Below are 55643 nucleotides of genomic sequence, written 5' to 3' on the forward strand. Positions count from 1 at the left end.
TTTAGTATGTCCAGCAAGGGAGAGCACATTAAATTCTTGATCGAGTAATGTGAACTTATCACCTTCATCCACACTTAGGGATAACCCCATTACTGGATCGTTCTTCGGACCAATAACGCTAATGTTTGGATACTCACGTGTTAGTTCTACAATTCCACCTGTATGGTCCGCATGATGATGAGTAATGAGAATGGCCTTTAAAATCAGATCATGGTCTTGAAGGTACTTTAATACTGGTTGAGCATCACCCGGATCGACCACAATACAATGTTGATTAATTTGAATTAGCCAGATGTAATTGTCATTAAATGCAGGTATGCTTTTTATTTCTATCATGATTTTTTCTCCAATTACCTTGTATATGAGTTGCTATGGAACCAGCACGCAGCAAAAAAGCACTCGCAAAACCACACTCTTGGGCGCAACTAAAGCATGGGCAGTGGGTTCAAGAATCGATACAGCATCGATTGGATGAATGGTGCCCAAAACTATTTGGTTATCACATGCTAAAGCTGGGTGGGTTGAGTTGTGAGCTTGCCAGTTGTACATGCAATATTCAACACCAAGTCAACATTGATATTGAAAATCCTCTGCATACTGTTATTGCTGATACCTACGAACTCCCTTTTTTAAAAAAGAGTGTCGATGTCGTAATCATGGCTCATCAACTTGATTACAACAATGACCCTCATCGAATGCTACGAGAGGTTGATCGAGTCCTTGTCGATGATGGGTACCTTATTATTACAGGGTTTAATCCAATAAGCTTAATGGGAATATCTAGTTTATTGCCTTGGCGGAAAAACTATTTGCCTTGGAGTGGGCGTATGTTTACTCCAAATCGAGTTAAAGATTGGCTAGGCCTGCTGAATTACCAAGTGATTGAGTGCGACCGATACGCACTGTTTCCCCGTGGAAGTCGTTGTGTGTTTGATACGTGGCTGGAAAATAATACCAGTGATTGGACTGGATCAATAAGTAGTCTTTATTTTATCGTCGCGAGAAAGCGCACTGTACCTCTGAAACCAATTAAGCCTCATTGGAACTTTAAACGCGCACTTTCACCGCTTGGTGTTAACTGTACGCGAAAAAGTGAGCACAAAGACGACGCTATTTAAGTCGTCGACGCTTAATTTGCTTGGTAACCAACATCTTCTTCTGTTGGATTTTCCGCAGCTAAACGCGCTATTTCATCACAAATTTCATTTTCGCGATGACCAGTGTGCCCTTTTACCCAGCGCCATTCAATTTCGTGGCGTTGAGTTTCAGTATCAAGTTGTTGCCATAAGTCGGCATTCTTGACGGGTTTATTGGCAGATGTTTTCCAATTTCGTTTTTTCCAGTTATGTATCCACTGGGTAATGCCTTGGCGCACGTATTGACTGTCTGTGGTGAGAATTATTTTGCATGGTTCTTTTACGCTACGCAAAGCAACGACTGCAGCCATCATTTCCATTCGGTTATTCGTGGTTAAATGATACCCTTTGGCGAGTTGTTTCTCGTTTTCTTTATAGCGAAGTACAATACCGTAGCCACCTGGCCCGGGATTACCGAGGCAAGATCCATCTGTGAAAATTTCCACTTGTTTTGTCATGATTTGATACTATATAGGGAGATTTTTAATTACACATAGTCTGACATAGATACGCGAATGAATACTAGTAACAATTCTGAACATCAACGCATCATCGTTCTCGATACTGAAACGACGGGGATGAACCAAGAAGGTGGGCCTCATTATGAAGGTCACCGGATTGTCGAAATCGGCGCGGTAGAGATCGTTAATCGAAAATTGACTGGACGCCACTTTCATGTCTATTTAAAACCTGATCGCGCCATTCAAGAAGAAGCCATTAATGTTCACGGTATTACAGATGAATTTCTTCTAGACAAACCCGACTATGCGGATGTCCATTCTGAGTTTATCGATTTTATTAAAGACGCAGAGTTGGTTGCACACAATGCACCCTTTGATGTCGGCTTTATGGATTATGAGTTCTCTAAGCTTTCGGGAAATACTCTGAAAACAGAACAAATTTGTCAGGTGACCGATACGTTAGCAATGGCTAAGCGTATCTTCCCCGGGAAACGTAATAACCTAGACATTTTGTGTGATCGTTATGGAATAGATAATTCGCATCGGACGTTGCACGGCGCATTACTCGATGCGGAAATTCTCGCCGATGTCTATTTGTTGATGACTGGTGGGCAAACCGCGCTCCAGTTCACTTCGGCAAATCAATCTTCTGATGGTAGTGGGGGAGAAACAATAAAACGCTTGGTCAGTGGTCGAAAAGCATTAAAGGTTTTGCCTGCATCAGCCGATGAATTACAAGCACATCAAGAACGTTTGGATTTGGTTGAAAAAAATGGCAGCTGTTTGTGGCGCCAATAGGAGTAGAACTATGCTACGTACCATAGTGATCATTGTTGGACTTATGACGAGCCTATGGAGCGTTGCCGCCTCAGAATCTACGCTTTCTCTTCTCGATAACCGCTTTAGAGTTGATCCAACGATAGAGCAAATCACTTTTATGATATATCGCAGTAAACCGTCTAAATCGGTGGTGTTAGTGCGTCCTGATGGTGCTAAGTATTATGCGAGGCGTCACCCTGATAATGTACGCTGGTATCAAGAATCGTCGATGGATATTATTTCTATCGACTCTCCGATGCCGGGACCTTGGCAAGCTGTTGGTAAAGTCACACCTAAAAACAACATTACATTAATTTCCAATTTAAAATTGACGTCAGATCAATTGCCCAAACGAATGTATCAGGGTGAAGAAGTTAAATTTACTGCCCGTTTAACTTCCGATGGAAAACCTTTGGAATTAAGGGATTTTTTAGATCGCGTCAATTTGAGAATAACATTTACTAAGTATGTAGAAGACGAAGAGTTATTGGTCAAAGAAGCTCGTCCAGAATCAATTTTGGTGGGAGAGTTTCTTGACGATGGCACTGGGTTTGATGAGTATCCAGGCGATGGAATATTTACCGTCGGGATTAAAGTGGTGGCTGAACCCGGAAAGTATAGGGTGAGGATTCTATCGGGAAATGGCGTTTTTTTGAGATCGGTAGAACAGGTCGTTTTGGTCTATCCAACGCCGGTTTCAACCAGTTTTATCCAAGCTCGAGTTGAAACTAACGATCATCATGTGGTTTTTACGGGTGATGAAGGAACAATAAAGCCCGGCAGCCTAATGGCTCACATAGAACATTCTAATGCCTTTAATGATACTGAATATATTGAAGATCAAGCTTCTGAGGAAGGAAGAACCATCAACCTGGCAATTCCTAACTCCGGGAAACTGGGTAACTATAAATGGTCTGGACATATCTATGCCACAGAACTGCCTTCCGAGCGTCCACTCTCTTTTGCGACTCCGGAATACTCTTATAGTGTGGTTAAAGAAGTTGACTTAGAGCAAGCGCGCAAACTAAAAGAGGAAGCTCTAGAGCGACAGCGCCTGCTTGACGAAGAAGAGGCGATGATCCGCGCTCGAGAAAAGGAGCGTAAAAAACGATTAATTTATATTGGTGTTGGCAATGTTGTTGTCATTATTCTTGGTCTCATTATTTGGTTTGTGATCCGTAAAATCAAAGCGAAAAAAGCCAAAAAAGTCGAAGAGCCAGAAATGCAACTGAATGTCCCCGATGAATAAACTCGTAAGAATTTTTAATTGCTTATACAACTTAACGTAAGTTTGTAATCAGACTGGAAAATATCACATTTCCCCCCTCGACAGACAAGGTGTTTAAGGTAAACTCACTACTCTTAAACATCTTGTATTTCCAATCGCTAATGATTTAAAGAGAAGAGACTCATGTATCAAGATCTCATAAAAAAAGAGCTTTCCGAAGCGGCAGAAGTGTTAAATCAATTCTTGAGTGACGAAAAAAATATTGCCCAAATTGAAGCGGCAGCTAAAGTGTTGGCCGATTCATTTAAGAAAGGTGGAAAAGTACTTTCTTGCGGTAATGGTGGTTCACACTGTGACGCGATGCATTTTGCTGAAGAGCTCACAGGGCGGTATCGAGAGAATCGTCCAGGGTATGCCGGTATTGCTATTTCTGATCCTAGCCACCTATCTTGTGTTAGTAATGACTTTGGTTATGATTTTGTTTTCTCTCGTTATATAGAAGCAGTAGGAAAAGAAGGCGACGTTTTATTTGGACTTTCGACCTCGGGCAATTCAAGCAATATTCTGAGAGCGATAGAAACGGCGAAAGCTCAAGGGATGAAAACCATTGCCTTAACAGGGAAAGATGGTGGGAAAATGGCTGGTACGGCTGATGTGGAAATTCGAGTGCCGCATTTTGGGTACGCCGATCGCATTCAAGAAGTTCATATTAAAATTATCCATATTTTGATCATGTTAGTTGAAAAAGAGATGGCTTAGCATGTTCATTGATCGATTAAAACAAGAGGTAGTAACGCGTGTGTGAATTGCTTGGTATGAGTGCTAATGTGCCAACCGATATCTGTTTTAGCTTTACTGGGTTGATGCAGCGAGGTGGTCGCACAGGGCCTCATCGTGATGGATGGGGTATTACTTTCTACGAAGGGAAGGGATACCGTACATTTATCGATCCAGAACCAAGCTGTCAATCTAAAGTCGCTGAACTGGTTCAAGCTTACCCGATCAAAAGTTGTTCTGTTATTAGTCATATTCGTCAGGCCAATCGTGGTGGAGTCTCTCTAGAAAACACGCATCCGTTTACACGGGAGTTATGGGGGAAATATTGGACGTTTGCTCACAATGGGCAATTAACTGGATATGATTCTCTCGATACTGGCCATTATCGTCCCGTTGGCACGACAGACAGTGAACTTGCGTTTTGTTGGTTATTAAAAAAACTTAATGAGCGTTTTCCTGAGCCGCCTGAAAGCATGGTGCCTGTTTTTGAGTATATTGCTCAATGCTGCGGTGAACTAAAGCAAATGGGAGTGTTTAATATGCTCCTATCAAATTGTGAGTATGTAATGACGTTTTGTACCAATCATCTTTATTGGATTACAAGACGAGCGCCGTTTGGTAAAGCGGTTTTACTTGATGAAGATGTTGAAGTTAATTTCCAAGAAGAAACCAGTCCGAATGATGTTGTTACCGTAATTGCAACTCAGCCTCTTACTGCAAACGAAGAGTGGCACCGAATGCGCCCCGGTGAGTTTAACTTGTTTCACTTTGGTGAGTTGGTCAATACGAATAGTGATCAACTGCAGCATGTGCCATTTGCTGAGAAAAAGCCGGGAAATCAAGCTCCTCAAGCACCTTTAGAATAGCTGATAGACTGAATCTAGATAGGTCTTGGAAAAATGATTAGAAATAAAAAAGGGTTGATATGATATCAACCCTTTATTTAGAGAATATTAAATTTTATTCCTCGCCCAAATAACCATGCATGCCTAACTCGATTCCATCAAGAAAGGCTTTTCCTTCGTGCATCGCAAGTCGGTCTTCTACAAACCATTTCGTTATGAGTGGATAAATTCGATGCTCTTCTGCTTGTACTCGAGGAGTTAAGCTCTCAACGGTATCGTCATCTAAAATAGGCACTCGAGCTTGAAAGATAACAGGTCCACCATCGAGCTGCTCGGTAACGAAATGAACACTGGTACCATGTTCTTCATCACCAGCATGAATTGCACGTTGGTAGGTATTTAGTCCAGGATATTTTGGCAATAATGATGGATGAATATTAATCATGCGACCTAAGTAGTGGCGAACGAACTCACCACTTAAGATTCGCATATAACCTGCTAGTATGATTAAGTCAGGAGCGTATTCATCGATTTGTTGCATGAGTGAATGATCGAACGCATCACGAGTTTCAAATGAATTTGGATCCACAAACACGGCAGCAGCACCAGATTTCTTGGCTCGTTCTAAGCCATATGCCTCTGCTTTATTCGAGAACACCGCCGTGACTTTTCCAGTTGTAATCGTAGATTCACAAGCATCTAAGATAGCCTGTAAGTTCGAACCATTTCCAGAAATCAGTACAACAATACTTTTCATTACTTATTTGATCTCTACTTGCTCTTCATCATCTTGTGCATTTGCGATAGAGCCAATTACCCACGCATTTTCACCTTCAGATTTGAGTAACTCAACGGCTGCATCAGCTTGGTCTTGAGGAAGCGCAATGACTAAGCCAACACCACAGTTAAATGTGCGATACATTTCGTGAGTGGTGACGTTTCCTTTTTCTTGTAACCAACTGAAGATGGCAGGCCATTCCCAGCTACTTCCATCAATAACGGCTTTAGTGCCTTGAGGAAGTACGCGAGGGATATTTTCCCAGAAACCGCCACCTGTAATATGAGAGATAGCGTGAACATCGTGCTCAGCTGCTAATTTCAAACCCGATTTAATGTAAATCTTAGTCGGCTCAAGTAGATGCTCACCAACCGCTTTACCGTTTAGCAATTCATTTTTATCAGCACCAGAGACTTCTAAGATTTTACGAATCAATGAATAGCCATTTGAATGTGGGCCACTTGATCCTACAGCAATAATCGCATCGCCAGCGGCAACTTTTGTTCCGTCGATAATATCTTCTTTTTCAACAACACCAACACAGAAGCCAGCGACATCGTAGTCTTCGCCTTCGTACATGCCTGGCATTTCTGCTGTTTCTCCACCAATAAGAGAACAACCCGCTTGAAGACAGCCTTCAGCAATTCCAGTTACAACTTCTGCTGCAGTATCAATATCAAGTTTGCCTGTCGCGTAATAATCCAAGAAGAATAATGGCTCAGCACCTTGAACAATTAAGTCGTTTACACACATCGCTACAAGGTCAATACCAATGGTATCGTGCTTCTTCATATCCAATGCGAGTCGTAATTTAGTACCAACACCATCAGTGCCGGAAACTAGAACGGGTTGTTTATAGTTCGTTGGTAGCTCACATAGTGCGCCGAAACCACCGATACCACCCATAACTTCTGGGCGACGAGTTTTTTTAACTGCACCTTTGATGCGTTCAACTAGTGCGTTACCTGCGTCGATATCTACGCCAGCGTCTTTGTAGCTTAGGGAAGTGTTATTGCCACTCACGGGGAAATCCTCGTTTGTTAATGGATATGAAAACGGCGCTATTCTACAGGGGAAAAAAAGAAAAGGAAAACGTTTGCGTCGCTTTTTTAATTGATTCAGTTTCCTGAAATGCGCGCAAGAAGTAGGTATAATCCTAATCAACTAGTCAGATGTTGTCGGAGAATAGAATGAAAGTCGTTGAAGTCAAACACCCATTGGTAAAACACAAGATAGGATTGATGCGTGAAGGCGATATTAGCACAAAGCGTTTTCGTGAATTAGCGACAGAAGTAGGCAGCTTGCTTACTTATGAAGCTACAGCAGATTTAGAAACGGAAAAAGTCACGATTACTGGTTGGAATGGTCCGGTAGAAGTTGACCAAATCAAAGGTAAAAAAGTCACTGTTGTACCCATTCTTCGTGCTGGTTTGGGGATGATGGACGGAGTACTCGAGCATATTCCAAGTGCTAGAATTAGTGTTGTTGGTATCTATCGCGATGAAGAGACATTAGAGCCAGTTCCTTATTTTAATAAGATCGCTTCTCATATCGATGAGCGTATTGCGCTAGTTGTTGACCCAATGCTGGCAACTGGGGGGTCTATGATTTCGACCATCGATCTTCTAAAACAGAAAGGGTGTACACAATTAAAAGTATTGGTTTTAGTTGCTGCACCAGAAGGGATTGCTGCGTTAGAAAAAGCCCACCCAGATGTTGAGTTGTACACGGCTGCTATTGATGAAAAGCTAAATGAACAAGGCTACATCATTCCAGGCTTAGGCGATGCTGGTGACAAGATTTTTGGAACGAAATAGCAACTTATAAAACAAAGGTGAGTTGTTGTTTCTCTTTGTTTATTTAAGCTTTGAGTAGGCAGATTACGGACGACGTTTTTGATGACGTTCTCGGTTTTCTGCCTTTTTTTCTGGGCTTTTACGCAACATAACGTAAAGAGCGCCACTTCCGCCATGGAATTGCTGAGCGGTGTGTGCGCATTGAATATCTTCTATTTGTGTCATCCAATGGGAAACGTAACTTTTCATTAGTGCAGGAGGGGTCGAACGTTCACCTTTTCCGTGAATGATAACAACGCTACGAACGTCCATTCGAATACACTGTTTAAGAAATCGAACGATTTCATCACGGGCTTGCGTTAGAGTTCTCCGATGTAAATCAAGACGGGCTTGAATGGGGTATTTACCTAAGCGTAATTTTCGGTAAACGCCCTCTTGAACACCACTACGTTTAAATTCAAAGTGCTCATCAGGTTTGAGCATTGGAGCATTATCTAACGATAAATAGTCGGGGTCTTGCTCAGATAGCATGGTAGCGGCAGCACGTTTAGCGAGTTGAGCTGGCGTAACGTCACTCCGATGTATATGTGCAGTTGTATCTTGGGCCAGTGGTTTTACATCGCCAAGCATTTGTTGGAATAATTCCATATCGTCGTGGGACATACTCGCGTACCTGAGTTGAAATGGATATCCAGATTATATCAAGCAAAAATAGAAGTGTTCAAATTTAACGGTATTGACCCCAATATTTGCTTTCACTGTGTGTTATTTAGGCATTTAACAAGCTTTTATGATAAATATTGTAAATAGCTATTGCGTCTTGTCAGAGAATGAGTAAGATACGCTCCGTTCTCACGCGATAATACTCGCGGAAAGCAATCTCGGTGAATAGCGCAGCTTGGTAGCGTATCACGTGTTTTGAGATAAGCGGGACCAGAGGCCGACCCTCTGTTAACGCAAATACCTAGCAAAAATTATCGGTGAATAGCGCAGCTTGGTAGCGCATCTGGTTTGGGACCAGAGGGTCGGGGGTTCGAATCCCTCTTCACCGACCACATTCAAGAAAGCCTCAACAGAAATGTTGAGGCTTTTTTACATCTGCATATTGATAGTTGGCGCCGCTTGGTAGCGCATCTCGTTCTTTTGATAGAGAGCGGGACCAGAGGGGCGGTGAGGCTTGGTCGTGGATCTATAGCTCCTAGGGTGTCTAATTCTTACTGCAACTTGGGATTCGTGAGTGATTGAGTTGTTTGACCGTGAATCCTTTCTCAATAAATAAGTCGATCAAATTGTCATTACCAACAAAGTGCAAAGCGCCTACGGCAACAAGATAGCGTCCCTGTGGATTTGGTAGCCAGTGTCCGTTTGTGAGTTTATCTATCCAATCGTAATTCCGTTCTTTATTTAATGTACTGTTTATTTGAGCGGGGAGTTCAGACTCCTGAGTGATTGTTGCTAATGATGGTAGGTGGCCAGTTGTCCAGCTCTCAAACAAACATGGAATCATTTCGTTTGCCTCATCCCAAGAATCTAACGTAGAGATTAACAGTTCAGCACCATCTTGTTCAAAGCTTGAGAGGGCATCAATTTGAAACTGCAACGTTTCCAGGGCAATGATACTGCGGTCAAATTGTTGAGCTTGAGAAATCAAATGCTGATCGATACCTAGATCGGATTCATACCCCAACTGTTGAACTTGGCCGATTTGCAATTTCAGAGCACTTAGCCAAGGAGCAAGTCGCATTAGAGCGTCGTTACTCATATTTAAATCACGAGCTATCTGTTCCAGTTGTTTTTTTTGAGGTGAATTGAGTACGTCTCGCGTCGTTAAATTGGTGGGGGGTAGCTGAATATTATTATCTGTCGAAAGATCAGCTTCAACGATCAGTCCGTCACTGGTTTTCAAAAAGTTGAGTACAGATGTGGGTAAAGGATACATTGATTGAGCACCGACATGAATCGTACCCATTAACATAAAGGTCGTATTGCCTTTGGTCGCCTGCCAGTATAGTGGCTCAGACTTGGCAAAAAAAGACAGTAGGCATAAGCCAGCACATAACCATTTCGGAAATCTCATTGCAGTATCCTTTTCTTGTTCAAGTTGATGTATGAAATCGCGCTACGCTGCATAGAAGCCGTCCGTTAAAGATACGATAGGTTGACTCCAGATTGAACTTGTAGACCACTTTACTATTGAAACTTGATTGAGTCATCGCCGTAATATCATAGTGACATAGAAAGTAAGATTGTGGGAAACAAGGTCCGAGTGCTAGAATAGCGACCAAATTTTGGCTCGCAATATTTGAATCGCGTAAGCAGTTTCAACAAGGTAAATATGATGACGGTTAAAACACGTTTTGCACCAAGCCCAACAGGCTTTCTTCACGTCGGTGGCGCACGTACAGCGCTCTATTCTTGGTTATACGCTAAAAGCCAGGGTGGCGAATTTGTACTTCGAATTGAAGATACGGATTTGGAGCGTTCAACTCAAGAAGCAGTAGATGCTATTTTAGAAGGTATGAATTGGCTAGGTTTGGAGTGGGATGAAGGTCCATATTACCAAACGAAACGTTTTGAACGTTATGATGAAGTTGTTGAACAACTGCTAGCAGCAGGTAAAGCGTATAAATGTTACGCATCTAAAGAGTTACTCGATGAGGTTCGCGCCGAGCAGGAAGAGAACAAGCAGAACCCTCGCTATGATGCGGCTCACCCTAAAATTAAAGCCGCGAATGATGCAGCTCAAGAAAACGACCCATTTGTTGTACGTTTCCGTAATCCAACTGAAGGCAGTGTTGCATTTGATGACCAAATTCGAGGGACAATTGAAATAGGCAATGATCAGCTTGACGATTTGATTATTCGCCGTACAGATGGCTCTCCAACATATAACTTCTGCGTGGTGGTTGATGATTGGGATATGGGCATTTCTCATGTGGTTCGTGGTGAAGATCATATCAATAACACTGCTCGTCAAATTAACATTTACCTAGCGCTCGGTGCAGAAGTGCCTGTGTTTGCGCATTGTGCAATGATTTTGGGTGACGATGGTGCCAAGTTGTCTAAGCGTCATGGTGCGGTTTCTGTTATGCAGTATCGTGATGAAGGGTATTTACCTGAAGCGTTAAAAAACTACTTAGTACGTCTAGGCTGGTCTCATGGCGACCAAGAGATATTTTCCGAAGCGGAAATGATAGAGCTATTTAGTCTTGAGACTATCAGTAAGTCAGCTTCTGCGTTTAATACTGATAAGCTACTTTGGTTGAATAACCACTACATTAAAACGTCAGATCCTAAACATGTTGCTAAACACCTTGCGTGGCACTATGAAAACCAAGGTATCGATGTGACAAATGGCCCACAGGTTACAGATGTCATCCAGCTCGTTGGTGAACGTTGCAATACTTTGGTAGAGCTCGCCCATCAGTCACGTTACTTCTACGAAGATTTTACTGAGTTCGATGCTGGTGCCGCCAAAAAACACTTGCGTGGTGTTGCGAAAGCCCCTCTTACTCTGGCATTAGAGAAGATAGAAGCCATAACTGATTGGAATACAGAGTCACTCCACCAAGTGATCGAAGCGGTTTGTGCTGAGCTTGAGGTTGGTATGGGTAAAGTAGGTATGCCATTGCGAGTGGCTGTTTCAGGAGGTGGTCAATCCCCTTCCGTTGATGCAACGATGGCGTTAATCGGTCAAGAGCGAGTCTTGGCGCGAATTAAGCTTGCGATTGCATTTATTGAACAACGCGAAGCGAATGCTCAGTAAGAATAATTTACTCAAATATGTGAAATAATGTAAAACTTCGACTATATTTTGGCTTTGGTCGATTTCTTGACTCAAGATCTCAAATTTGAGTTGTATAAATTACACTATTTTAGAATAAATGAGATATAGTTGATAAACAAACACTGTTCGATTAGAGTGGTAGATATAATTACTGTTGTTTAACAGGTTTATTCTCATAATATAGGAAGACAAATAATGAAAAAATTAGCAGTAGGTATTGCAGCAGCTCTTATGATGAGCTCTAGTGCGATGGCAGAAGTTTATGTAGGTGCAAAAGCAGGTTCAACTTGGACTAATGATGCATGTATTGTAGGCGGAGCTTGTGATGATGATTCTAATGGATATGGCGCGTTTTTAGGCTACCAAGCTTGGGAAAATGTTGCTCTTGAACTAGGTTACGATGATCTGGGCAAGTTTACTGGCGAAGGCATGGATGATGAAAAAGTTAAAGCAATTACTTTCGCGCCAAAATTCTCTATTCCAGTTGCTGATAAATTTGATGTTTACGGTAAACTTGGTGGTGCATGGGTTGAGTACGGCGATGAAGACGATATGTCAATCCTTGGTGCTTTCGGCTTTGATGTACACGCTACTGATAACTTGTCAGTTCGTCTTGAGTACCAAACACTTACAGACGTGAATAACGATATTGTGCGTGCAGAAGTTAATGCAACTACCATTGGTCTACTTTACAAATTTGGTGGCTCAGAGCCAGCAGTTGCAGCTCCTATTGTCGCTGAAGAAGTTGCGCCAGTAGTTGCAGCCCCTGTTGTTGAAGCGCCTATGGTTAAAGAAGTAGAGCCTAAAATCTTAAGTATGCAATTAGATACTTCTAGTAGCTTTGCGGTTAACAGTGCAGTTCTGTCTGAAGCAGGAAAAGCGGAAGTTGCTAAAGTAGCTATGGTACTGTCAAAGCACGAAGAAGCTGTTGTTAATATCACAGGTCATACTGACTCTACTGGCTCTGAAGAGTACAACCAAACATTATCAGAAGCTCGTGCTCAAGCCGTTGCTGACGAAATCATCAGTGCTGGCATCGACGCATCTCGCGTAACTGCTATGGGTAAAGGTGAACTAGAACCTGTTGCAGATAACGAAACTGCTGAAGGTCGTGAAATGAACCGTCGTGTTGAAATTGATGTACCTTCATTCGACTACGAAGAAATGGTTAAATAAAAGTAGTTTAACTACTCTATTATTTAGATCGAAATGGAAACCGAAGCATTCGCTTCGGTTTTTTTTATTTCAAAGCAATACTGTTCAGGCGCCCCATAAAAATTAGCAAATCTAAGTGTTTTTTATGAGCGGTGAGAAGTGCTTTCTTGGTTTTTGTATATGCGGCAAGTTTTCCATGCTTTTGAATGGAACACACGACACTATGAAATTTACATTTTCCTTCACTATCGTAAGTTCGCCAAGCCGCAATATAGCAGGCATCTCTGTAGTCGGGGTTTTCTTTGGTAGGGCGAGGTTTATAGATGATTTTAGGTTCTAGAGTATGAGGGAGTCTTGTCATTAAGTAAGGATCTTTAAGTAGTAATCTCCAATGCTTTCCCCACATTTCACTACCAAGTTGATTACGCAATAAGATTGCTTTTTTGAGTCCGTTCTTTTCACCAATACGAATAAACCCCACCGAGCGATGAAGTACTTTATCATCTGGTGTATGTATATGGATCTTATAGGCCGTTTTTGCTCTAGAAATAAAACGATGACCTGTATTGGTGTCAAGGTTGCTTTTTGTCATTCGCATCTTATCTATATAATTATTATTAGCGATAATAGACTAAGTTTTGTTCAATTTGAAGCGTATAACGGTGACAAGAAAGTAGTTTTGTTAATCGAAATGGTAAACGCTGAGATATATCACAAATATTTTGATGTAATGTGTATAAATATTTGAGTTTTACTCCAGTTAACTTGTATTCAAGAAGTTAACGTAGAGTTTTAGAAGCAATGTTACGAAAGCGATATCGAGCTGGCGATCAGATAAAATCGTTTATAGGGCTTCTTTGTGTAAGACTCAGTAGAAAGGAGATACTGTTTAATTTAGGTCGTTTCACTTGCATCTTTTTGTTTGATGACTTTATGTCCATCTTCAGTTACGCCTCTTTTCCAATAGCTACTGATATAAATATTTTCTTTGGGAATCTCTTTTTCGTTGCGGAAATAGTTACGTAGTGCTCTCATGGAATCAAATTCGCAGGCAACCCATACCGAAGCTATGCCGTCTAACCAGGGTAATGTTTTCACATTTGGTTCTAGCATTTCGTCTTCCACTAACCACTTAATTTGAAAGTTGCTTGGGGCATCTAGGGGCTGTATATCATCTTGTGATGTCACTTTAATAACAGCGTATCCTTTTGCTTGTTTTGGCAATTGACGAACTTTCGCTGTTAGTGCAGGTAATGCCGTCATATCGGCAACGGTAAAGAACCAATCCGCATCGAGACTTAACTCACTAATTTTACCCGGTCCGGCGATATTGATTGTATCTCCTATTTGCGCATTCATTGCCCAACGAGCCGCAAACCCGCAATTTAACTCTTCTGTTGTATGTCGTACGAAATCAATTTCTATCGTGCTTTGAACTTTGGACAAGTGTCGAATAGTATACGTTCGCAATATTGGCCGTTCTTCAACGTTTAGTGTGGTTAGATCTGTCCCACCTGTAGTATTGAATTGAAGTTTTACATAACTGCCTTCACTGTGGTCAGGGTAATCGGATAAATCTTCACCTTTCAATGTAATCCGCTGCATGTTTGGTGTTATTTGTTCAGACTCAATAACTGTAAATAGCTTGGGTGCTGGTTTCTTCATTTTCTTTTGCATATTCATGAATTTGTTGTTCTCACGTCTAGTCGTTTTTAATAATGTGTATGACACCGTATATTAAATTTCATATTGATAAACCTAGATCTCAACGCGAATGCGTCAATTACACTCGAGCCAATTTTAATTGGCGCCATAGACGACCATCAATAGCCGAAAACCCTATGGCAATTAATCCCATCCCAATTAGGTGGATACGTTCAAGAGACTCATTTAAAAACAGAGATCCAAGAATGATTGCAGAGACAGGTACGAGTAAAGTGACCAATACAGCATTCGTCGCGCCTGCGAGCTCTAAAATTCTAAAATAAATCACATATGCCGCAGCCGTAGACAGTACGGCTAGCCCTATAATAGCCCCCCATGTTACGGCGTTGGTTGAACTTATGTCGATTGCTCCATCGACAAACAGCGTTAATGGAAGCAATACTATGGTAGACGCTGTTACCTGTCCGGCAGCTGTGACTATCGGTTTCACTTTTAATGATTTAAACCTTCGTCCATACACCCCAGCAAAAGCGTAAGATATTGCCGCCGCGACAATAGCCAGTTGGGCTAATACGCTACTCTCACTGCCTAAAGTGGGCACGCCGATCATGACAACAACACCAGAAAAACCGAGAAAAATGCCCACCAGTTTTAATGGTGTTGGCTTTTCATCAGGGAGTAACAAACCGGCTACCACGACGGTAAAAATGGGTGTGGCGGCATTTAGGATAGACGCAATCCCTGAAGCAATCTGTGTCTGCCCCCAAACAATCAAAACAAAAGGGATAACGTTGTTAAGTAATCCCATGCCTAAAAATGCTAACCAGATTTTAAAATCTTTGGGAGGACGCAACCCGAGCGCTGTAACGACTCCCCATAATACAAGAGCAGCAATACCGACTCGGAGTGTGACGATAGTGAGTGGCGGTAAGGAATTAACGGCAATACCAACGAAAAAGAAAGAGCCACCCCATAATAGAGAAAGGAAAATGAGTAGTAACCAAACTTTTGTGTTCATCGTGTGACTGATCGTCGCTGTCATGATTTTATTCCTAGTAGCAGCAAGATACATCGATTGTAATGAAGGGAAGTTCGAAAAACATCTGATTCTTGTGTCATATTTACGTTTCTCGGCTTTAGAACATAGAAATTATTCGTTAGCAAGAATCGGATGTTACTTTGAAAACCGTTATGATTAAGTAATGCTCATATTAATGAACCAATGAGTCTGCTATGCCTAAACCATCTGAAACTGACATGCAAGCTGCCGTTTTTCATCGAGATTCTCTGTTTGATGGGAAATTCTACTACGGTGTGATTACGACAGGTGTTTTCTGTCGACCATCTTGTTCAACCAAAGCGGCCAAATCAGAGAACCTTAGATTTTTTTATGATCAAGAGTCGGCGATGATCGCTGGCTTTCGCCCATGCAAGCGTTGTAACCCTGCTAGCGTTAATGAAAGGAGCACTAAGTTAATCGAGGTCGCTCGCTATATAGAGGAACATGCTGATACTAAGATGACGCTTACTCAACTGGGTCATATCGCAGGTTTGTCTTCCTCGCAACTTCAACGGTCGTTTAAAGATATGTTTGGCTTATCACCAAAACATTTTCAGGATGCTGTAAGAATGCGAAAGTTCAAGCGCAGTCTAAAAGAAGGTGAGAGTGTTACCGATGCGATTTATTCATCTGGATTTGGGTCTCTAAGCCGAGTGTATGGCGAAAAAGCACGTAATATTGGCATGCCTCCTAAAACGTATAGAGCAGGTGGACAGGGAGAAGTGATCTACTACGCATGTCGAGAAACCGCTCTTGGACAGATGATTATGGCAGCAACTGATAAAGGGGTGTGCTCTGTACAGTTTGGTGATAACCGTGAATCTTTGATCTCTCTTGTAACAAAAGAGTTCCCAAAGGCGCAACTTGTCCTCTCAGAGGCGCAAGATAAACCCGATTTAGACAGCTGGATACTCGCACTCGATAACCATATCTCTCATGGCGCACCGAAACCTGAAGTTCCACTCGATATCAAAGGCACCGTATTCCAGATCAAAGTGTGGAACTTTCTCATTAGTATCGCAGAAGGAGAGGTCGTAACGTACGGTGACGTTGCTGAAAATATTGAAAACCCTAAAGCGGTTCGAGCTGTTGGTACTGCTTGTGGTAAAAATCGCATTGGTGTACTTATCCCTTGCCACCGAGTATTACGAAGCGACGGAACGCTGGGAGGGTACCGCTGGGGTGAGGAGAGAAAAAAAGCATTGCTGAAGATGGAAAAGAAAACCGAGTCTCGATAAAAAAGACTTAGCGATAGTTCATCACTAAGTCTTTATTTTTTGGCGCTCCCGACAGGATTCGAACCTGTGACCTGCCCCTTAGGAGTGGTGTGTCTTTCTAGTTTACGAGTTCTCGTTAAATCTCACGCTGGTTCATTTGTACTTTGTTATTAGTGGGTTACGTTAGGTAGTATTCTTGCTGTTTCTTATGTGTTCTCATTTAGGTATAATCTAACTTGACTAAAAACTTGACTAAAAAACGCATAGTCAAACAAGGTGGTCAACGATGTTAACAGCAAAGCAGATAATTGGTTTAAAGCCAAAAGATAAGCCTTACTACGTTTGGGATTCAAACAGCGAAAGAGGCACAGGCAAGCTTGGGGTTCAGGTTACTCCGAAGGGCTCAAAGAGGTTTACGTTTCGTTATTTCATCAATGGCAAAGCGAAGTTCATAGCAGTCGGCGCAATTCCAGCGATGTCACTTGTTGAAGCTAGAGATAAGCAGCGCGAGTTGGGTTCGCTACTTGTTCAAGGTATCGACCTTAAAGAACATTTCTTGTCGCTGGAAAACGAAAGGAGGGCAAAAGAAGAAGCCGAGAAAGCAAAGGGCAGTCTTGAGCAGTTAATTAATGGCTATGTGGCTAAGCTAACACTTGAGGGCAAACGATCAGGCGCTCGGATTATTAAAGCTATAGAGCGTGACGTTTATACATCGATTGCCAAGAGTAAAAAGGCTAAGGATGTCACACCCATTGATGTAAAAGTGCTGCTTGCCAAAATGATTCAAAGGGATGCAGTTGTTCAAAGTAACAAAGTGAGAGCTTACCTCCATGCCGCTTTCAGCTTTGGATTAAAACACGATAATGACCCTGCAAACATGAGCGCTAATACTGTATTTGGCATCGAGTTTAATCCTGTCGCAGCCGTTCCAAGGCAAAAGCACGCAGAACGCGCTGGTGATAACTGGCTAAAACTACGTGAGTTACAACAGCTAATCAATGAGGCTGATGATAATTTTAAGCCTGATGTGTCGATACTTATCAAGTTGTGCGTATATCTTGGTGGGCAACGTCCATATGAGTTAATGGCTAGTAAGTGGGGTGCCGTGGATTTTGATGAGCGCACTTTTGAAGTTAAAGCCGACATTTCCAAGAATCATAAGCCCAATCTAATTCCACTAACTCAGACTGCTTATGATTTGTTTGTCCTGCTCAAGCAATATCACTCAGAAAGTGAGAATCTTTTCCCGCGCAAAAATGCCATGAAGCATCTCGACCCTGTTAACTTTTCCAAATTAATTCGTAACTACTGCAAGAGTACAGGATTTAGAAAGTTTGTTCCTCGAGACTTACGCCGCACAGCCAAAACACTAATGGGTGAGATTGGACTGAGCAAAGAGATCCGCGACAGACTACAAAACCATGCGCTCAATGACGTATCAACGAAACATTATGATCGATATGAATACTTGCCAGAAAAGCGCCGAGCACTAGAGTCTTGGGAGCAGAGACTAAACGAATCCGAGGTGGCTAATGTGCTTGAGTTTAGGAAGCAATCATGAGCAATAAAAACCAAGAGGTTGAACAGCTTAAAGTATATGCACAAAAGCAAGGAGTTGATCCTTCAAAAGTCGAGAAGGCCTACCTTGCACTTGGCAATTATCGCAACTACATAAACATACGAGCGATTGCATTCAATAAGTCTTTTTTTGATGAAAGCGAACTTAGCCCTGTGTTTTTATTTATGGCTGACACTATCGATGCGTTTGCTGAACTTGAGCATGACAGACTCACGGACGGACGCGCTGAAAAGCTAAACAAAGATCACGTAAAATACATGAATAATCTAGTCAAAAAAGCCAATCGCGCCGCTAGCTTAGCGAATAAATCGCTGTCAATGAAAAAACTAGCTGAATTTCTTGATGATGATGTATTTCAAGCCGAATCACCGCGAAAAATTAAAAGACTAAAAGCAGGACTACCAGAAACAGCGAAAGAGATTGTAAGCCTTGCTAAATCGGTTCGAAGCTACAGATTAACTAATTCGAATGAGGAATTTATTGAGTCGGTTTCTGGCTCGCTTAAATGGTGGGCTGATATTGACATGCCGAATCCAGAGTCATCTCAATCTAGCGCTCGTAGTAATAGTTCAATAAAGAGAAATGAGCATTACCTTGTCAGCATGCTGATAGAGTTTGAACCATCAGCGAGCATTTATTACGAGTTTGTTTATCACCGAGAAAAAAAACGTCAGTACAAAGGTATTACAAAGAAGCAAATCGGTTCAAAGTTCATCAAACCGCGAGCAACACTCAGCTCACCTATCGAGAAACGCCGCTAACTCAAAAAGTGGCAATGATCCTCCAATAGTTCATATCTTCTCAAATCAGCTTTAATTGGCCCTCCTACAACGAACAAGGGCTTTAATATGAACAACCAAAACACCCCAAATAATCAATTTGACCGCGTTATTCCTATGAGTGAAGTCGCGAAAATCCTAAACCGCTCACCCAAGAGCCTCTGGCGTTGGTACGCAAAAGACAAAATCATTCCACAGTCGCTAATGGTTAACGGCCGTGCTATCGGCTATCGAGCAAGCACCCTAGATGCCATCCTAAATGGCTTAGAGGGAGGTGTTGCTCATGCCTAGACTAACTGCTACTCAAGTCGCTGTACTCCAGCGCATTAACTCTAAAGCGGCCTTTCTCAACTTTGCACATCGAGTGCTTGGAGGGGATAGCAATGTTTAACACCAGAAACAGCCGCCCACTACAAACGCTTGAAAACGTTCAGCAGCTAATAGAAGCAAATGGCATTCACTTCACATATAGCCGCAACATGTCAGCCATTATGCAATTTGACGGGGGCGCGATTGAGAACCGAGACCATCAAGAGCAACTGTTAATGGACTTAGCGACGGAGCAGGGCTTTTATCGTGATGGGTTAAAACGCGTTATTCGAATTGCAATTAATAAGCAAATAAGCGCTGACTATCGCGCTCTTGAAAAGAAAAAGCCCACTGACAAGCAGCAGGCTTAACACATAAAACGGACTAGCGGTGCAGCGTCCAAACTTACCGCTATTCCTCTACCTGAGAGAATCATAGCTTATGAATAATAACTCCTGCAACAAAATTGAACAGTTTATGAGCGAGTGCTCAGACTTAATTCGTTGCTGCCCTCATACTTCTATCGCTCGTTTTGCTGATGAACTATCCCAAAGCGCAATGATGCCGAGAAATACCACATTTTTAACAGTGCTTAGTATTTTTAGTTCGGTTGCTTGTCGCGCTTATCGCGTGAATTATGAGCATATTGGATCGCAGCCATTGAGTATTAACTTTTGTGGTGAGCAACCACCAGCTGCTGCTAAAAGTCGAGTTTTGTCCGAGGCGCAGAAGCCTGTTATTCAGGAAGCAATGCGCGAGAGCAAGGTTATTCGCAAGGACATCGCAGAGAAGCAGGATGCAATTGACCGCGAGAGCGATAAAAACTTAGAGAAGCAACTCAAATCAGAGTTAAAGCAAATGCAGCAACGGCTAAGCAGCATGTTTGAATTTATAACCGATGCAACGCCCGAAGCACTAGATATGAGCCTGTCACACTCAAACGGCTACTACTCGATAGCTAGCGCGGAACAAGGGGCTATTAACACGCTCATGGGCGTTAGCTACTCAGATTCAAAGTCTGTTGCAAACCGTGACTTAGTACTTAAGGGGTTTAACGGCGAGTGGCATAGCTCAAAACGAAAATCACGCGATGGCTTTACTGGTTATGTTGTCGGGGCAATTTCCGCTATTGCTCAGGACGGTATGATTGAGAACCTGCTAAAGGCGTCAGATACTAGTGGTGTAATTGAGCGCTTCATGTTGTGGGCTGAGCCTACCTTGCTGGGGGAACGCGATCACACTTGCTACCACAAAATGAATGGGGAAGTAGTGTGTCGTTATTACAGCGCGCTGGTGGGGTTGTATGGCAAGATTACTAATATGGATTATAACGACCTACCAGCGATGTCATTAAGTGTTAGAAGTTGGGATAAAATAAAACTCCGCCGTAATGAATTAGAGCCTACAATTGCTAACGATGGCGAAAACGCTAACACGCTACTACGAGGTATGATCGGAAAATACGATATTCACGTGATGAAAATTGCAGCCTGTTTGCATTTGAGCAATGACGATGACAATTTGCTAATCCATGATGACCGGGTAAAGGAAGCAATGGCAATAGTGGATCTGTACATTTTGCACATCAAATCGCTTATATCTGAATCCGCTATAGTGACATTCAGCGAGCGCGAGAGGGCCGTTATTGAGTACATTAAGCCTAAGCGGCGTGTTATTGGTGCTGAAGTCATTAGAAAGCTATCACGGCGAAAATGCTTTATTCGTGGCAAATCTAGAGACACGGAGGCAGTGAAAGAAACAATAGAGAGCCTAGCGGAACGGGATTTCTTGAATATAACCAAAAAGCCCAGTGACCCACTAAATGACGCGATGATCGCCCTAGCTTGACTAAGCCGCCTACGGGCGGTTTTTTACACGAGCAGGAAATGTCAGTCTTGGTCAACTGATGGTCAATTAACTGACCACGGAAAAGTCTTGCCACACAAGAGCAGGAGAGGAAATGGTCAAAATGGTCAATTATTTTTAGCTTTTTCTTTCACTGACTTTCTGACGATATTTTACTTTTTCTTTTTGGGGTACTGACCAAATTGACCATTTGGCTTGAAACCCTGTTCTATAAGGGCTAAGTATGGTCAATTCAATTGACCATCGTGGTCAATTTTAACTAAACGAGACAAAACACACCTTTCTTGCCCCAGTATACTTTGAGTCCACGCACCACAATACTTCAACATCAATCTTAGAGTCCAGAAGGAATATTCGGAACTCATTATCGTAGTCCCGAAAAGAAATTTTTCGACATCGATAGAAACATTTCTTAAGTCCACGTCCAGTAATACTTAGACATCATTAGGTGTCTAGATGGCTGCTTTGTGTGGTTGTTTCGCTTGATTTATTTTAATGCGAAATGATGCCTTGCTAATTCCTTATTTGACTAACAACTTGACTATAAATTGAAATTTGTATTCTTTGGTTAGTGGTTGCTAGCTTTTAGTGCCTTGTTATGATTGGCGCTCCCGACAGGATTCGAACCTGTGACCTGCCCCTTAGGAGGGGGCCGCGCTATCCAGCTGTGCCACGGGAGCATAGTTATATATAGTACTGAAATATTTGAATAAGTTAACTACTAAACTCGTATTTATAACTGTTTGTGCATAACATCGCCAATTTGGATACTTGAAGCCAGATTGGGTTGGTCGACATGCAATTCAGCTTCGTGTTCATAAACTCGGCCTACGGTTAACGTGATATTACTCTTGGTTACTTTATTGCGTGGGATACCACGCTGATCGATAAATGTACCGGTATGCCATAATTGTAATTTGTCACCTTCTTTTACTCCGTGGATGCGTCCGAGATCCATCATAACGAGTCCATCTCGTTTTACTATTATTTCAGGTAAAGTGATTTTACAAGAAAGGTTGGACTCTAGATCGAGCATTATTTGACGGCTTAAATTTAATAACATTTCTCCATAAGTTGATGCCCAGAAGCGAGCGCTTTGGGTATCAATGCGGCTGGTTTTTGGAAAAGGCCAACGAGCAACTTCTCGATAATTACGCGCCATTATTTCATTTCCCGTTTTTCCATCGAACACTCTCAGTTCAAATGCAAACTGGCGATTAATAATTTCATTACCCGCGTTATCTACCGCAATAGTTGCGGTCATATCGGTAATGTTTCCTGTTAATAGATACTGCACGGATTTATCTTCCGCTATCATTTTAATGCGTTCTGGGCTTTCTTTATTTATTCCATAGTTGGTGGTGCCGACGGAGATAAAGCTACGAGCTTCTTGTTTTAACTGACGGTGAAGAATTTCGGCAAAGTCATCGCCTATATTATAAAGTTGACCCATTACCGCTTGCTGAGGTGACTCTAAATTTAAATTACCAACAAGAAATGTCTTTTTATACTGCTCTACGTGGCAACCCATTGCCGATGGGTAGATGTCAATTTTTGCCCTCACCAACATTTCATCATTGATAATATTGCGACTTTCTACCAGTACATAGCGAACTTCATGGTTGGTAAAGATGAATTCATTCTTGTTGGCGTTCAATAGAGGGTAAAGATTACTGATGCTACCAATGTCGGCTCCAGAGAAGTTTACAGCTTGATAAATCGCATCTTCTAACGCTTTTAAACGTGCTTGCTCTTGAGTGGATACAATGGCTGAACGACCTGTTACCTCGTACCATGCGGAATTAGCAGCTGATGAAAATAGCATCAGCGAAGCGAGCAGCAAGTTGGCAATAAATTTTATTTTCATTGAATTATTCCAGTTAGGTACGGTTTTTGCTTTGTATTTAACAGTTATATAGTCCGGCAAGACTTTTCTAACTGTTGAATAAAGAAAAGCAAAGAGCGTTCCAGTTTTATCGTCAAAATTTGGTCGCCGTGCAGCCTGGGTATATTTGGAGATGAAATTATGAAAAAATTGCTAATGTTAGCCCCCATATTTTTGTTGACGGCGTGCTCGTTTGCGCCGATCTACAATGGTAAAGAACCTTATAGTGGAACTGAGTTTTTGTTAGCTCAGAGCCCTCGTCATACTCTTGATTTCTTCGTACAAAGCATGACAGAAGATTTGATTGTGTCGAACACCAGTGTTACCGCTCGTACACCGATAGCTGTAACGTCATTTGTTGATCTGCAAAATATGGATATGACGAACTGGTTAGGGAATTCAGTATCAGAGAGCTTTATCAACCAATTTCAGCAACGTGGCTTTAAAGTTGTCGACTATAAAACCACAGGATCGATTCAAGTTACTCAGATGGGCGACTTCGCATTGAGTCGAAATTGGAAAGATCTCGCTGAGCAACAAGATATTCAATATGTCTTAACGGGTACAATGCTGCGTCAAGAAGGTGGTGTATTGGTTAATGCTCGAGTGGTAGGAATGAAAACTCGCATCGTCGTTGCGACGGCACAAGGGTTCTTACCTGCAGATCGTATCGGGAGAGATTTAGATACTCTGAATACGATGCGAACAGAAGACGGTGTTATGATTCGCTCTGACCCGACGATCACTCAGCCTTATACTGTTATTCTTAGACCATAGGAATCAATGTGATGAAAACGTGGATTTTAGTTCTACTGATGTCATTTATGATGGTGGGATGTCAACAAATGCAACCTTTAGCGATTGATGAATGGTTGAATGCGGTAGGGTATGCCTCGATAAGTGAACAGAAAGGCAAGAACGTTGAAGAAAAACAGGTTCGAGCTATGCGAGCCTCTAAACTTGATGCTTATCGTGAGTTAGCTGAACAGGTTTATGGTATGCGAGTCAGTGGTCGTGCTGAATTGAAAGACCAACGTTTAGGGGCAGAAGGAACGACAGGTGCGGTCGACGGCATTATCCGTGGAGCCGAGGTCGTTCGTAGTTATAAAGTGGGCGATAGCTATGTCACTGAACTTCGATTGAACGTTGATAAAATGAGCCGGCTTCGAGATTATGGTGAGGTTCAACAAGTACCAGATAAGCGTCAACAAACGATTTTCTAATTCAACATATTTATCTAAACAAGTCATGTCACTCCAAATTGACTCAACTGTTGTTTATCGTCAACGCATAATAAATAACAGTGATACGAACAAAAGCGGCAACCTAGGTTGCCGCTTTTGTTTTTTAAATCTTGATAGAACTTCAATAGGATACGTTAACTTTATAGGGTAGGAGAGCGTTTAGTTACGCTTTAATATTGGTGCCCAATGTTGAAATTGATTTTGTTTGACCATCAGCACTGTATGTCATACCCATTTTATTTTGGCTTTGATTTAGAATGTTATTGAGTTTATTGAAGCTAATATGAGCGCGCTCTAATGCTTGACCATTTACATCGTTGGCGATATGGCATTCACGAATAACGGTTTGAATTTGCTCAACTAGCTGGACGTTTGCTTCATCTTCAGTCAGGCTCGTAACGTCTGGATGAGCTTCTATCCGTTTGTCAGTGTCACTAATTGTGGTGACCATTACCATTTTCTGCTTTGCGAGTTGTTCAATATCACTTGAGATTCGTTGTGTGATCGCGTCTTTTTCCTGCTCAAATAACGCCAAAAGTGATTGCGCATTCTTGAGCTGAAATTCAAGTAATTCTTGTAATAACGCCATAGTTCACACCTCTTGAGAAATGGTGATGAATAGTTAACTTACATCACCAAGCTCGTTTTCGAAACGGATCATATTATCGGCGAGTTTTTCAGCGTCAACAACATAAGAGCCATTGGCTATCGCTTCTTTTATCGCCTGTACTTTTGAATTATCAAATGCTGGTGTTGCTGCCAATTGTGATGACATTTGACCAATAGCTTTACCTTGATCACTAATCGAAACGGCATCTTTAACAGATGATCCGCTCTGTGATTCAGGGGATTCTGTTTTGGTTTGTTCCGACTTTACGGAGCTTCGACTGGTGTTCGTTAAAGAGTGACCAGATCGAATATTATCAATACCTGCCATAGTATGAGCCTTTCATAAGTTAGTTGGATGTACTGTCGTTATCGACTAAACCACTTTAGACTTTAGCACTTTATTTTAAATTTTTCTTGTTATTGCTATTAAACGTCATAATGCTTGTAGTTTGGGAGACCGTGACATCAAAAACGAACGGTGGCTTCCCCAATTCCTGAGACTTGAGCATCAATAATTCGTTTTGACTTTGAGTTTTTAATTTTTATTTGCTGACCGAAATTACCATCAGATAGTGCCGTTCCTCGAGTCGTAATAACCATCCCATTTTTGATTGCTTTAATGACAACCGTTTCATTGCGGCAAACAACACAAATATCATTGCTGTCTATTATATCGCCCAATTTAATATTTCTTTTAACTTTTGCACCAATAATTTGTGATGTTGATAAATAGCCTTGTTGGCGCAGGCGTAAAACGTTCACCATGTTCGTTGCCACTTGGCTCGAGGATATAACTTGGCCTCGTGAAAGAGGAATCAATGCAACGGCTGCTGGAATCTGAGTCGTTAGTTTAACTGGAACATAAACACGCCAATTTTCGACTTCACATTTGATAAGAACAGTGATGTTGCTAACAGAACCATTTTTCGATGAAGAAAAAGCACTCAATCCAGTTGGACAATCTGATGCTTGTATCCGATTATCAAGAGAGGCCGCATTTGCTTCAACGATGGCACCTTCAGGTGGTTTTATTGAACTAATCGTATACTCTTCAGCCAGTTGGCGGATGGTATCCAGCTGTTTTTGAGTGGCTGAATGCACAAAAGAGCTAAAGAAAAACACAATCAATACGATAAAGTTGCAACAAAGTCGCGATATAGCTCTACACTTAAGTTTATACGCATGGGGTAAACATGGTTTGAACATTTTCTTCTGTTTCCCTTTTTTACTAGACGCTTTAGTTAGAGTATCACTTTTTAGAAAAAAAAGTTTGAGATGGAGATGAGCATATGACGGGTATTCTTGATTCTGTGAATCAGCGTACACAACTCGTCGGTCAAAACCGATTAGAACTACTAACGTTTCGCTTGAATGGTCATCAGCGATACGGGATTAACGTATTTAAGGTTAAAGAGGTACTACAGTGCCCAAAACTAACCATGATGCCAAACCTTAACCATCTCGTAAAAGGGGTGGCTCATATTCGAGGTCAGACAGTATCGGTGATTGATATGAGCAAAGCAATCGGCGGTCGACCTACCACTGATGTTGATAAAAGCTTTGTTATTATCGCGGAATTTAACCGTTCAATTCAGGCTTTCTTGGTGAGTTCGGTAGAGCGTATTGTCAATATGCGCTGGGAAGATGTATTGCCGCCACCAGAAGCTGCAGGTAAGAAAAACTATTTAACAGCGGTTACGAACATTGAAGGCGAACTGGTTGAGATTCTTGATGTAGAAAAAATTCTTGCTGAGATTACGCCTATCGATGAAGCGATGGATGAAGATATTAGTCAGCAAATCGAAGAAGTGAAACAAAGTAAGCAGTTTGTTAACCGAATTTTAATTGCAGATGATTCTACCGTCGCTAGAAAGCAGGTTCAACGCGCGGTTGAATCGATAGGCTTTGAAGTCATTGCAGTGAAAGACGGAAAAGAAGCCTACGATAAACTGGCTGAACTTGTGTCGGATGGGAGCGATATTAGCGATCATGTTACGTTAGTTATATCTGATATTGAGATGCCAGAAATGGATGGCTATACACTGACCGCTGAAATTCGCCGAAACGCCCAACTAAAAGATCTTTATGTGATTCTTCACTCTTCATTGAGTGGGGTATTCAACCAAGCTATGGTTGAGAGAGTTGGGGCAAACATGTTTATTGCTAAGTTCAACCCTGATGAACTCGGTAATGCAGTTAAACAAGCGCTAGTTGATTAAATAAAGAGAAACACATGACAGCGATAACAATAAGTGATCAAGACTACAAAGAGTTTTGCGGTTTTTTAGAGTCTCAGTGCGGTATAGTCCTGGGTGACAGTAAACAGTATTTAGTTCGCAGCCGTTTAAGTCCTTTAGTGACTAAGTTTAAGCACGACTCTTTATCGACGTTGTTGAAAGATGTGATAATCGGGCGAAATCGTGAATTGCGTATTGCGGCTGTTGATGCCATGACAACAAATGAAACGTTGTGGTTCCGAGATACTTACCCGTTTGAAGTTCTAGCTCAACGTTTGATTCCCGAGCTATCAGAGAATAAGCGGTCGCTGAAAATATGGTCAGCGGCAAGCTCTTCAGGTCAAGAACCTTATTCGATGGCGATGACTATTTTAGAAATGCAGCAAAAAAACGCGGGGAAATTTTCAGGCATTTCGGTTACAGCAACAGACATCTCTGCCACGATGCTCGATCTTTGTCGTCAAGGCGTATATGACAACTTGGCTTTAGGTCGTGGTTTATCGCCTGAACGTCGCCGTATGTTTTTCGAAAACGTCGATGATGGCCGAATGAAAGTGAAAGACAATGTAAAACGTTTGGTGACATTCAAACCGCAAAATTTGATGGAGAGCTACGCGTCTCTTGGGAAATTTGACATTATTTTTTGCCGAAATGTTTTGATTTACTTCTCGGCGGAAATGAAATCTCAGGTGCTGAACCAAATGGCAAGTTCGTTAAATCCAGGTGGTTACTTAATGTTAGGCGCATCTGAATCGTTAACGGGATTGACGGATAAATTTGAAATGGTTCGATGCAACCCTGGTATTGTCTATAAGTTGAAATAACCTAATTATCTTCACCTTTATTACCCAGCTTCGGCTGGGTTTTTTTCGTTTAGTAGAATCAAAAAATAGATGCACCCCAATAATTGGTGTAGTTATTGCAATCTTGTTGGTCGTTACTGCAAGCGTAGATTCGTTGCCGCTTTCTTGTTTACCCGTAGGTATGAAATTGCAGGTGATCATGAGAATAAGCCTGTAGGTTTGAATGAAAACGGTAGCTTTTTAATCATTTTTACAGTTTTAGTCGATAAATTTAAAAGTTGGTACGCTACTTGCTTTATTTCAGTAACAGAGTGAAAACTTCTTGGGCGAGGCAGATTATGGCCATATCATTTGACAAAGCATTAGGTATCCACCAGCACACAATCGGTGTTCGTGAGCGGAATGCAGAAGTGATCTCCTCGAATATTGCACAAGCAAACACCCCGGGATATAAGGCTAAAGCACTCAATTTTGATGCCGCGTTACAAGCGGCAAGTCATGGTCAAAGTATTAGTTTGGCACGTACTGATGGACGGCATATTCCTGCCACCAATAGTGTGATCGGGGAAGAGGTTTACCGCTTGCCGACTCAACCTGATACTGGCGATGGCAATACCGTTGATATGGATTTGGAGCGTAACCTGTTTATGCAAAACCAATTACGGCATCAAGCATCAATAGATTTCTTAGGTGGTAAGTTTCGTAACTTATCCAAAGCATTGAAAGGGGAGTAAGATAGATGGGCTTATTTAATGTCTTTAACGTGACTGGTTCAGCAATGAGTGCTGAGGCTGTCCGTCTAAATACTACCTCAAGCAACTTAGCGAACGCTGATAGTGTTAGTAGCTCAGCAAAAGATACTTATAAAGCAAGACACGCTGTCTTTGCCGCAGAGTTTGATAACGCTAAAGGCAAAAAAGATTATACGGTTCCTGTTAAAGTGATGGGAATTGTTGAAAGTAATAAACCATTGACTGCGGAATATAATCCAGACCATCCTCTAGCAAATGAAGATGGGTATATTTACAAGCCAAATGTTAATGTTATGGAAGAGATGGCGGATATGATCTCTGCTTCACGAGCGTACCAAACCAACGTACAGCTTGCCGATGCGAGTAAACAGATGCTTCTTAAAACATTGCAGATGGGTCAGTAAGGGTTAGGAGATAACGTATGGCCGGAATAAATAATGTTGGTCAAAATGGCTTGTCGTACCTGGATCAGCTTAATAACCTTCAAGAGAAGAAAAAGCCTGATGAAGTAACGGGTAAGCAAGAGTTAAAACAAGATGACTTCTTGTCTTTGCTGACGAAACAGCTAGCACAACAAGACCCGTTTAAGCCAGTTGGTAACGACCAAATGATCGCTCAAATGGCCTCATTTGCCACTGTAGATGGTATTGGTCAAATGAACAGCCAGTTTGAAAACTTGAATTCATCGGTTACGTCTAATCAAGCATTGCAAGCTTCTTCATTGGTGGGTCGAGATGTATTGGTTAAATCATCGGTCGGTATGAAGAAAGATGATGCAGCAGGTATGTCGGCTAAGATCGATTTACCTCAAGCGTTAAATAATTTGTTTGTTCGAATTGAAAATGAAGCTGGACAACTTGTTAGAACCTTTGATGTCGGCGCACAACCTCCTGGCGAAACTCGCGTTCAATGGGATGGCAAAGATGCCAACGGAAACTCATTGCCGGCTGGCAAATATAAAGTGAAAGCATCGGGGCTCCTTGATGGAGAGAGCAAGCAGTTCGAAGTTTCAACGTATGCAAATGTGAATAGCGTCCTTCTTGGCAAAGGTGACGGAAATGTATTGCTGAATCTTGCTGGGTTTGAATCACCAGTGAAATTAGCCGAAGTATTAGAAGTTGGCAAAGCGTGATTACGCTAGCTAGATAGGAGAATTTCAAATGTCATATATTTCGTTAAGTGGTCTATCTGCGGCCCAATTAGATCTCAACACAACCAGTAATAACATTGCTAACGCGAATACGTTCGGGTTTAAAGAATCTCGAGCTGAGTTTGGTGATGTATATTCAAATTCTATCTTTACCAACGCGAAGACGACTCCAGGGTCAGGTGTACAAGCGAACAAGGTTGCACAGCAGTTCCATGAAGGTTCAAGTGTTTATACCAATAACCCACTCGATCTACGAGTTGCGGGTACCGGTTTTTTTGCTGTGGCAAAAGATCGCCTAGCGCCACAGTCGAATGAGTTAACGCGTAACGGTGCATTCCACTTGAACAAAGATAACTACATGGTGTCGTCTAACGATGAGTTTGTTTTGGGTTATCAGGTTAACCCAGATACAGGGGATGTTCTGTCTTACGAACCTTCACCAATAAATATTCCTGCGGAGTTTGGTAAACCTAAACAGACAGCAAATATAGAGGTCGGAGTGAACTTGCCGGCAAATGGCGAACTAAAAGATCCGACACTGTTTGATTTCTCTGATCCAGAAACGTTTAACCGTTCGACCTCTTCAACGATTTACGACTCAATGGGGCAGTCATACAAATTGACAACTTATTACCTCAAAGATCAAACTCAGCCGAATACATGGCAAGTTTACTATACCGCGTCAGATGCTGAGGGTGAGAAGCCAATTAATATCGTTGGTGGTGATGCGACAACTCCAACTGGCCATGCGGGCCATACCATGAAGTTTAATAACGATGGTACGTTGGCGAGTATTAACGGTGGCAATAATGTGGTGTCAGAGCCAATAGGTACTGGTGAGAATGCAATAGATTTAAATGGTGCTGATGTGAATCAAACCCTTTCATTTGGATTAAACGCAGCAACCCAATTTGCCGCACCTTTTGAACTGAGCAAGTTTGATGAGGATGGCGCTACGACAGGTTTCCTAACCAAATTAGATTTTGATGAAACAGGTAGCGTTCTTGGTACTTACTCAAATGGTGAAAATATCACCCTAGGGCGAATTGCATTGGTTCGAGTTGCAAATGAACAAGGCCTAGATAAGAAAGGTGGTACTCAGTGGGATGCAACCACAGCTTCGGGTTCTAGAATCTGGGGTGAATCAAACAAAGGTTCATTCGGTACTGTTAATAGCGGTACATTAGAGCAATCCAACATTGATATGACCCAAGAATTGGTGGATTTGATTTCAGCGCAACGAAACTTCCAGGCGAACTCACGAGCATTAGAAGTTCATAACCAAACGCAACAAACGATATTACAAATTCGATAATCCTTTCCTAATCAAGATCACGCCGGCATTTGCCGCGTGATCTTGCCATATCAGCGGCAACCTCGCGGCAATTTAGTACAAATAAATCATATCTCATTGATTTTATTTAATTTAAATTTTTGGCACACCTATTGCAAGTTATCTATTGTATGACGGGATAGGAGTCAATTATGGATCGCGCATTATTTCTAGCCATGAGTGGTGCTAAACAAAATATGCAAGCTATGCAGCTTAAAGCAAATAACTTGGCCAATGTTGGCACAACAGGTTTTCGCTCTGATTTAGCACAAGCTCGCTCGATGCAAGCCTACGGAGACGGACTACCGACTCGAGTGTTCAGTATGACTGAACGCCCAGGTCACAGTTTCGCTCAAGGCAGTGTTATCACCACAGGCCGAGATCTTGATGTCACGATTCAGGGGGATGGTTGGCTCTCTGTTCTCGACCCTTCAGGTCAAGAAGGTTTGACTCGTAGCGGTAATTTACAAATCGATCAAAATGGGTTGCTGATGAATAGCCAAGGCCATTTAGTTCTTGGTGAAACTGACGCACCCATTACCTTACCAATTCCACTAAGCAAGGTTGAAATTGGTAAAGATGGCACAATTTCGGTGTTGCCGCAGGGAGCTCCTGCCGATGCGATGGAAGTTGTCGATCGAATTAAATTAGTTAAAACGGATAATCGCTCGTTATACAAAGATGCCATTGGTCTATTTAGATCGAAAGACCTCGACGCGACTTATGACGCCGCAGCAGATGTACAGATTTTAACGGGTGCGCTTGAAGGAAGTAATGTTAACGCTGTCGGTGAAATGACATCGTTGATTGATCTTCAGCGTCAATTTGAAATGCAAGTCAAAATGATGAGCACAGCAGAAGAGATGGACAAAGCGTCTGATTCTCTACTACGCACTAGCTAATTGAGGTAAGGAGAATTCTATGCATCCGGCATTATGGGTAAGTAAAACTGGTCTAGACGCACAGCAGACCAATATATCAACGATTTCAAACAACTTGGCGAATGCCTCGACTGTTGGGTTTAAAAAGAGCCGAGCAGTCTTTGAAGACCTTTTCTATCAAAATGTGAACCAAGCTGGTGGCCAATCATCGCAAAACACTGAATTACCAAGTGGGTTGATGTTAGGTGCAGGTTCTAAAGTTGTTGCAACGCAAAAAGTTCACACTAATGGTAACGCGCAAACTACCTCAAATAGTTTGGATATGATGATTGAAGGCGACGGTTTCTTTCAAATTCTAATGCCAGATGGGGACATTGGTTATACGCGAAATGGTCAGTTCACCTTAAATTCGGAAGGTTCGATTGTGACATCAGGCTCCGGCTACGTATTGCAGCCAGAAATTGCCGTCCCACAAGATGCTGTTTCCGTCACGATTGGTGATGATGGGCAAGTTTCCGCTCGAATTCGTGGTCAGCAAGATAACCAAGTTCTAGGTCAAATTACGACCGTAGATTTTATAAACCCAGGTGGTTTAGAGCCAGTGGGACAAAATATCTACCTATCGACCGGTGCAAGTGGAGACCCGCAAGAAGGGGTTCCGGGTTTTGATGGGTTAGGAAATATTCGCCAATCGATGCTTGAAAGTTCAAACGTGAATGTGACCGAAGAATTGGTGAACTTAATTGAAGCTCAGCGTGTATACGAGATGAATTCCAAAGTGATTTCAGCGGTAGACAAAATGATGAGCTATGTGAACCAGCAGTTGTAATGAAGTAAAGCGAGCATCGTTATGAAGAGATTATTAGATCTGAATTCACTATGTATTCCAGCGATATTGTTGCTGTTATCTGGATGTACCATTATGGATCCAATCATGATGCAAGAGATGACCGATCAAGGAACCACAATTGTGGACGCTGTCGAAGGTGACAAATCTCAGGAAAGTGAGCCAGGAATGGTTGATGGACTGAGAACTCGGATTGATCCCGTTGCCGATGATCCCGCTTGGGCACCGATTCACGCCAGACGAAACCCAGAGCATTATGCAGCACAAACAGGGTCACTATTCAGTCAAATGTTGGCGAATGACTTATACGATGATGCAAAACCAAGAAATGTGGGCGACATCATAACGGTAACGTTGAATGAAAGTACCAAGGCGGCAAAGAGTGCCGATGCGGATTTATCGAAAAACAATGATGCTTCAATGGACCCACTCGAAGTGGGGGGGCAAGAACTGACTATTGGCGATTACAACCTGTCTTATAACTTAACTAACGGCAATAATTTTTCTGGCAGTGCCGCGGCAAACCAGAGCAACAGTATTTCAGGTTCAATTAGTGTGGAAGTCATCGAAGTGTTGGCTAATGGTAACTTAATCATTCGCGGTGAGAAATGGCTGACATTAAATTCTGGTGATGAGTACATCCGCTTAAGTGGGACGGTGCGTCCAGACGATATCGACTTCGATAATACCATCGCTTCAAATCGAATTTCTAATGCTCGAATTCAATATTCAGGCACCGGAACCAATCAAGATATGCAAGAGCCTGGTTTCTTGGCACGATTTTTTAATGTAGCTCTGTAATCAAGTTGAGTAAGTCGAATTTTTGACAAGCTGGCGAACGTAGAAAGAAGGTTACTACGATGAAAAAAACAATACTGGTATTGATGGCTAGCTTTTTTGTAGCCAATTTGACTCAAGCAGCACGAATCAAAGATGTTGCAGAAGTCGCTGGTGTGCGTAGCAACCAATTGGTGGGGTATGGGTTGGTAACAGGCTTGCCTGGGACGGGGGAATCCACACCATTTACCGATCAAAGCTTCAATGCCATGTTACAAAATTTCGGCATTCAATTGCCGCAAGGAACGAGCCCAAAAGCAAAAAATGTTGCCGCTGTGATCGTTACTGCTGAGTTACCACCGTTTTCTAAACAAGGACAAACTATTGACGTTACTGTCTCGTCAATTGGGTCCGCAAAAAGTTTACGAGGTGGTACCTTGATGCAGTCTTTTCTAAAGGGGTTAGATGGCAAAGTGTACGCTGTCGCTCAGGGTAACTTAGTGGTAAGTGGGTTTAGTGCTGATGGAGCTGATGGTTCACGAATTGTCGGTAATAACCCAACAGTAGGCATGATTTCAAATGGCGCATCAGTTGAACAAGAAATACCAACACCATTCTCGCGCGGCGATTTTATTACCTTTAACCTGCTCGATTCTGACTTTACGACCGCACAAAGTATGGCAAATGCAGTCAACAATTTCCTTGGTCCTCAAATGGCAACGGCTGTGGATGCTACATCCGTCAAAGTTCGAGCTCCGAGAGATTCAGCTCAGCGAGTCGCGTTTCTTTCCGCGATTGAAAACCTAGAGTTTACGACTGCAGAAGGTGTCGCAAAAATTATTGTAAATTCTCGTACGGGGACCATTGTTGTTGGTCAGAACGTGAGATTAAAACCAGCGGCAGTAACTCATGGTGGCATGACAGTTGCAATCAAAGAGAATCTATCGGTAAGCCAACCAAACGCGCTTGCCAATGGCGATACGGCCATTGTTGCCGATAGCGATATTCAAGTCAGTGAGAAACAGGGAAAAATGTTTAAGTTTCAGCCTGGTGTTTCTTTAGATGATTTAGTCAGAGCCGTGAATGAAGTCGGGGCTGCCCCTTCTGACCTTATGGCGATATTACAAGCCCTTAAGCAAGCTGGAGCCATTGAAGGCCAGCTGATCATTATCTAGGTGGATGTATGATTAATAATCCTAGCGATATAGGTTTTGTTCAAGATATCACTCAGTTGGACACACTGCGTCAGCAAGCCATTAACGGTGATGAAGCAAGTGAAAAATCAGCCTTAGAAGCCGCTGCGAAGCAATTTGAATCGATTTTTACGACGATGTTGTTTGATTCAATGCGTGATGCAAATAAAGAATTTAAGTCAGACTTATTTGATAGTCAGACAGAAGATTTCTACGGAAAAATGTTAGACGAGCAACGCTCTAGTGAAATGAGTGCATCTGGTAGCCTTGGTTTGGCAGACATGATCGTAAAACAGTTATCTGCTGGTCAGTCGAATGAGACTGGAAAAGCAGGAAGTGATCGTTTCGAAGAAGCGATGGCTCGTGTTAATCGTGCGAATGCCGAAAGAGGACTTGATAACGCTGACAAAGTACAAGTGGCACCACCAATACAATATGTACAGCAGCCAAAACGTTTTGACTCTCCAGAGCATTTTGTAAACCGATTGAAGCCGTATGCTGAAAAAGCAGCGAAGAGCCTAGGGGTTTCACCATCCTTACTTTTGGCTCAAGCCGCATTGGAAACTGGTTGGGGTAAAAAGGTTGTTAAAAATGCGAGTCAAAGCAGTAATAACCTCTTTAATATTAAAGCGGACCGCAGTTGGAAGGGAGAAAAAGTTGCAACACAAACTTTGGAATATCATGAGAAAACACCGGTAATGGAACAAGCCGCATTCCGTGCGTATCCGACTTACCAAGAAAGTTTTAATGATTATGTGCGTTTCTTAAATCAGAACCCGCGTTATCAATCAGCGTTACAAAACAATAATAAGAATGATGCGTTTATTCATGGAATCCATAAAGCAGGCTATGCCACGGATCCTGAATATGCAAATAAAGTACTAAGAGTACAAAAACAAATAGAACAAATGAATTCAATATAAAACGATTTTTTAAAGGCTTCATCTACGATAAATCTGCGAAATAATGCGATACGGGATGAAGTTTCGGGGGAGTTGCGCTAGTACCGAAAGGTGCTAGCGTTTTTTTTAATATATTGAATTGCCACCATAAAATAGCCATCTTTCAATTACATTTACTTTTGGCATATATATTGCTTTTAACTTGATATAAGATTTATTGAAGAGTTAGGGAGCAAATTATGGCGTCCGATTTATTGAGTGTAGGTGCTCAGAGCGTATTAACCGCTCAGAGACAACTCAATACAACAGGTCATAACATCGCAAACGTCAATACGGAAGGGTTTAGCCGTCAATCTGTTATTCAGGGGACGAACGCTCCTCGTAGTTACGGCGGTGAAACTTACGGTATGGGTGTGCATGTGGAAAATGTTCGCCGCTCTTGGGATCAATTTGCCGTCAAAGAGCTGAACTTTGCCACTACCGAATACGCAAATAAGCATGACGCTGAAGAGAATCTCGATAAGCTCTCAAATCTTATTTCTTCCGTTTCCTCGAGAAAAATTCCCGAAAATATTAACGATTGGTTTGATGCCGTAAAAACGTTAGCGGATACCCCTAATGATGTCGGTGCTCGAAAAATCGTGCTTGAAAAAGCGCAGCTTATTACACAAAACCTCAATGACTTTAACGATACCGTGACTCGTGAATATGACACGATCAATAAAGGTTTGGATGTTGGTGTTGAACGGATTAACCAATTGGCCCTAAAACTGCGTGATACCCAACGCTTGATGATGAAAACGCAAGGGCCACATAATGATTTAATGGATGAGCACGAGAAGTTGGTAAAAGAGCTGGCGGAAATGACAAAAGTCAACGTGGTCACGAGACAAAATGGCAAAGGCTTTAACATTCTTATCGGCAGCGGTCACACCTTAGTATCGGGTACTGAAGCAAGCCAAATCAAGATGGTTGATGGCTCACCGGATCCCAAACAACACCGCTTAGCGATGGTTGAAGGCAAGGGTATAAAAGCGATAAGTGAACGCGATATCGGCGGCAAAATGGGTGCTCTTTTTGATATGCGAGATGAGCACATTCCACATCTCATTGATGAAATTGGACGTGTTGCCACTTCTCTTTCTCATGATGTGAATAAATTGCAGAAGCAAGGCTTAGACTTGTATGGCAATGTCGGTAAAAACATGTTTACTGATGTGAACTTAGAGTCGACGGCCAAAGCCCGTGTTGTAGCAAAAACCGATTCAAAGGCAGACATCTCTGTCTATATCGATGACATGAACCAAATTAAATCTGGAGAGTACTCATTGTTGTTTGATGGCAATGAATACATCACGACGTTTCCTAATGGGAAAACATCCAACCTTGAAGCGAAAGGTGGAGAAATCAATATCGATGGTCTGCGGATTGTTGTAAATGAAGAACCTGAAAAGGGAGAGCGGATCTTAATTCGTCCAACACGTTTTGGGGCGGCAAACATTAACCTCACTCTTGATGATCCATCTGAAATAGCGGCACAAAGCTACGAAGCATCGACGACGTTTGCTGTGGGATCGGCAAGTTTCAAAATAAAACAAGCAGGTGAACTGCGTGAATTCGAAATCTATATCTCTGAATCGGGCGATCGGTTCTCAGTCACAGATACAGATGGCAACGTGTTACTTGCAGATCAAGCTTATCCACCTTCGGGTGATGTGACGGTTCAAGGTACGAGTTTTGAACTATCGGAAGGGGCTCTTGCTGGGGATAAATTCACCGCAAACTTGGTGCCATCGGAAGGTGATAATGGCAACTTACGTAAAATTCAAGACATTCAGACAGACAAGTCGCTAAACAACAATCAATCAACCTTGTTGGATGTGTATCAAGATCTTAATACGGACGTTGGCGTGAAACTGTCAACGGCCTCACGACTCACCGATGTTGCACGTTTAGAACAAGAATCGGCTGAATCACGAGTTGCGTCAATCTCTGGCGTAAATTTGGATGAAGAAGCGGCCAATATGATGAAATTTCAACGGGCGTATTTGGCTTCGTCACGCATCATGCAGGCGTCCAATGAAACCTTTAATAGCATTTTGCAGTTGAGATAGGGAGGAAGATAAATGTTAGGTCGAATTTCTAGCTTCCACAATTATCAATCGGTGCAAAATGACCTTCGTCGTCAGGAGACGAAAGTTCATCATAACCAAGAGCAATTGGCATCCGGGAAAAAGCTGCTCTCTGCCGGAGATAATCCACTGGCGACACACTACATTCAGAATGTGTCTCAGCAAGAAGAACAACTTCGCCAATACTCAGATGCCATCTCTCTGGTTCGTACTCGTTTAGAGCATCAAGAAGTTATTATTGCAAACGGTGAAGAATTTACTGATGAAGCAAAACGTACCGTGATGGAAATGATCAACGGTGCTTTTTCTCCAGAAGATCGTCTCGCTAAACGTCGCGAGCTAGAGGAACTGGCAAATAATTTCCTCAGTTTGGTGAACAACCAAGATGAAACCGGCAACTATATTTTTGCCGGTACTAAACCTAAAAACCAACCTTTCTTCCGTGATAATGAAGGCAACGTCAGTTACTCAGGTGATGACTACCAAAGAAAAATGAAAATTTCCAATAGCATGGAGATGCCTTTTAACGACCCAGGCAGCAAGGTGTTCATGGAAATTGATAATCCATTTGGCAGTTATGAACCAGATTATGATCTGCAAGAAGGGTCCGAGTTATTACTTGAACGTGCAACTAATACCAATAAAGACGATAACTCCAACTACCGAGTTACCTTTGTTGATTCTGGTACAGGGCAGTTCAATTATCAGTTAGAAAAAGATGGTAGCCCGATTCAAAGCGGCGAGTTTAATCCGAAAGATGGCATTCGCTATGAAGGGTTATCGATCTATCCCAAGGGGCAACTTACTGCAGGGGATGTTATCGAGCTAACGCCACGATCGACGTTCTCCATTTTTGAAACATTTCAAGATTCGTTGGAATATGCGTCAGAGTCTGTTTCAGACGCGTCGGCAACGGCCAAATTGCATCAGCTTACTGAAGAGTTCCACGCTGCATTTATTCAACTGAATAAAGTACGAACGGACTTGGGGGCTCGTATGGAAACATTGGACCTGCAGCAAGATCAGCATCAAGATTTCGAAATTAGTTTAGCCAAATCCAAAAGTACATTTGAAGATTTGGACTATGCTGATGCCGTCATTGAATTTAGCGAGAACTCTCGAGCGCTACAGGCATCTCAGCAGGCATTTGGTAAAACAAAAGACTTAACACTGTTCAATTATATGTAACTTTTAATGCCTTAAGTGCCAAGCCTTAAGTGCGAAAGTAATCAAACGTATAAAGTAGCGGGTTTACCAAAAAGTGGCCCAGTTACTGCAACAGTTAGAGAGAAGACACAACAAAGGAAATAGAGCGGCAATGACGCGGCAACATTTACCTTAACAATCGAACCTTAATTACCGGTCACAACATTATTTATTAAATGCTATTCATAACGTTCTGATAAATAAATGTTTAAAATTATTTTCTATAGTTGGCACAGTAATTGAATAGTAATTAGAGTAGATTAAAGAATTATTTCTTAGACAGGCAAATTGCAAGTAAACGCAGTAAAGCTGTCAGTGATTCAAATAAAAGTAAAGCTGACCACTGCGTTCAAGTAAGCAGGCTCAATAGGAGAGCAAACCATGACTATTAATGTTAATACCAATGTTTCGGCCATGACAGCACAGCGCTATCTAACCAAAAGTTCCAACGAACTAAATACGTCAATGGAGCGCTTGTCATCAGGCAATCGAATTAACAGTGCTAAAGATGACGCTGCTGGCCTACAAATTTCAAACCGATTGATTTCTCAATCGCGTGGTTTAGATGTGGCAATGCGTAATGCTAACGATGGTATTTCAGTTGCTCAAACCGCAGAAGGCGCAATGAATGAGTCAACAAGTGTACTACAACGTATGCGTGACCTAGCACTTCAATCGGCAAACGGAACCAACTCAATCGCAGAACGCACCGCGATAAACGAAGAAGTTTCCGCGTTGCAAGATGAGTTGAACCGAATTGCGGAAACAACATCATTTGGTGGACGCAAACTCTTGAATGGCACCTTTGGCGAAGCATCATTCCAGATCGGTGCAAGCTCTGGTGAAGCAATAATCATGGGGCTTACAAGTATCCGAGCTGATGATTTTCGCATGGGGGGACAAACCTTTACCGCGGAGCAAGCGAAGGATCATACTTGGGGAGTTCCACCTGAAGCCAGCGATTTAAAATTGTCATATACCAATAGCGATGGTGAAGAAGTTACTGTCGATATTATGGCGAAAGCGGGCGACGATATTGAAGAATTGGCAACCTACATCAATGGTCAAAATGAGGCTGTGACCGCTTCTGTTGATGAAGAGGGTAAATTACAGTTGTTTATGGCTCATCCAGTTAAGGATGGCGAATTAGCAATCAGTGGTGGTCTTGCAAGTGAGCTTGGTCTAACGGGTGGACCTGGCATGAATATGACGGTACAGGACATTGATGTGACCACAGTTGGTGGCTCTCAAAATGCGGTAGCGGCACTTGACTCAGCACTACAGTATGTTGATTCACAGCGATCGGATCTTGGTGCGAAACAGAACCGACTCAGCCATAGCATCAATAACTTATCGAATATTCAAGAGAATGTTGAATCGTCGAAAAGTCGTATTAAAGATACCGATTTTGCGAAGGAAACGACGCAAATGACGAAAGCACAAATATTACAGCAAGCAGGTACGTCGATACTTGCCCAAGCTAAACAGTTGCCAAATTCTGCTATTTCATTATTGCAGTAATACATTGGAACTTCGTTACTTAAGCTTAGACGTAGGTATGTAACGAAGCGCCTTTGGCAAAGTATGATTATTGAATGAACTTTAAGCTTCTCTCACATTTGCTTAATCACTTTTCGACAATCATGCGCTTTTGGGTAGCTACAATGTGACATCATTTCTCTCGATCTCTACATTGGCTACGGCTAACCAAACAGCCCCGGTTCTCTCAAAGGAAAAGGGGCTTTTTCTTTTCTCTTCTAAAAAACACCCACTTCAATCGGTACTTACACGTTAATTTTGAGAATGGCTTATGCATAGGTGCTATAGAGGTGTCTGGTTAAAAGCCATACAATCGGGGCTCGTCTTACTCTGCATTTAGCGAGAAACAACCTTGATCTCATACGGTACGATTATCACTCAGGTTATTATCCTTTTTCTGCTTATTGCGGCTGGTTTTTATGCCAGACGACGAGGCTTTATGGATGATAATGTCAATAAAGGGGTGACGGATATCATACTGAATATTGGTCTTCCAGCGTTGTTATTGAATTCGTTCTTGCTTGAATATGACCACTCAATGCTAAAAAATGCCGGTCTAGTTATCGTGGTCTCGATAGCTATCCATATTGCCTTGTTTGTTGTAGCTAAAATTGCGTTTAACCGCTACGAGGTCGATCAACGAAATGTATTGACCTATATGGGGTTATTTCCTAACGCAGGGTTTATGGGGCTGCCGTTTATCTATGCGATTTATGGGCAAGTAGGGGTTTTTTATGCGGCTATTTTTATCGTTCCTTACCATATTTTAATGTGGACCTATGGGCTTGCCATGTTCATGAAGGTGACTGATTACCGTTCATCAGCTAAGGCAATTTTACTCAATCCAATTTTATTGGCTGTGTTAATCGGCTTGTTTCTTTTTGTCTCTCAAATTCCGGTCCCTGAAGTATTAAGCAAAACTTTCAGCACTCTTGGCGCGATAACCGCACCCTTGGCAATGATGCTGATTGGTGACCGAATAGCACAATCACAGATCAAATCAGTGATGAATGATAAAAATGTTTATTATGGCAGTGCGGTTCGTTTGATCGCTGCACCAATAATTAGCTGGTTGATACTGAATCTATTTAACCTCGACCCAATGATTATTAATATCTGTGTGGCTGTGCAAGCTCTTCCGGTTGCCGTGACTGTCGCAGTTCTTCCAGCCAAATTTAATGGTGATGTTGCGTTAGGCTCTAAATGTGCCGTGATCAGCCATGCCCTTTCTTTAGTTAGTATTCCTTTAATGATGATTCTTTTGATGGTGAAGTAACGTTTAAAATAGGCTGTCTATTCACTTCGACTGCTTAATTAAGGCTTTGAGCTCGATGATTTCGTTTTTGAGATCGTGAACTTCTGTTTCTAGCGCAGTCATTGTTTCGTTTGTGGGATCTTCTGATTCTTCTTCAAAGAACCACATTGCGATAAATCCAGTAAAAGTGCCAAATAGACCAACACCACAGGTCATTAGAAGAGCGGCTAATATTCGACCTTCTAACGTAACTGGGAAGAAATCGCCATAACCCACGGTTGTAATGGTGACGAAAACCCACCATATGGCATTGCTAGCGTTTTGAATGTTCGCCCCTTCAGCTCCTTTTTCAACCTGGAGAATTGCGATGGAACAGAATATCGCAAGGACAATGGATAGGAATGTCACAACAGCTGTCGCTCCTCTCACCTTTTTTCTAAACAAGAATGAAAGAATGACTTTGGCAGACCGAACAGCCCGTAGTATTTTCAGGATTCTAATGACACTGACCAGCCGTCCATATTGAAACGCATCGACAATCGGAATGCTCGAAAGCAGGTCGATCCACCCCCATTTCATATAGGCGATTTTATTTTCGGCTTTATAAAATCGAATAAGAAAATCGGCAAAAAAGAAAGCACAGATAAAGTTGTCACCTGTTCTTAGAATTTGCTCTATATCCGTTGGAAGCACATAGATTGCTTGTATTGATAGTGATATCAACACATAAATTGAAAGCATAAGGATAAGAAATTGGAATGGACCAAATTCATCATTACTCAATTGGTTCATATTGATTCGTCTCTTTTATGAACTATTAGTCTGGCGTGAATATAAAAAATCATAGCATCATCGGGGTTAATGCCCAAAAATCACTTCTCTTAGGTTTGGTTAGATTCAAAAAATTGGATGGTTTTCTATTCTGGTCGAAGTTTGAGCATAGAGTTTGTCATTTTTTCTATTGATATTAGAAAATTAGATGTAATTTATTAATATCTAACCTATTGATATTTAAATATTTAATTTTAGTTTGATAAACAATTCTCATAATTTTCGTTATTTATCTAAAGTAATTCCCTAGCGTGTCGTTAAAAGTAAGAACTTTGAGAGAACTACTACTGGTTTTCCGATACGTCGGAAAGCGATTCGGAAGTTCCATAGTATCGGAAAATCATTAGGAGAATTCACTATGGCAGTTAATGTAAACACAAACGTATCGGCAATGACCGCACAACGTTATTTAAATGGCGCAAACACATCGATGAATACATCAATGGAACGTTTGTCTTCAGGTAACAAGATCAACAGTGCAAAAGATGATGCGGCTGGTCTTCAAATTTCGAACCGATTAAATGTTCAGAGCCGCGGTCTAGACGTAGCCGTGCGAAATGCGAACGATGGTATTTCAATGGCTCAAACCGCTGAAGGTGCAATGAACGAAACCACAAGCATCCTACAACGTGTTCGTGACCTTGCACTTCAATCATCAAACGGTTCTAACACTAAAGATGACCGTTCAGCGATTCAAGAAGAAATCGGTGCACTAAATGACGAATTAAACCGAATTGCAGAAACAACATCATTTGGTGGTAATAAGCTGCTTAACGGCACGTTCCAAACTAAATCGTTCCAGATCGGTGCAGATAACGGTGAAGCGGTAATGCTCAGTGTTAAAGACATGCGTAGTGATAATGAGCACATGGGTGGAAAAAGCTATGCTTCTGCTAACGGAAAAGACAAAGACTGGGGTGTACAAGCGGGTGCCAATGACTTATCAATCACGCTAACAGATAAAGTAGACGGTGAAAAAACGATTAATATTAGCGCGAAAGTGGGCGATGATATTGAAGAAGTAGCGACTTATATTAACGGTCAAACCGACGCGATTACGGCATCTGTAGATGACGATGGCAAACTTCAGCTGTTTACTGATAGTAATACTGTGGAAGGTGAAGCAACCTTTGGCGGTAGCTTGGCAAGTGAATTGGGGATTCAAGCTGCAACAGATAAAACCGTTAATAATATCGATGTGACGACTGTTGGTGGTTCACAAGAGGCGGTTGCGGTTGTCGATGCGGCACTAAAATATGTTGATAGTCATCGTGCAGAACTGGGTGCATTCCAGAACCGATTCGACCATGCAATTAACAACTTAGACAACATTAATGAAAATGTTAACGCGTCTAAGAGCCGAATCAAAGATACCGATTTTGCGAAAGAAACGACGAATCTTACCAAGTCTCAAATTCTTTCTCAGGCTTCAAGCTCTATTCTTGCTCAAGCCAAGCAAGCACCAAATGCTGCTTTGGGTCTACTAGGCTAATTAGCCAACTCAAGCGCAAAAAAATCCAGCTCAGGCTGGATTTTTTTATGTTTGTTATTTACTAAATATAATCTTAGCAATCGAGCTATTTAGTTTTGATATCTCGGGATGACCAGCAGACTTTGAGTCGGTGATAAGCATATTTATCTCAAATGGTGTTGCGTATACAGTACGGCTGGTAACACCGATTTTATCGCTGTCAGCTAAGATGATGGTTGACTTCGCTTGCTTGACCATCGAACTGGCAATCGCGGCTTCGTGGTGGTAGAAACTGCTGGCTCCAGCTTCGTGTGATAAGCCAACAGGGGAGAGTATTGCTATATCAGCTCGATATCTATTCAGCTCATTTAGGGTGATTTCGCCGCTGGTCGCTTGAGTGGTTTTCCCCATGTGTCCACCTAATAAGATGACTTCATGTTGCTCTGGTACTGAAGAAAGGCAATTTGCTATTTCTAAGCTGTTGGTAACAACGGTTAGTCCAGACATCGATAACAGCTCTTCAGCTAGATAAGAAGTCGTACTTCCTGCATCGATGAAAATAGTTTGTCCTGCCTTTAGTTGTTTCACCGTCTCTCGAGCGATCGACTTCTTTTCGCTTTTTTTAATTAGACTACGTATCTCAAGAGGCTTTTCCGCTTCGGGTTGGCATGAGATGACTCCACCATGGACACGCCTAAGCTTACCTTGGTCTTCCAATTTCAGAACGTCTCGGCGTACCGTTTCACGAGATACTCCGAGATGTTGAATAATGACTTCAGTACTGACTTGATTGAGTGTTGATAACAGCGCTGTAATGCGATGAAGACGAGTTTCTTCTAGCATGATTGTCGTTTAACCTTTTACTTATCAAGTGAGTCAGTTCTATTTCTCACTTAGAAATTCAGTATGCACTCTGCCATCGTCATCACGTATATCACGTTTGCAAAACCATAGCCTCCACCATTTCATCGGTGAAGGCTGTGATGCTTAAGAGAACGTAATGTGAGATGTAATCGAGTTAGGCGACGAGCTGCATTTCCTGTTCATTAAAGAGAAGATCCAGAGTACTACCAGATGAGATTAGACTCTCTGGACTGCGATTAAGTGTGTCGATGGTGAGCTCACCCGCTTCAGTTTGAACGCGATAACGGATGACATTGCCAAGTAGTTGGTGATTGACGACTTTAGCCGAAACAGGTTTTGAAATATGTTTCGCGTATTGTGCTCCTGGCTCTTTGATATAAATGGATTCTGGTCGAATTGCGAGTTGTCCGGTAATCGATTGGCCAAATAGGGTGTGAACTTGTTGCGCATTCAGGAGGTTATAGCTTCCCATAAACCCTGCAACAAAAGAGTTGGCGGGCTTAGTGTAGATACTTTCAGCACTGCCACTTTGAACAATATTCCCTTTATCCATCAGAAAGATTCGGTCAGATAATGTCAGAGCTTCTTCTTGGTCATGGGTAACGAAGATAGTGGTAAGTCCCATCTCCTTTTGAATTTCTCGAATCTGCTCACGTAAGCTGCGTCGAATCCGAGCATCAAGTGCCGATAGTGGCTCGTCAAGCAGTAGAATTTTGGGCTGTACGACTAAAGCTCTCGCAAGTGCTACTCGCTGTTTTTGCCCTCCAGAAAGTTGGTGAGGGTAGTGCTGCTCTCTACCACCAAGTTCAACGAGTTCTACCACTCGGCGGACTCGTCGCTCAATGTCGCTACTGTCGACTTTATGCATTTTTAGGCCGAAGGCGATGTTGTCCCAAGTGGTCATATTTGGGAATAGAGCGTAGCTTTGGAATACCATCCCAATATCACGCTGTTGTGGTTTTGCATGGGTGATGGCATTGCCATTAATGTAAATTTCCCCGCTATTGACGGGAGTGAGGCCAGCAAGGCAGCGTAGTAACGTTGATTTTCCACAACCACTTGGCCCTAATAGCGTGATGAACTCACCTTGATTAATCGTGAAATTGATGTCTTGAAAAATTGGGGTGTCACCATAAGCTTTTTCTAAGGCGATGATTTCAACATAGTTCATAGCGAGCTCCTAGCGGCTTAAGCGTGTTGCGATCCAAGTTAGGATCAAAGTAAATAGGAAATAAGAGATAACAAGCGCCGACGTGAAGTGGCCGCTGGTTTGTCGCATGTTGTAGAGGTAAACCTGCAACGTTTCGACACGAGTACCAACTAATATATTGGCAAAAACAAACTCTCCGAATAAAAACGAGAAAGATAGAAAGAGCGATGCCATAAGACCTTTTTTCAGGTTCGGTAGCACTATCGCAATGAAAGCGGTGGTGGTACTTGCTCCAAGAAGGTGAGCAGCATCCATAAGGTCGCGCAGATTAATCGCAGCAAAGCTATTGGCGAGTGATCGATACATAAATGGGAAGGCGATAGTGAAATAGGTGCCGATTAAAATCCAAGGGGTTCCAATTAGGGTAATTGGCCCATCTGCATACAACTGAAGTAGACCAACAGAAGAGACGACTGGTGGTACGGCAAAGGGCAAAAGAAGTAGCAAATTCATCCACCCATCCAATTTCGGGAAATAGTAAAATACAACAAAAACCATTGGTACAATCAACACTGTACTCAGGGCTAGAGCGCTAAGGCAGATCAACAGCGAGCGGCCAAAAGCAGCCAAAAAACGTGGATCTTGCCACAACTTTAGATACCAATCGAAAGTGAATCCTTGTGGAAAAATAGTTGCTCCCCAATGCTCAGAGAGTGAATACGCTAACGTTGCAATAAGTGGAATCAACAATATACCGACGAGCGTCAACACAACGGTACGATGGTATAAACTGGACGTTTGATTATGATTTGGCATGATAACTCCGTTTCAGTAGCCATTGATTTACTGCCGTTATCAGAGCCATAAGTCCGATAAGTAAAACAGACAGCGCAGCTGCAAGGTTCGGCTCCAAATAGAGGTCTCCAGAAACTAGGCTGGCAATGCGAATGGTCACTAGATTGTAATTACCGGTCGTTAAGGCGTAAGCGCTGGCGTAGGCACCAACCGCATTTGCAACGAGAATAATGAATGTCCCTAAAATGGCTGGCGATAGTACAGGCAGCACAACCAAACGCCAGTAGTCAAAAATATTGGCTCCCAGAAGCGCGGCCGCGTCTTGCCAATCATCGTCGATGGCATCAAATGCGGGGTAAAGAAGTAAGATAGCGAGTGGTATCTGAAAGTAGGTGTAGATAAAGATTAAACCTGTGTGCGAATAGAGATTGAACTCGTCGATAAGACCCCATTGACGCAAGATCAACGTGATGGCTCCGTTGAACCCTAAAATAATAATAAATGCGAAAGCCAGTGGTACACCACTGAAATTACTGGTCATGTTAGTAAATGCAATCATCCACTCTCGCAAGCGGCAATCAACCCTATGCAGTGAAGCTGCTGCGATGGTTGCAATCACTAATGCAGTGACACTTGCATACAGTGAAATAGATAAACTGTTGCTAAACGACTGAAGAAAAAAGGCAGAACTGAATATCTCTTCATAGTGTTCTAGTGACCACTCTTCTTCGACTAAGAAACTATTTATAAATACCCAAATCATCGGAGCGATTTGAAATAACACAAAGAATACGGCGAAGGGAATGAGTAATAGTGCGGCTCGTCCATGCTCTATTTTTAAACGTCGTGTTAAGTGAAGCCAACTCGTGATCGGCTGCTTTTTCAGTGGTGCAATAGTTTTGCTTTCCTGAATCTCTGCAGCATTTTTCATTGTATATGACCTCTTTGTAGAAGTTCTGGGGGATAAGGCTTGTCGTGATTCGCAAGGCCGAGCAGTTCACAAATCAAACCACATAACTGTGTTTGTAATACCGTAGCGGTGAGATCCGATTCAGCTTGATGAGACATTGCGGAACCTATTAGATAAAGTGGAACTTGACGCTCTTCTGCAAGAGTTCCACCGTGAGTTTTGTCATTATTCATACCGTGATCGCTAGTTATAACCAGTTGGTATCCTTCCTCTATCCACTCCGGGACAAAGTGAGAAAGAATCACATCTGCTTGGCGAGCTGAATTCCGGTATTCCGCCGAATCGAGCCCAAACTTGTGCCCAGCATCGTCAATATTCATTGGATGAACCAATAAAAAATCAGGGTCATAGTTAAGACGTAGCGCTTCAGCATCAAGGAACAGGTGATCATCGGGGTAGTGATCGGCGTGGTAGAACATCCCATGTTGAATTGAGAGAGACTTGTTGTTGGTGATTCGGTCGCGTATCGGCTGGTAAGGAGACTGATTATAAAGCTCACTGACCCAGTGGTATGCGGCGGCAGAGGTTGTTAATCCAGAATCTCGGGCAAGGCTAAAGATACTTTGATGCTTAGAGAGCCGACAAATCTGGTTGCTTACAATGCCACTATCAATTGGGCGAACACCAGTTAATAAGCACTCGTAAAGAGGGCGAGAGAGCGAAGGAAGTTCAGACGTGATTCCATAGAAGCTTGCTCTGTTTGACTCGACGAGTGCGTTGAGGTAGCCCATACACTCTTGGGCTACCTGCTTACTTAGGCCATCGAGCACAATAAATATGACTTTATTACTCATGTTAATAACCTTATCGTCCTTATTGGATATGAATAACGACGCTTTCTTGCCATTTACGTGGCAGTTTGCGAGCTGTTTTTTCCCAGCTAGTAAAGTCACCAACAGGTTTTGCATTAACATACTGCTCGTTAGGCAGTAGTTTTTCAGTTACATCGGCAGGCATCTCTAGTTTATCGCTACGAATTGGGCGAGCATAGCCACGAGCAAGGTTTAGCTGTCCGGCATCACTAAGAATATATTCTCGAGTCAACTTTGCAGCATTTGGGTTTTTAGCGTATTTGTTGATGATTGTGGTGTAACCAGAAATGACAGAACCATCAGAAGGAATAAGCACAGTAAAGCGATCACGATTGATTTGATCTCGATAGTTAAGCGCATTGAAGTCCCATAGAATACCGACTTCGATCTCGCCTTTTTCAAGGTTTGCAATTGATGGATCGTTTAGAGACAAGCGACCTTGTTTTGCTAACTCACCAAACAACGTTAGAGCCGGTTCAATGTCTTTTTCATTACCGCCTCGGGCAATAGCCGCCGCCAACACTGCGTTGTTAGCTTGTGAAGCAACGCCGACATCGCCAACAGTTACGCGATAATCACCGGTCAGAAGATCAGCCCAGCTTGTTGGTGCTTCCTTCACAAGATTATTATTCACGATAAACGCGATAGTCCCAGTGTAAGCAAGCATCCAATGACCATCTTCATCTTTTGCCCAATCTGGAATGTCGCTCCACGTACTTGGTTTGTAAGGTTGAGTTACCCCTTTTTTAACTGCTACTCGGCCAAAGGCAAAACCAACATCACCAATATCTGCGGTTGCATTTTTTTTCTCAGCTTCGAACTTGGCAATCTCTTGAGCAGAGCTCATATCGGTATCTTGATGTTTTAAGTTATACACCGAGCTCATATCTTCCCAAGTCTGTTTCCAGTTGGCCCACCCATCGGGCATTCCGATACTGTAAACTTGACCTTCTTTTTGAGCGGCTTGGACTAAGGTATCGAGGTCAGTATTTGCTTGAAGGTTCATCGTTGCAGCGAGTGCAGATAATGAAAGTCCCATCACTAATTTCTTCATCGTTTCATTCCTTGAATTGTCATTTAATTAGCCAGTAACCATCTGAGGTTGTGTTTTTTTGTGTATTTGGTTCTGAAAAGCAAAAAAGGTGCCATGAGTTATTTATTTTCATTTCTGTATGAATAACTTCTTATTTATCAATTATATGTAGGTTACTGTGTGTAATAATCTGACTTGTTGATAAAACCAACCCCAGAAATCTATGATCAATGTTGGTGCTTATTTGTTTGTTTTTATGCATTGAAAAGTATTTGTGTAAAAGTGTGTTTTAAATTGAAAGATATGAATAAGCAGACATATCCACGATGGTATAAGGTTAATATGCAGTCTTAATTTTATTTTGATGTCTTATTGTGTTGGCGCGGAATATCTCGATGCTTGGAGTGGTACTAAAGTTCAAAAGTAGAGCAACAGATAATAGTTTTTGACAAAATTTTAAGAGTTTTTCGCAACGACAAAACCAATATCCTAAATACACTGCTGGGTAACGAGAATTTAACGTGTTACTTGATGAGTGAACTTCACTGATTAAAATCAGAAGGAATACAAGGATGATTGATATAAATAGTGAAATAAGTATGGATTTAGCGAGTCAGTCTGAGAGTGATTTGTGGTCCATGATATCGTCGAACTATATGACCGACGAAGTGAGTTTGTTAAACAGCCTACTGCCGCTTGCCACGCCTTCAGATGATGAGAAAACTGACATTGAAAAGGAAGCTATCGCGTTAATCAACGATATTCGTGCCGATAAAAAAGCGGTACAGATGATCGATGCATTGCTGCTTGAGTACAGTCTTGATACGCAGGAAGGAATACTTCTAATGTGTCTTGCGGAAGCCTTGATGCGTATACCTGATGCAGAGACGGCCGATGCACTCATTCGTGATAAATTGACAGTGGCAGATTGGAAGTCTCACTTAAAAGGCGAGAATTCTGCGTTTGTTAATGCCTCGACCTGGGGGTTAATGTTAACGGGTAAAGTATGTGGCCTAGTTGGTAATTCTACACCTTCTCCAGTGAGCGCTATTAGTGGATTGGTAAATAAGTTATCTGAGCCAGTAATTCGTCAAGCAATGAACCAAGCGATGGCTATTTTAGGTAAGCAATTTGTTCTCGGAAGGACGATAGAAGAGGCGAATAAAAACGGAGCAGCCAAACGAAAAGCGGGCTTTGATCACTCCTTTGATATGTTGGGAGAAGCGGCACTGACCGCGGCTGATGCCAAAAAATATTTCGATGACTATATGTCGGCCATCGAAACTGTCGGCAAAACGGCGGCAAGCAGTCATGATTCGACACCGTCTATTTCAATGAAGTTATCGGCACTTCATCCTCGCTATGATGTTGTAAACGAAGCGAGAGTGATGGATGAGTTGTTTGAGGCACTGCTTATCTTAGCTAAGCGTGCAAGAGAGTTAAACGTACCATTAACGATTGACGCAGAAGAGATGGATCGGCTCGAGCTTTCTCTAAGACTGTTTAAGAAGCTTTACCAACATCCGGTCATTAAAGGTTGGGGGCAATTTGGTCTGGTCGTTCAAACATATGGGAAAAGAGCACTCCCGGTTTTTGCTTGGCTAAATCGGTTAGCGGATGATCAAGGAGACTTGATACCCGTGCGCTTAGTTAAAGGTGCGTACTGGGACAGTGAGATCAAGTGGTCTCAGCAGGCTGGTTATGATAACTATCCCGTTTTCACTCGCAAGGAAGGGACCGATGTGTCTTATCTTGCTTGTGCGCGTTTTGTTCTTCAAAAAGAGGTAAATCGGAACTTATATCCTCAGTTTGCTAGTCACAACGCACAAACAGTGACGTCAATTGCCGTAATGGGTAAGGAAAGTGAATATGAATTTCAGCGTCTGCATGGAATGGGGGAAGCGCTGTATAACCAAGTGATGGCGAGATATGGCGCCAATGTTCGTATTTATGCGCCAGTGGGGAGCCATAAAGATCTGTTGCCTTATTTAGTGCGTCGATTACTGGAAAATGGCGCGAACAGTTCTTTTGTACACCGTCTGGTTGATGCAAGATGTCCTGTTGAACTCTTAATTCAACACCCAGTTGAACAGTTGTTAAGTCAACCCTCGTTTGATAATAAAGCGATTCCTCTTCCTCCTTTTATCTTCCCTGAACGGAAGAATTCCCGTGGTATCAATATCGATATTGATAATGAACGAGGGTCGTTTGAAGAGGATGTACACGCCTTTATGAACACGTCGTGGACGGCTGCCCCTGTTATCAATGGTAGATCTCTGTATGTCGATTTGATTAATAAAGGAGCAGAAGCTGTTTCAGTCACAGCGCCATATGATCGTAAGGTGGTCGTGGGTTCAGCGATATATGCGCAAGAAGAGCACGTCGAGCTTGCGTTTGAATCCGCACAAGCTGCGTTTGGTGACTGGCAGCAGCGAAGTTATGAAGAAAGAGCATCATGTTTAGATAAACTGGCCGATTTGTTAGAAGAGAATCTAGCGGAGTTTGTAGCACTTTGTCACCAAGAAGCGGGTAAAACCATTCATGATTCGATCGATGAAGTTCGCGAGGCCGTTGATTTCTGCCGTTATTACGCTCAACAAGAAAAGATTTTTGAAGCCGTAGTGTCAAAAGGCTTTAACGGAGAGTCGATTACGACGTCACGCCAAGGGCGCGGAGTCTTTGTCTGTATCAGTCCGTGGAATTTCCCTTTGGCTATTTTCTTAGGTCCCATTGCGGCCGCATTAGTCTCGGGGAATACTGTGATTGCTAAACCGGCAGAGCAGACGAGTTTGATTGCGGTTAAGGCGGCGGAGCTTATTCATGAAGCTGGTTTCCCATCAGGAGTATTCCACTTGTTACCGGGCACCGGAGCTGAGTTGGGTAATGCATTAACCTCTCACCCTTGTGTTGCGGGCGTTGCTTTTACGGGGTCGACTCAAACTGCTCAAAAGATCAATCAATCTCTTTCTTCACGAACGTGTCAACCAGCGCCATTGATTGCCGAAACCGGTGGGTTAAATGCGATGGTTGTCGACAGTACTTCATTACCAGAACAAGTGGTTCGTGATGCGTTACGTTCCGCTTTTGCGTCAGCGGGACAACGATGTTCGGCGTTACGAGTGTTATGTGTGCAAGAGGATATTGCAGACCAAATTACTGAGGCAATTTCAGGTGCGATGGATCAACTTACCATCGGTTTACCTTACCTTCATAAAACCGATGTAGGGCCGATTATTGATAAAGCAGCGAAACAAAAATTGCAGGCTCATATTGATGAAATGACATCAAAGCACACATTGATCAAACAAATGCCACTGAGCGCTGAGTGCGAGAATGGCGATTTTATTGCTCCTTGTGTATTTGAAATTCCTGATATTTCCTGTCTTAAAGAGGAATCGTTTGGGCCAGTACTGCATGTTATTCGCTACAAGAGTACCGAGCTCGTTGAACTTGTCGAAAAAATTAATAATACCGGATATGGGTTAACCCTCGGTATTCATAGTCGCAATGAGACCACTTACCGTTGGATAGAGAAACACGCCAAAGTGGGGAACAGTTATATCAACCGAGATCAAGTTGGTGCCGTTGTCGGCGTTCAGCCATTTGGTGGTCAAGGACTATCGGGCACAGGACCAAAAGCAGGCGGACCAAACTACCTATATCGATTTACTCAAGTTAACCACATGGAGGTGGCACAATGAGCCAGAATTTAGCTCTCTTTAATACGGCTTTAAGCGCGTTTGATTCTTGGTCTTTAATTTCTCCTAAAGACAGACTTGTAGCTCTTTCGGTATGTAAACCAGCGATCCCTTCTGCTTATTTATCGGCATTTGAGTATCAATATGATTATGCAAAAGTCATTGTTGATAAAAATGAGTATCTTGTCAGCCCAACTGGGGAGTCTAATGAACTCTATACTCAGGGGCGAGGCGTTGCTGTGATGTTGGTTGATATCGATGAGGGAGAATCGCTTCAATCGGTATTTGCGATGCTGGCTGCAATCGTGATAGCGGGAAACAGCCTAATTATTTGCACTGATAATACCGACTTAACGGGAGCCATAACTCGCTTGGTTCAGACCAATCACCTGCCAGTAGGTATTATTGCCGCTTCTAGTCGAGCAGAATATTCCGAGCTTATGAATTATGACATTCGCAATTTTGTTTATATAGGCGACTCTATGGTCGTACCTTCGTTAAACAAAGCGCTTTCCTTAAGGCCAAGTGCAATTACCGCGTTAGTTGCTGAAACAGATTTGGTGGCGTTACCGGTCGCTAAAGATCCTATGCTAGCACTTCAATTTGTGACGGAAAGAGTTCGGACAACCAATATCACTGCGATTGGGGGCAACGCGATGCTATTAGAACTAGGGAGTGACGAGCACTGATTGCTCTTTGGCATGATGTACAAATGGGCGGCTATTCGTTTGTTACAATGAATAGCGTCCTTTTATGACCAATAGTGAGTCTTATAATGCGAAGGTGAAATACCTTCATATTTAGAAAAGGCATGAGTGAAAGCACTCTGACCTGAAAAACCAGCCATATCAGATATCTGACTTAGTTTTACATTTTTATTTTCAATCAACTGCTTAGCGTACTCAACTCGTTTGGTTAAAACGTATTGATGCGGGGTAACGCCAGTTTGTTTTTTAAATAAATTGTGGAATTGACTCTCACTTAAAAAGACACTCCCAGCCATCTGGCTCACAGAAATTTTATTTTGGATGTTGCTATGAATAAAGCAATCGATGATATCCATATTGAGTCGCTGACTATGGGTATGAAATGCACGAGCATGTTTTTTTAACAGCGCTACCACAGTGTAATTGCAAGCTTGACATAGGGAAGCATCATCTGGACAGGACCTGACCTCAGTCGCTAACATTCGAATTAACTGCGTTGTCGTCGCACTTAACCCGAAGTAACAATCAGAGATAGCAAGTTCTTGCATTTGACTCATTGCAGATTCATTACCTTCAAGATTAGAAGCTAGGTTGAGAACTAAAATTTCAGAAGGCTCATCAATACTACTAAAAGCGTGTCTTGAGTCGGGCGTTATAATGCAGCCTTGGCCCGGTATGATTTTATTCCCACTACCGCTAATATCGAAATCTGCTTTTCCTTGAAGGCCAATAACAACTTGTAAATAGTCATGAGCGTGCCCAGAAGTTTCTGTTGAGAGCGTAATATTCTCAATTGGAGAGGGAGCTGGATAAAGCAATGGCTTTGAATATTGATTATATGACATATATATCCCTCCTTTGATTCATAATGGCACGCGAGCTTGTTATTTTAGGCTTCCAAGTGAATGCCAATTATACTCTTTGTTGGTAAAAGAAATATATTGTTGGTAAAAGAACAATATTCTTTAGCCTAGGATAGCTTTGCTGGATGAGAAAAGAAACAGGAATTAAAACTTGGTGAGTCGTTGGAGACAATAGCAATAAGAGACGCGACAATTACAGTTAAAATCAATTAGAAATGCGATTGTCGTAGATGAATGATCAATTTAGGAAGAAATGGTGGCTACGACGGGATTCGAACCTGTGACCCCATCATTATGAGTGATGTGCTCTAACCAACTGAGCTACGTAGCCACTCTGAATCACGACGAACCTAACAGCAGTTCGTTAAAGAGATGGTGCGGAAGGAGAGACTTGAACTCTCACACCTTGCGGCGCCAGAACCTAAATCTGGTGCGTCTACCAATTTC

At 42.3% G+C, this 55643-nt stretch carries 55 protein-coding genes and 3 tRNA genes (1 of these 58 only partly in view); 35 read left to right on the plus strand and 23 right to left on the minus strand.

Translation table 11 applies throughout. The annotated features are described in order from the left end of the window. Window positions 1-336, minus strand: partial view of a hydroxyacylglutathione hydrolase gene (gene gloB, locus ACWU4D_RS07245; protein ID WP_456050737.1) — the 5' portion only. 420 nt of this gene lie to the left of the window's left edge; only the first 336 of its 756 coding nucleotides appear in the window; the start codon lies at window positions 334-336; its stop codon lies beyond the left edge, outside the window. Window positions 337-371: 35 nt separating this feature from the next. Here gloB and ACWU4D_RS07250 point away from each other — a divergent pair, with 35 nt between their 5' ends. Next, window positions 372-1118 carry a class I SAM-dependent methyltransferase gene (locus tag ACWU4D_RS07250; protein ID WP_456050738.1) on the plus strand — a complete coding sequence of 249 codons (747 nt, stop codon included), beginning with the start codon at window positions 372-374 and terminating at the stop codon, window positions 1116-1118. An 11-nt stretch (window positions 1119-1129) separates the two neighbouring features. Here the strand turns inward: ACWU4D_RS07250 and rnhA are convergent, their stop codons facing one another. Next, window positions 1130-1594: a ribonuclease HI gene (gene rnhA / locus ACWU4D_RS07255; RefSeq protein WP_456050739.1), complete on the minus strand. Its 465-nt coding sequence runs from the start codon at window positions 1592-1594 to the stop codon at window positions 1130-1132. Window positions 1595-1651: 57 nt separating this feature from the next. On the opposite strand from rnhA, the gene dnaQ reads away from it, so the two are divergent. The 4 genes from dnaQ to ACWU4D_RS07275 all read left to right on the plus strand — a co-directional run bounded on the left by dnaQ (window position 1652) and on the right by ACWU4D_RS07275 (window position 5287). Then, complete coding sequence (gene dnaQ / locus ACWU4D_RS07260; RefSeq protein ID WP_456050740.1) at window positions 1652-2395, plus strand: DNA polymerase III subunit epsilon; 744 nt, start codon at window positions 1652-1654, stop codon at window positions 2393-2395. Window positions 2396-2405: 10 nt separating this feature from the next. Continuing rightward, entirely contained in the window at window positions 2406-3665 is a 1260-nt protein-coding gene (locus tag ACWU4D_RS07265) for a TIGR03503 family protein (protein ID WP_456050741.1), read from the plus strand. Window positions 3666-3827: 162 nt separating this feature from the next. Further along, window positions 3828-4403, plus strand: a complete 576-nt coding sequence (gene lpcA, locus ACWU4D_RS07270; RefSeq protein WP_456050742.1) for a D-sedoheptulose 7-phosphate isomerase — start codon at window positions 3828-3830, stop codon at window positions 4401-4403. Window positions 4404-4441: 38 nt separating this feature from the next. Next, complete coding sequence (locus ACWU4D_RS07275) at window positions 4442-5287, plus strand: class II glutamine amidotransferase (RefSeq protein WP_456050743.1); 846 nt, start codon at window positions 4442-4444, stop codon at window positions 5285-5287. A gap of 94 nt (window positions 5288-5381) precedes the next feature. Here ACWU4D_RS07275 and purN read toward each other — a convergent pair whose 3' ends face one another. Both purN and purM read right to left on the minus strand, forming a co-directional pair. Then, window positions 5382-6023: a phosphoribosylglycinamide formyltransferase gene (purN, locus tag ACWU4D_RS07280; RefSeq protein ID WP_456050744.1), complete on the minus strand. Its 642-nt coding sequence runs from the start codon at window positions 6021-6023 to the stop codon at window positions 5382-5384. 3 nt (window positions 6024-6026) lie between these two features. Then, the gene (gene purM / locus ACWU4D_RS07285) at window positions 6027-7067 is read right to left on the minus strand and encodes a phosphoribosylformylglycinamidine cyclo-ligase (RefSeq protein WP_456050745.1); all 1041 of its coding nucleotides are present in this window, start codon (window positions 7065-7067) and stop codon (window positions 6027-6029) included. Between the two features lie 167 nt (window positions 7068-7234). On the opposite strand from purM, the gene upp reads away from it, so the two are divergent. Further along, complete coding sequence (gene upp, locus ACWU4D_RS07290; RefSeq protein ID WP_456050746.1) at window positions 7235-7861, plus strand: uracil phosphoribosyltransferase; 627 nt, start codon at window positions 7235-7237, stop codon at window positions 7859-7861. 63 nt (window positions 7862-7924) lie between these two features. Here upp and smrA read toward each other — a convergent pair whose 3' ends face one another. Then, complete coding sequence (gene smrA / locus ACWU4D_RS07295; RefSeq protein WP_456050747.1) at window positions 7925-8503, minus strand: DNA endonuclease SmrA; 579 nt, start codon at window positions 8501-8503, stop codon at window positions 7925-7927. A 315-nt stretch (window positions 8504-8818) separates the two neighbouring features. Here smrA and ACWU4D_RS07300 point away from each other — a divergent pair. Next, window positions 8819-8895, plus strand: a tRNA-Pro gene (locus tag ACWU4D_RS07300). Between the two features lie 152 nt (window positions 8896-9047). Here the strand turns inward: ACWU4D_RS07300 and ACWU4D_RS07305 are convergent. Continuing rightward, on the minus strand, window positions 9048-9917 hold the full coding sequence (locus ACWU4D_RS07305; RefSeq protein ID WP_456050748.1) for a TraB/GumN family protein: 870 nt from the start codon (window positions 9915-9917) through the stop codon (window positions 9048-9050). Window positions 9918-10178: 261 nt separating this feature from the next. Here ACWU4D_RS07305 and gltX point away from each other — a divergent pair, with 261 nt between their 5' ends. Together gltX and ACWU4D_RS07315 are read left to right on the plus strand one after the other, a co-directional pair. Further along, entirely contained in the window at window positions 10179-11606 is a 1428-nt protein-coding gene (gene gltX, locus ACWU4D_RS07310; protein WP_456050749.1) for a glutamate--tRNA ligase, read from the plus strand. 216 nt (window positions 11607-11822) lie between these two features. Next, entirely contained in the window at window positions 11823-12803 is a 981-nt protein-coding gene (locus tag ACWU4D_RS07315; protein ID WP_456050750.1) for an OmpA family protein, read from the plus strand. 64 nt (window positions 12804-12867) lie between these two features. Here the strand turns inward: ACWU4D_RS07315 and ACWU4D_RS07320 are convergent, their stop codons facing one another. The 3 genes from ACWU4D_RS07320 to ACWU4D_RS07330 all read right to left on the minus strand — a co-directional run bounded on the left by ACWU4D_RS07320 (window position 12868) and on the right by ACWU4D_RS07330 (window position 15489). Beyond that, on the minus strand, window positions 12868-13374 hold the full coding sequence (locus ACWU4D_RS07320; protein ID WP_456050751.1) for a Fe3+-citrate ABC transporter substrate-binding protein: 507 nt from the start codon (window positions 13372-13374) through the stop codon (window positions 12868-12870). 302 nt (window positions 13375-13676) lie between these two features. Further along, the gene (locus tag ACWU4D_RS07325) at window positions 13677-14447 is read right to left on the minus strand and encodes a siderophore-interacting protein (RefSeq protein WP_456050752.1); all 771 of its coding nucleotides are present in this window, start codon (window positions 14445-14447) and stop codon (window positions 13677-13679) included. 118 nt (window positions 14448-14565) lie between these two features. Continuing rightward, complete coding sequence (locus tag ACWU4D_RS07330) at window positions 14566-15489, minus strand: DMT family transporter (RefSeq protein ID WP_456050753.1); 924 nt, start codon at window positions 15487-15489, stop codon at window positions 14566-14568. Window positions 15490-15680: 191 nt separating this feature from the next. Between ACWU4D_RS07330 and ACWU4D_RS07335 the strand changes: the two genes are divergently transcribed. The 6 genes from ACWU4D_RS07335 (at window position 15681) to ACWU4D_RS07360 (ending at window position 21239) form a co-directional block, all read left to right on the plus strand. Next, window positions 15681-16745: a bifunctional transcriptional activator/DNA repair enzyme AdaA gene (locus tag ACWU4D_RS07335; protein WP_456050754.1), complete on the plus strand. Its 1065-nt coding sequence runs from the start codon at window positions 15681-15683 to the stop codon at window positions 16743-16745. A 265-nt stretch (window positions 16746-17010) separates the two neighbouring features. Continuing rightward, a complete protein-coding gene (locus ACWU4D_RS07340; RefSeq protein ID WP_456050755.1) occupies window positions 17011-18285 on the plus strand; it encodes a tyrosine-type recombinase/integrase in 1275 nt (424 codons plus the stop codon). Next, complete coding sequence (locus ACWU4D_RS07345) at window positions 18282-19064, plus strand: hypothetical protein (RefSeq protein WP_456050756.1); 783 nt, start codon at window positions 18282-18284, stop codon at window positions 19062-19064. Before ACWU4D_RS07340 ends, ACWU4D_RS07345 begins: the two co-directional genes overlap by 4 nt. An 87-nt stretch (window positions 19065-19151) precedes the next feature. Continuing rightward, window positions 19152-19373, plus strand: a complete 222-nt coding sequence (locus ACWU4D_RS07350; protein WP_456050757.1) for a helix-turn-helix transcriptional regulator — start codon at window positions 19152-19154, stop codon at window positions 19371-19373. Between the two features lie 92 nt (window positions 19374-19465). Further along, window positions 19466-19762, plus strand: coding sequence for a hypothetical protein (locus ACWU4D_RS07355; RefSeq protein ID WP_456050758.1), 297 nt, complete (start codon window positions 19466-19468; stop codon window positions 19760-19762). Window positions 19763-19868: 106 nt separating this feature from the next. Continuing rightward, window positions 19869-21239: a DUF3987 domain-containing protein gene (locus tag ACWU4D_RS07360; protein ID WP_456050759.1), complete on the plus strand. Its 1371-nt coding sequence runs from the start codon at window positions 19869-19871 to the stop codon at window positions 21237-21239. A 621-nt stretch (window positions 21240-21860) separates the two neighbouring features. Here the strand turns inward: ACWU4D_RS07360 and ACWU4D_RS07365 are convergent. After that, window positions 21861-21937, minus strand: a tRNA-Arg gene (locus tag ACWU4D_RS07365). Window positions 21938-21990: 53 nt separating this feature from the next. Next, window positions 21991-23124 (minus strand): flagellar assembly protein FlgT, encoded by a 1134-nt coding sequence (locus ACWU4D_RS07370; protein ID WP_456050760.1) that lies wholly within the window; start codon window positions 23122-23124, stop codon window positions 21991-21993. A 159-nt stretch (window positions 23125-23283) separates the two neighbouring features. On the opposite strand from ACWU4D_RS07370, the gene ACWU4D_RS07375 reads away from it, so the two are divergent. Together ACWU4D_RS07375 and ACWU4D_RS07380 are read left to right on the plus strand one after the other, a co-directional pair. After that, window positions 23284-23919 (plus strand): FlgO family outer membrane protein, encoded by a 636-nt coding sequence (locus ACWU4D_RS07375; RefSeq protein ID WP_456050761.1) that lies wholly within the window; start codon window positions 23284-23286, stop codon window positions 23917-23919. An 11-nt stretch (window positions 23920-23930) separates the two neighbouring features. Continuing rightward, window positions 23931-24365 carry an LPP20 family lipoprotein gene (locus ACWU4D_RS07380; RefSeq protein WP_456050762.1) on the plus strand — a complete coding sequence of 145 codons (435 nt, stop codon included), beginning with the start codon at window positions 23931-23933 and terminating at the stop codon, window positions 24363-24365. Window positions 24366-24549: 184 nt separating this feature from the next. On the opposite strand, the gene ACWU4D_RS07385 is transcribed toward ACWU4D_RS07380, so the two are convergent. From ACWU4D_RS07385 to flgA, 3 genes are all read right to left on the minus strand, one after another. Beyond that, window positions 24550-24975: a flagella synthesis protein FlgN gene (locus tag ACWU4D_RS07385; protein WP_456050763.1), complete on the minus strand. Its 426-nt coding sequence runs from the start codon at window positions 24973-24975 to the stop codon at window positions 24550-24552. Between the two features lie 33 nt (window positions 24976-25008). After that, on the minus strand, window positions 25009-25323 hold the full coding sequence (gene flgM / locus ACWU4D_RS07390) for a flagellar biosynthesis anti-sigma factor FlgM (protein WP_456050764.1): 315 nt from the start codon (window positions 25321-25323) through the stop codon (window positions 25009-25011). 137 nt (window positions 25324-25460) lie between these two features. After that, on the minus strand, window positions 25461-26201 hold the full coding sequence (gene flgA, locus ACWU4D_RS07395) for a flagellar basal body P-ring formation chaperone FlgA (protein ID WP_456050765.1): 741 nt from the start codon (window positions 26199-26201) through the stop codon (window positions 25461-25463). Window positions 26202-26284: 83 nt separating this feature from the next. On the opposite strand from flgA, the gene ACWU4D_RS07400 reads away from it, so the two are divergent. The 15 genes from ACWU4D_RS07400 to ACWU4D_RS07470 all read left to right on the plus strand — a co-directional run bounded on the left by ACWU4D_RS07400 (window position 26285) and on the right by ACWU4D_RS07470 (window position 42023). Next, complete coding sequence (locus tag ACWU4D_RS07400; RefSeq protein ID WP_456050766.1) at window positions 26285-27214, plus strand: chemotaxis protein CheV; 930 nt, start codon at window positions 26285-26287, stop codon at window positions 27212-27214. A gap of 14 nt (window positions 27215-27228) precedes the next feature. After that, on the plus strand, window positions 27229-28056 hold the full coding sequence (locus ACWU4D_RS07405) for a CheR family methyltransferase (RefSeq protein ID WP_456050767.1): 828 nt from the start codon (window positions 27229-27231) through the stop codon (window positions 28054-28056). Window positions 28057-28373: 317 nt separating this feature from the next. Then, window positions 28374-28769 (plus strand): flagellar basal body rod protein FlgB, encoded by a 396-nt coding sequence (flgB, locus tag ACWU4D_RS07410; protein ID WP_456050768.1) that lies wholly within the window; start codon window positions 28374-28376, stop codon window positions 28767-28769. A 5-nt stretch (window positions 28770-28774) separates the two neighbouring features. After that, window positions 28775-29191 (plus strand): flagellar basal body rod protein FlgC, encoded by a 417-nt coding sequence (gene flgC, locus ACWU4D_RS07415; protein WP_456050769.1) that lies wholly within the window; start codon window positions 28775-28777, stop codon window positions 29189-29191. A gap of 17 nt (window positions 29192-29208) precedes the next feature. Beyond that, window positions 29209-29919, plus strand: a complete 711-nt coding sequence (locus ACWU4D_RS07420) for a flagellar hook assembly protein FlgD (protein ID WP_456050770.1) — start codon at window positions 29209-29211, stop codon at window positions 29917-29919. Window positions 29920-29947: 28 nt separating this feature from the next. Then, complete coding sequence (gene flgE, locus ACWU4D_RS07425; RefSeq protein WP_456050771.1) at window positions 29948-31252, plus strand: flagellar hook protein FlgE; 1305 nt, start codon at window positions 29948-29950, stop codon at window positions 31250-31252. Window positions 31253-31422: 170 nt separating this feature from the next. Next, window positions 31423-32172, plus strand: a complete 750-nt coding sequence (locus ACWU4D_RS07430; RefSeq protein WP_456050772.1) for a flagellar basal body rod protein FlgF — start codon at window positions 31423-31425, stop codon at window positions 32170-32172. A 19-nt stretch (window positions 32173-32191) separates the two neighbouring features. Next, window positions 32192-32980 (plus strand): flagellar basal-body rod protein FlgG, encoded by a 789-nt coding sequence (flgG, locus tag ACWU4D_RS07435; RefSeq protein WP_456050773.1) that lies wholly within the window; start codon window positions 32192-32194, stop codon window positions 32978-32980. A gap of 21 nt (window positions 32981-33001) precedes the next feature. Continuing rightward, a complete protein-coding gene (gene flgH, locus ACWU4D_RS07440) occupies window positions 33002-33799 on the plus strand; it encodes a flagellar basal body L-ring protein FlgH (protein WP_456050774.1) in 798 nt (265 codons plus the stop codon). A 59-nt stretch (window positions 33800-33858) separates the two neighbouring features. Next, the gene (locus ACWU4D_RS07445; RefSeq protein ID WP_456050775.1) at window positions 33859-34950 is read left to right on the plus strand and encodes a flagellar basal body P-ring protein FlgI; all 1092 of its coding nucleotides are present in this window, start codon (window positions 33859-33861) and stop codon (window positions 34948-34950) included. Window positions 34951-34958: 8 nt separating this feature from the next. Next, window positions 34959-35891, plus strand: a complete 933-nt coding sequence (gene flgJ / locus ACWU4D_RS07450) for a flagellar assembly peptidoglycan hydrolase FlgJ (protein WP_456050776.1) — start codon at window positions 34959-34961, stop codon at window positions 35889-35891. Window positions 35892-36109: 218 nt separating this feature from the next. Further along, window positions 36110-37984 (plus strand): flagellar hook-associated protein FlgK, encoded by a 1875-nt coding sequence (flgK, locus tag ACWU4D_RS07455; protein ID WP_456050777.1) that lies wholly within the window; start codon window positions 36110-36112, stop codon window positions 37982-37984. Window positions 37985-37996: 12 nt separating this feature from the next. Then, window positions 37997-39190, plus strand: a complete 1194-nt coding sequence (flgL, locus tag ACWU4D_RS07460; protein WP_456050778.1) for a flagellar hook-associated protein FlgL — start codon at window positions 37997-37999, stop codon at window positions 39188-39190. Between the two features lie 399 nt (window positions 39191-39589). Continuing rightward, window positions 39590-40729 (plus strand): flagellin, encoded by a 1140-nt coding sequence (locus ACWU4D_RS07465; RefSeq protein WP_456050779.1) that lies wholly within the window; start codon window positions 39590-39592, stop codon window positions 40727-40729. A gap of 370 nt (window positions 40730-41099) precedes the next feature. Continuing rightward, on the plus strand, window positions 41100-42023 hold the full coding sequence (locus tag ACWU4D_RS07470; RefSeq protein ID WP_456050780.1) for an AEC family transporter: 924 nt from the start codon (window positions 41100-41102) through the stop codon (window positions 42021-42023). Between the two features lie 21 nt (window positions 42024-42044). Here the strand turns inward: ACWU4D_RS07470 and ACWU4D_RS07475 are convergent, their stop codons facing one another. Then, window positions 42045-42794: an ion transporter gene (locus ACWU4D_RS07475; RefSeq protein WP_456050781.1), complete on the minus strand. Its 750-nt coding sequence runs from the start codon at window positions 42792-42794 to the stop codon at window positions 42045-42047. Window positions 42795-43191: 397 nt separating this feature from the next. On the opposite strand from ACWU4D_RS07475, the gene ACWU4D_RS07480 reads away from it, so the two are divergent. Next, window positions 43192-44325 (plus strand): flagellin, encoded by a 1134-nt coding sequence (locus ACWU4D_RS07480; RefSeq protein ID WP_456050782.1) that lies wholly within the window; start codon window positions 43192-43194, stop codon window positions 44323-44325. A gap of 54 nt (window positions 44326-44379) precedes the next feature. Here ACWU4D_RS07480 and ACWU4D_RS07485 read toward each other — a convergent pair whose 3' ends face one another. The 6 genes from ACWU4D_RS07485 to ACWU4D_RS07510 form a co-directional block, all read right to left on the minus strand. After that, window positions 44380-45147 (minus strand): DeoR/GlpR family DNA-binding transcription regulator, encoded by a 768-nt coding sequence (locus ACWU4D_RS07485; RefSeq protein ID WP_456050783.1) that lies wholly within the window; start codon window positions 45145-45147, stop codon window positions 44380-44382. A 175-nt stretch (window positions 45148-45322) separates the two neighbouring features. Next, window positions 45323-46339 (minus strand): ABC transporter ATP-binding protein, encoded by a 1017-nt coding sequence (locus tag ACWU4D_RS07490; RefSeq protein WP_456050784.1) that lies wholly within the window; start codon window positions 46337-46339, stop codon window positions 45323-45325. Between the two features lie 9 nt (window positions 46340-46348). Next, window positions 46349-47134, minus strand: a complete 786-nt coding sequence (locus ACWU4D_RS07495) for an ABC transporter permease (RefSeq protein WP_456050785.1) — start codon at window positions 47132-47134, stop codon at window positions 46349-46351. Next, window positions 47121-48044 carry an ABC transporter permease gene (locus ACWU4D_RS07500; protein WP_456050786.1) on the minus strand — a complete coding sequence of 308 codons (924 nt, stop codon included), beginning with the start codon at window positions 48042-48044 and terminating at the stop codon, window positions 47121-47123. Before ACWU4D_RS07500 ends, ACWU4D_RS07495 begins: the two co-directional genes overlap by 14 nt. Beyond that, window positions 48041-48877, minus strand: coding sequence for an alkaline phosphatase family protein (locus tag ACWU4D_RS07505; protein ID WP_456050787.1), 837 nt, complete (start codon window positions 48875-48877; stop codon window positions 48041-48043). Before ACWU4D_RS07505 ends, ACWU4D_RS07500 begins: the two co-directional genes overlap by 4 nt. A 19-nt stretch (window positions 48878-48896) precedes the next feature. Then, window positions 48897-49901, minus strand: a complete 1005-nt coding sequence (locus ACWU4D_RS07510; RefSeq protein ID WP_456050796.1) for an ABC transporter substrate-binding protein — start codon at window positions 49899-49901, stop codon at window positions 48897-48899. A 599-nt stretch (window positions 49902-50500) separates the two neighbouring features. Here ACWU4D_RS07510 and putA point away from each other — a divergent pair. Next, window positions 50501-53629 carry a bifunctional proline dehydrogenase/L-glutamate gamma-semialdehyde dehydrogenase PutA gene (gene putA, locus ACWU4D_RS07515; protein ID WP_456050788.1) on the plus strand — a complete coding sequence of 1043 codons (3129 nt, stop codon included), beginning with the start codon at window positions 50501-50503 and terminating at the stop codon, window positions 53627-53629. Beyond that, window positions 53626-54315: a 1-pyrroline-5-carboxylate dehydrogenase gene (locus ACWU4D_RS07520; RefSeq protein WP_456050789.1), complete on the plus strand. Its 690-nt coding sequence runs from the start codon at window positions 53626-53628 to the stop codon at window positions 54313-54315. The genes putA and ACWU4D_RS07520 overlap by 4 nt, the downstream gene beginning before the upstream one ends. Before the next feature lie 62 nt (window positions 54316-54377). Here ACWU4D_RS07520 and ACWU4D_RS07525 read toward each other — a convergent pair whose 3' ends face one another. Further along, a complete protein-coding gene (locus ACWU4D_RS07525) occupies window positions 54378-55178 on the minus strand; it encodes an AraC family transcriptional regulator (RefSeq protein WP_456050790.1) in 801 nt (266 codons plus the stop codon). Window positions 55179-55450: 272 nt separating this feature from the next. Further along, window positions 55451-55527 (minus strand) — tRNA-Met (locus ACWU4D_RS07530). Window positions 55528-55643: the final 116 nt, after the last annotated feature.

The organism is Vibrio phycocola (assembly GCF_053850235.1).

Coding starts and splice junctions, on each gene's coding strand:
- flgE (WP_456050771.1), top strand. CDS start 29,948: ATGTCATATATTTCGTTAAGTGGTCTATCTGCGGCCCAATTAGATCTC.
- ACWU4D_RS07475 (WP_456050781.1), bottom strand. CDS start 42,794: ATGAACCAATTGAGTAATGATGAATTTGGTCCATTCCAATTTCTTATC.
- ACWU4D_RS07315 (WP_456050750.1), top strand. CDS start 11,823: ATGAAAAAATTAGCAGTAGGTATTGCAGCAGCTCTTATGATGAGCTCT.
- ACWU4D_RS07250 (WP_456050738.1), top strand. CDS start 372: ATGGAACCAGCACGCAGCAAAAAAGCACTCGCAAAACCACACTCTTGG.
- flgB (WP_456050768.1), top strand. CDS start 28,374: ATGGCCATATCATTTGACAAAGCATTAGGTATCCACCAGCACACAATC.
- ACWU4D_RS07335 (WP_456050754.1), top strand. CDS start 15,681: ATGCCTAAACCATCTGAAACTGACATGCAAGCTGCCGTTTTTCATCGA.
- ACWU4D_RS07325 (WP_456050752.1), bottom strand. CDS start 14,447: ATGAAGAAACCAGCACCCAAGCTATTTACAGTTATTGAGTCTGAACAA.
- flgH (WP_456050774.1), top strand. CDS start 33,002: ATGAAGAGATTATTAGATCTGAATTCACTATGTATTCCAGCGATATTG.
- flgJ (WP_456050776.1), top strand. CDS start 34,959: ATGATTAATAATCCTAGCGATATAGGTTTTGTTCAAGATATCACTCAG.
- ACWU4D_RS07480 (WP_456050782.1), top strand. CDS start 43,192: ATGGCAGTTAATGTAAACACAAACGTATCGGCAATGACCGCACAACGT.
- ACWU4D_RS07380 (WP_456050762.1), top strand. CDS start 23,931: ATGAAAACGTGGATTTTAGTTCTACTGATGTCATTTATGATGGTGGGA.
- ACWU4D_RS07385 (WP_456050763.1), bottom strand. CDS start 24,975: ATGGCGTTATTACAAGAATTACTTGAATTTCAGCTCAAGAATGCGCAA.
- ACWU4D_RS07525 (WP_456050790.1), bottom strand. CDS start 55,178: ATGTCATATAATCAATATTCAAAGCCATTGCTTTATCCAGCTCCCTCT.
- ACWU4D_RS07520 (WP_456050789.1), top strand. CDS start 53,626: ATGAGCCAGAATTTAGCTCTCTTTAATACGGCTTTAAGCGCGTTTGAT.
- ACWU4D_RS07445 (WP_456050775.1), top strand. CDS start 33,859: ATGAAAAAAACAATACTGGTATTGATGGCTAGCTTTTTTGTAGCCAAT.
- ACWU4D_RS07305 (WP_456050748.1), bottom strand. CDS start 9,917: ATGAGATTTCCGAAATGGTTATGTGCTGGCTTATGCCTACTGTCTTTT.
- ACWU4D_RS07345 (WP_456050756.1), top strand. CDS start 18,282: ATGAGCAATAAAAACCAAGAGGTTGAACAGCTTAAAGTATATGCACAA.
- flgM (WP_456050764.1), bottom strand. CDS start 25,323: ATGGCAGGTATTGATAATATTCGATCTGGTCACTCTTTAACGAACACC.
- ACWU4D_RS07330 (WP_456050753.1), bottom strand. CDS start 15,489: ATGACAGCGACGATCAGTCACACGATGAACACAAAAGTTTGGTTACTA.
- ACWU4D_RS07265 (WP_456050741.1), top strand. CDS start 2,406: ATGCTACGTACCATAGTGATCATTGTTGGACTTATGACGAGCCTATGG.
- flgG (WP_456050773.1), top strand. CDS start 32,192: ATGCATCCGGCATTATGGGTAAGTAAAACTGGTCTAGACGCACAGCAG.
- upp (WP_456050746.1), top strand. CDS start 7,235: ATGAAAGTCGTTGAAGTCAAACACCCATTGGTAAAACACAAGATAGGA.
- ACWU4D_RS07360 (WP_456050759.1), top strand. CDS start 19,869: ATGAGCGAGTGCTCAGACTTAATTCGTTGCTGCCCTCATACTTCTATC.
- ACWU4D_RS07405 (WP_456050767.1), top strand. CDS start 27,229: ATGACAGCGATAACAATAAGTGATCAAGACTACAAAGAGTTTTGCGGT.
- ACWU4D_RS07420 (WP_456050770.1), top strand. CDS start 29,209: ATGGCCGGAATAAATAATGTTGGTCAAAATGGCTTGTCGTACCTGGAT.
- lpcA (WP_456050742.1), top strand. CDS start 3,828: ATGTATCAAGATCTCATAAAAAAAGAGCTTTCCGAAGCGGCAGAAGTG.
- rnhA (WP_456050739.1), bottom strand. CDS start 1,594: ATGACAAAACAAGTGGAAATTTTCACAGATGGATCTTGCCTCGGTAAT.
- ACWU4D_RS07485 (WP_456050783.1), bottom strand. CDS start 45,147: ATGCTAGAAGAAACTCGTCTTCATCGCATTACAGCGCTGTTATCAACA.
- ACWU4D_RS07350 (WP_456050757.1), top strand. CDS start 19,152: ATGAACAACCAAAACACCCCAAATAATCAATTTGACCGCGTTATTCCT.
- flgL (WP_456050778.1), top strand. CDS start 37,997: ATGTTAGGTCGAATTTCTAGCTTCCACAATTATCAATCGGTGCAAAAT.
- gltX (WP_456050749.1), top strand. CDS start 10,179: ATGACGGTTAAAACACGTTTTGCACCAAGCCCAACAGGCTTTCTTCAC.
- flgK (WP_456050777.1), top strand. CDS start 36,110: ATGGCGTCCGATTTATTGAGTGTAGGTGCTCAGAGCGTATTAACCGCT.
- purN (WP_456050744.1), bottom strand. CDS start 6,023: ATGAAAAGTATTGTTGTACTGATTTCTGGAAATGGTTCGAACTTACAG.
- putA (WP_456050788.1), top strand. CDS start 50,501: ATGATTGATATAAATAGTGAAATAAGTATGGATTTAGCGAGTCAGTCT.
- ACWU4D_RS07490 (WP_456050784.1), bottom strand. CDS start 46,339: ATGAACTATGTTGAAATCATCGCCTTAGAAAAAGCTTATGGTGACACC.
- ACWU4D_RS07510 (WP_456050796.1), bottom strand. CDS start 49,901: ATGAACCTTCAAGCAAATACTGACCTCGATACCTTAGTCCAAGCCGCT.
- ACWU4D_RS07505 (WP_456050787.1), bottom strand. CDS start 48,877: ATGAGTAATAAAGTCATATTTATTGTGCTCGATGGCCTAAGTAAGCAG.
- flgA (WP_456050765.1), bottom strand. CDS start 26,201: ATGTTCAAACCATGTTTACCCCATGCGTATAAACTTAAGTGTAGAGCT.
- ACWU4D_RS07355 (WP_456050758.1), top strand. CDS start 19,466: ATGTTTAACACCAGAAACAGCCGCCCACTACAAACGCTTGAAAACGTT.
- dnaQ (WP_456050740.1), top strand. CDS start 1,652: ATGAATACTAGTAACAATTCTGAACATCAACGCATCATCGTTCTCGAT.
- smrA (WP_456050747.1), bottom strand. CDS start 8,503: ATGTCCCACGACGATATGGAATTATTCCAACAAATGCTTGGCGATGTA.
- ACWU4D_RS07430 (WP_456050772.1), top strand. CDS start 31,423: ATGGATCGCGCATTATTTCTAGCCATGAGTGGTGCTAAACAAAATATG.
- ACWU4D_RS07500 (WP_456050786.1), bottom strand. CDS start 48,044: ATGAAAAATGCTGCAGAGATTCAGGAAAGCAAAACTATTGCACCACTG.
- ACWU4D_RS07370 (WP_456050760.1), bottom strand. CDS start 23,124: ATGAAAATAAAATTTATTGCCAACTTGCTGCTCGCTTCGCTGATGCTA.
- flgC (WP_456050769.1), top strand. CDS start 28,775: ATGGGCTTATTTAATGTCTTTAACGTGACTGGTTCAGCAATGAGTGCT.
- ACWU4D_RS07375 (WP_456050761.1), top strand. CDS start 23,284: ATGAAAAAATTGCTAATGTTAGCCCCCATATTTTTGTTGACGGCGTGC.
- ACWU4D_RS07340 (WP_456050755.1), top strand. CDS start 17,011: ATGTTAACAGCAAAGCAGATAATTGGTTTAAAGCCAAAAGATAAGCCT.
- ACWU4D_RS07495 (WP_456050785.1), bottom strand. CDS start 47,134: ATGCCAAATCATAATCAAACGTCCAGTTTATACCATCGTACCGTTGTG.
- ACWU4D_RS07320 (WP_456050751.1), bottom strand. CDS start 13,374: ATGACAAAAAGCAACCTTGACACCAATACAGGTCATCGTTTTATTTCT.
- ACWU4D_RS07400 (WP_456050766.1), top strand. CDS start 26,285: ATGACGGGTATTCTTGATTCTGTGAATCAGCGTACACAACTCGTCGGT.
- ACWU4D_RS07465 (WP_456050779.1), top strand. CDS start 39,590: ATGACTATTAATGTTAATACCAATGTTTCGGCCATGACAGCACAGCGC.